Origin of the sequence: Paenibacillus jiangxiensis, from assembly GCF_046098255.1 — a bacterium.
Classification (GTDB): Bacteria; Bacillota; Bacilli; order Paenibacillales; family Paenibacillaceae; genus Paenibacillus; species Paenibacillus jiagnxiensis.
Genome location: NZ_JBJURI010000027.1, coordinates 57672 through 101552, shown reverse-complemented (window position 1 = coordinate 101552; position 43881 = coordinate 57672). Strand labels below are relative to the sequence as shown.

Here is a 43881-nt window from a genome sequence, read left to right as displayed (position 1 = left end):
GGTACGCCGCTGCCAGGTTACGCCGCCCGATTACGAGAGCATCGCTACACCCCAGGAGAAGAGCGGCTGCACACAGTGCCCGTGATTCTCCTGCAGGCATGCTATCCAGTAAAACGGCAATCAACAAAACATAGCACATAAAGTCCCTTCTGTGCTATGTTTTGTTGGCGAACTATGGTAAAATAGGAGTATGAGGATCTGATATAAGGTGTCTAAGTCAAACATTTCATAGCACGGAAGAAAAGAGGGGTTCATATGGATAAATCTGTTATTATTATTCGAGCAATTAAGTACGCAACTGCAACCTTGGCCATTGAGGGGAGGGTGTTGAGTGAAGACGCTCAGGATTTGATCAAGCGACAGATGCAAGGAGAATTAACAGAGCAGGAGTTTCTGAATGCAGCTCTGCGCAGGGTGATGGAATGATGCAATCTATCTACACCTATCCAGGAACTGATGTGCTTAAAAACAAACCTGGCATTCAAGATCAAGAAAAGCTAAGTCTATTTGAAGACATTGTATCGTCACGCCGTATTGCACAGATGTACTTAAAGCCGATGAGAGGGAAGTTAGATCTGGGCCACCTACAGAATATACATTATCACGTTTTTCAGGACGTTTACCCGTTTGCAGGTCAACTGAGAAAAGAAAACATAGCAAAAGATACCTTTTCATTTGCAGATTCCAGGTTTATAGAGGATGCTGGCCGAGAGTTGTTTTCCGGTCTGGCCAAGGAAAATTTTTTGCTAAATACGCCTGCTGATCAGTTCAGCGATCGCGCTGCTCATTATATGGCGGAGATCAATGTTCTTCATCCCTTTCGTGAGGGTAATGGACGTACCCAGCGGGAGTTCATTCGGCAGCTTGCCGCTCATAGCGGTTATGAAGTGGATTGGACAAGAGTGGACAAAGATATTGCTCTTCGGGCGTCCATTCGTTCAGTGGCCGATACCAAGGAGCTTTCAAAAGTAATAGGAGACAGCTTGGTGAACCACATACCTGATCAGGCTATTCGTGAACGTTATCTGAGAGCAGGGGATCGTGATAGATCAAGATGATGTAGAGGAACGGAGGTTACATAATGGATAATACAGCAAAGAAATTCCGCGCCTATGAAGCTGCTGAAGATAGCATGATGCTATGGTTCGACAAGTATATGGAAGAAGAAATAATTGAGCAACACAGTGACGTAAAGAAAGTGCGGCGGCAGCTGCTCCGTTTTATTCAGTATTTTGAAGAGAGATATGGCCATGACAAAGTAACCGCTCTTGTGAAAAGGGATGTTGTCGCCTGGCTTGATCAATTATATTTACCCGAAGATGAAGGCGGTAGTGGGTATGCAGCATCTACTGTAAACAATCACCAAAGCACGCTTTCCGGATACATTACCTGGTTAAGAGGAAGAGTTCCGTACTTAATCAATCATGATCCGATGAAGGGCATTCGGGAAATAATGCTTCCGGATCCGGAACCGCGAACCCTCACTCCGCAGCAGATTTTGTCTCTCAAAAATATATGTGACCGTTTAGAAAGATTTCATCTAAAAGAGGATCGGAATAGGGTGGATGAGCGGAGTAAACTAAAATCATATGCCCGCCCGAAGAGGGACCGAGCCATGGTATATGTATTTCTTTCAACTGGCCTCCGGCGTGAGGAGCTGGTCAATATTGACATAGACCAAGTGGTACCTAATGATCCGGATCTTATGCCTACTGCCCGCGGAGCCAGGATTGTTAAGGTGCGCGGTAAAGGGAAAACCGAGGGGACGGTCTACCTGTCAGCAGATGCTCGTAACGCTTTGGCCGATTACTTGCGGCATGAACGTCCCATGGACGAGTCAAGAGAGACAAAGGCTTTGTTTTTGAGTGTGATCACTCAGCCGAAGAGGAGGCCCGACGGACGAATACATCCAAGAAGAATTAACGGTATCCTTGAGGAAATTGGTAAGTGGCACGATGCTGAGCAAAAAGATGAGAATAGAAAGATTTCACCGCTGCGGCCGCATGATTTGCGCCATACATTTCTGAATGAGCTGGCCAAACAGCCAGATGTGAGTCAGGAGGATTTGGTCAGAGCTGCACGCCACCGAAATCCTCGATACCTGCCGCTGTACACTAAACCACCGGCGGAAAGAAGTGCTGGTTTTGTTGAGGATTTATAATTTGTTTCAGCTGTTCCCTAATCAGGCGCTGCGGAGAAAGTGAATATAATCTTGGAATGCTTGAAATACAACTGAGTCGTTCCCAGTGTATCACATTATTTACCAGGGGATTATAACTTGTCGGGACTGTACCGATATAAAAAGGAGAATGAATGATTATGGCCAAAAAGGAAAGCAAATCGATAAATTTTGAAGAGCACCTACTTAAGCTTAATGATTTTTTCCAGCAAATCATGAACCATGGAATGTACGGTTATGCGGGTACCGAGTGGCCTGTGATTGTACGGCGGTGGAACAATTCGTTCCAGGAGTCCGAGGCCGATTCATTGGGCTCATCCCAATATGAATATATTTATCCAGAAAGATTCTTTAAAAACCTCGGTCGTCGGTATGATCTATACCTGTACGCTGAAAAGAAAGCGGATCGTCTTACGATGCTCAAGCTCTTGGTGGACGAGTTAATGGCCAATCGGATTGCCATCCATTTGTATCACTTTGGCTTGAGCTTGCTCTATCCCTTCCGGACGCGTTCGCAAGAAGAAGATACGGAGGCGGTCGGTAAAAAACGTTCCGAGTTCATGCGTACTTTGCCACGGTTTGAATTAAATAGCAACGATGAGTTTATATCCAGGGTCTGGTCCGACTTAATCGAGCAGAGGTTTCCCGAGGTTGGAGAGGAAATTGTCACGGTGCCCATATTTAATGAACTCCGGATCTTGTTTACGGCAGAGAATTTCGGCAATCAAACAGGGACGTACTATTATGACGCGGACTGGGTGGAACCGCTCCCTGGAGAGCGTCTTAAAGTCAAAAAGTGGGTAGGCGAAAAAGACCCGATGACCCCGCAACCCAAAAAAGAAGGAATGATTGAAGGTCCGATTACGCTTGGCCATGAAGGAAATGCCAACGGTTTGCGGCATTTTGTCCATGGCGTGTCTGTACACGCAGGCAGCTACATTGAGGTTAAGTTTGGGGATGGTTGGATAAAGGGAAGGTATGAGTGGGGGTTTGATCAGGACAATCCGATTACGATTCACTCGTCCCGTGATGAATGGTTTTCGATCAGCGAGGGGCATTTGGTTCGGATCAAAGGTTGAGTAATCAATGGATTGGAGCGGATTCGCTCAGACATCCTGGAGGAGGGGTAAAGTTGACAAATCCATCTGTAGAACGTGTTGACGGAGGATATCGTGTTATTCAAAATGCCTCAATATTCAGTCAATGCCATGGTAACTTGGTTTACTTATATTATACTGAAGGGACAAATTTTGGAGAAGTGTGTTGATCTGGGCATCACAATACCTGCTGATGTATCTACCTTTGTAAAGAATGTAGAGGCTGAAGTGAAAAAAACGGGGTCATTGACGATACATAAGGTATCCAACGCTATTGGAGCCGTGGTTGATTTTACAGTAGCGGTGGCAGTGATAAGCTTTGGTATCGTTCTCATTATGAACCCAGCTTTGCTACCCGTTGTTCTGGCGGTTTGTGTTGCTGCAGATGTTGCATTTTGGTTTTCAGGTAGTAAGTCAAAATGAGAACTGGACAAATAGGAGAAGAGAATAAATGATTGCTTCTTTCGATGTAATGGATTGGTGCCTTGTTTTACTTATAGCCGTGGGGATTGGTATTGTTATTCATTGTAAATACCGCTTATCCACTTTCGTGCCTGCCGTTGATCCAGAAGGGAACTCTGAAAAAGAAGGGATCCTTACAGAGATTGATAAGGTTAACAAAGGGTATTATGGTGGTCAAACTTGGACTGGTGTCCTTTTAGTACTTTTAGGTTTATGGCCACTGATATTGTCCCATCGGGATCAACTTCCGGGCTGGCTCACTTTCGTGGGCTATATTCTGCTGACAGCTTTCCTACTTATCATGTTCTGGAATACCCATCGGATCAATCGTGAAGGGAAAAGGAGGTTTTAGATTTCTTCATCAATACACACCGCATCCGGAGCTGATCCATATTTCGTAAAGCATGAAAAAACGGCAATCTAAATCTATGAATCTTTTGAGGAGTGATAAAGGCGAATGAAAAAAAGATTGATGAATGGGTTATGCTTAACGGTGTTCGTTTAATTAAAATCCTTTTGTTTTCGTTCTTGGCTGCTATAGTTGCCTATGAATTGATACGGGAATATGGTTAAACCTAACAATGTATAAAAAAACGGAGGATCCGCCTCGGCGAGCCTTTGTGACTTAAAAATAATAAGAGTCATTACTAGAAGGAGGAGATTCACCATGTTGACATGTGAATCTTGTGGTCGTGGATATGAAACAAACATGCTGCATAAGTCGTCTCGTTTTTGCATTCAATGCTCGTTGGGTCGGTGCCCAAAATGTGATACTGTAATGCCGCTTTCGAAGGAGAAACAAGAATGCAAGTTTATGGGCCATGAAGAAGTCTGTTTGAATTGCGGATTCTGCAAAGATTGTGAAAAATATCGAAACGAGGTTAATAGTTATGAGGCCATGATTCGAGATCCGGATTACTTTTTCGAGCCTTGGGATGAATGGGACACTCCGGAGAGTCATGTTCCTAGAAAGCTGGTGGAACGGTACGCCGCCTTTCCGTCTGGAAGCCATAAGATCGAGCGGATAAGCAAGCCGGAAATTGAATCCCTCCACAATGAAAAAAACGGAAAATACTTTTTAATTAATCTTACGATGGTTATCCGGTCAGACGTTAGGACCCCGATAGGTGTCGGGCATAGCCTTGTCGGTACAGATTCGTTTGAGATTCCTTTTTCCTGGGTGTACTTGCCCAAGGAAGAGAGTATTCGTCCTGGTTGGCTTGATCCGTATACCAATGATGTTTGGAAACATTTAGAGAAGTGTTACACAAAGAAAGCTTTGGTTAAGTTGCTTGACGAGTTGCTTCAAAATCATGTTCAGCCAGTATTAAATGGTTTGCCAGTGGCAGTGTCGGATCAGGAGGATAAGTTCTAATGGCCAGACGAAAAAGTAAAGCTAAACAGCAAGAGGAATTCCAAAAAGCATTATTCGGGTTCTTTGGATTCGGGGGATTCTTGGGAACCTATTATCTCACGAAATCGTTGAATGCTTCTCTCATTGTCGCATTTATCATGATTGCCATTGTCATTGTGTTCATGATCGTGCGGCAGCAAAAGCATGTTGAACGACTAAAAAAATCTGGGATCGCCGATATCGATAAAATGGACGGAAGGCAATTCGAGCTTTATCTTGGCCACTTGTTCAAATCACAGGGATATTCAGTCAAAGTGACTCGCGCGGCCGGAGATTACGGGGCCGATTTAGTGCTTGAGAAGGCGGGTAAAAAGATCGTCGTACAAGCTAAACGTTACAGTAAGAGTGTCGGAATTGAGGCCGTTCAACAGGTTCACAGCTCGCTGAACTACTACGGAGCATCAGAAGCTTGGGTATTATCCAATCGCGATTACACTGAAGCTGCACGTAATTTGGCCAAGTCCAATAGCGTTCGGTTAATTGGCCGCAGAGAGCTTGTTGAGATGATTTTGAAAATGAACCCAGGTGCAGTTCCGGCTCCGAAACAGATCATTCAGGAAAATCCTACGCGAGCTCAAACGTGCAGCCGTTGCGGGAGCCCTATGGTTCTAAGAAAAGGCTCAAAGGGGGAGTTCTACGGGTGCAGTGCATTTCCGAAGTGCAGGAACATTAAGGCTATTTCGTGAGATTAAGGAGTATTTGCGCCTTTGCATAAATACTCCTTTTTTTTGATCGTAAACCAATTACTTTTCAAGGAGAAGCCGATGAATATAAAGAGAGAGCTGCGGCAGGCTGCAGAAAACGATGAATATGTAACCATACGTGAGAGTGATGGTTCCCGCCGTTTCGGCAAAGTGAGAATGGCGGACAATGAGTCACTTGTCAAAATCATTTCGGACTCAGCTACGGAATGGGTCCGAATTAAGGACATTACTCATGTTTCGAGGGTGCTTCCCTTTAATTCCAGGGAGCATACAAATGCAGACGGATCTGCAGATCTAAGCTCAGAATAATAGTAAATTTATAGCAAAGGATGAAATCATTTGGGGATCATAACGGTTGTTGAAACGCTCATTGCTGTTCTTCTACTCCAAGCGCTTGTTATGTACCGACGATGGGGGCATCCAGTTTACTTGCAACTTGCCAGTTCATACGCAGCTGCTTTCATTGTGCAGCTGATTATCGGGCTCCTGCAGGCAAAGCATCAGGGGAACTCTGCCATTATCTTAGGGGTGACGGCAGGTGCCTTTTTATGGGTCCAGATGTCCATCTATCGCTATTACCACACGAAGAAAGGAATACCACTCATAGAGTACCTGGCGCCGGCACTTATTGCCTTGGTTCTCCCTACGATATTTTCTTTCGTGAATGGATCCCTTGGCATCATTCTGACTACTCTTTTCATTCTGGCCCATGCGGTGTACTGCTTTTATTATGTCTATCCGGCCATGCAAAACAGAATCGTTTATGCCGCATCGATGTTTAACTTTGCTGGATATGCCGTAGCAGCTACCATCGAAAGCTTTATGCCGCAGCAGACTTATATTGCTTCAATCCTTCTGCTGACTGCCTACGCTTTTGTTTTTCTCCTGCAATTCAACCGGGTCCTGGATGTGCTGCAAGGGGTAACTCACCATTCGATGCATGATGATTTAACCGGTCTGTTCAATCAGAAATCATTTATGAAAAAGGCGTTCGATGCAGCCGAATCCGGTCAGATCATAGCAGTGGTGATGATTGATATCGATGGTTCCCAAGAGGATGATGCTTTACGGCAAGTGGCTGAATACATCCAGAATGAATGCCAAGGTAAGGGGTTTGCTGGAAGATACGGGAGGGAGGGGATCGCTGCGGTGTTCACGCAAGTTCATGGAGATCCCTTTTTATTGGCCGAACGGATACGCGGCGCTGTGGAGAAAAACACGGCCGTTACGGTCAGTATGGGTTATGCCAGGTATGAAGGAGGACTGAGCGCAGAAGAATTGCTCAATCGGGCAAGAAAGGCCCTGGATTCGGCCAAGAATACCGGCCAGAATAAAGTTGTGAAGTTCGTAGAGACTCCAGAAGTCGAAGAGGATCCGGAAATGAGTGTGCCGTCACAAGTATAATTCAAACCTGCTTTCAAGGAGATCAGACGCGCTGCATTCAGTTACTATTAATAAGTTAGGAGAATCGAATGAAAACTACCGAATTTATCAAGAATCTTCCTGCTGATCTGCGATCTGTTTTGGAGACAGGAGACAACACTCTTTTTTTCAACGAATGCTCCTTTGACCTAATGTCTACTCAGGCAAACAGAGCTTGGTTATTTGAAATTGAAGGGTATGACCTTGTTTTTAAGAGTTTTACCCCTAAAGGGAAAAGGGACTATGACATCGATGCTCTCAAAGATTTACAGGGAATAGCATACTTCCCTGTGTTGTATGCCTATGAAGAGCAAGAGTTTTTGATTATGCAAAAAGTACCTGGCCAAGATATTCAAATCCTTATGAAAAATGGCATGCTGTCTGAAGAAGAGCTGGAGAAAATAAGAGAACAATATAAGAAGGCAATGGGGCTGGCCATTGAGCGTAAGCGGTATGACTGGGATATGAAATTGGAACATTTGTTTTGGGATAAAGAGACTCAGAGGTTAATGCTTATCGACTTTGGCGAGTATGACGTCTTAAGGGGCTCGGATGTAGATATTGAGCTTGAAAGGTTGCTCGAACATTTCGACGAAGAAATTAATATTGCCAAAGAATTTTTGAGCATTTGGTAAGGTTCTGGGGAGGGTTTAAATTGAAGGTTATTTTGGCAGAAAAGCCATCCATGGGCGGTGATATTGCTTCCGCCCTGGGCATTGCGAAACGTGAGAAGGGTTACATTACCCTGCAGTCGGGTGATGTGGTTACTTGGGCGATTGGCCATATTATTCAGCAAAAAACGCCTGATACATATCCGGGCTACAAGGAATGGAATTTAGAGAATCTACCCTTTGTGCCTGATCCGATTCTCATGGAGGAAGATCCGGATAAAAAAGACCAGCTCCGGGTGATTGCCGGTCTCCTGAAGAAAGCGGATTGTTGTATTATCGCAACGGATCCCGGTCGTGAAGGAGAGCATATTGCTCGAACGATTTTGGAGCATGTGGGCTTTCGTGGGGAGCTCAAACGTCTTTGGATAGATGACTTGACTCCGGAAACCATTAAAGAAGGCTTCCGGAAGCTGAGAAGCGCTTCCGAATTTGATAATCTGGCCGCCGCCGCCAAGGTCCGCGCAGCTGCTGACTTCTGGATGGGGATTACGGCCACCAGGTTCTTCACTGTGTTGGCCAGAGAAGTGCTCCAGGAGAATACCCGGCTTTCCGCCGGCAGGGTGCAGACACCGACGCTCCGGATTGTGTATGACCGGGAGCGGGATATTGAGAATTTTATTCCCAAGTCGTTCTTTACCTTGTATGCGGATTTTAGCACGGGCCAGGAGATTTACCGGGGGCAGTGGTTTAAAGAAGAGCCAGGCGAAGGGAAAGTCTACCGCTTCGATACCGAGCAGGAAGCCAAAGCAATGTTGGCCAAGATCGACGGCCAGCTCGCAGAAGTGGTGAGCTTCCGGTCCAAAGAGGTTCGCCGGCAGGCACCATTGCTGTTCGATAAAGTAGCTCTTCAGTCGGCTGCCCGGAAATTGCTTGGCTTCGATATTCATAAAACCACCAAGCTCCTGCAGGCTGTTTACGATAAGAAATACTGCTCCTACCCGAGGGGAAGCAGCCAGCATTTGTCTGAGAATGCGGCGGATCAGCTGGCCGATAATTTGAATAAACTCCGGCAGACGAGTCAGTACAAGGAGCTCTTTCCGGAGACGATCGAGAGTCTGAAGGGGAACAAGCGGTTTGTAAATAATGCAAAGGCAGCGGAGCACCATGCCATTATTCCAACGGGGAGAGATCCGCAGCTATTCAAAGAAGATGAGAAGAACCGTCTTTCTCCGGATGAGGAAAAACTCTATAAATTAATCCTTCAGCACACGTTGGCGGCTTTCCACCCGGAAGGGATTGACCAGGAAACGGAGGTCATCACCCGATCTGGCGGGGAATTATTTGCTTCAAAGGGAGTATTTACGCTAAAACGCGGATGGAGAGATATCGCGGCCGTAAAGGATGATGAGGAGGCAGATCCAGACGAGCTGAGCAGCAAGCAGCGGATTCCGGATATGAACGATGGCCAGGCTGTTCAGCAGCGGCAAAGCGGGCTGCATACTGGCCAAACCAGCAAACCTAAGCGCCTGACGGATACGGATCTGCTGAATCTGATGAAATATGCCGGTCGGCTGCTGAAGGACGATGACCTGGAGGATGAGATCCTGCAGCAGATTAAGGAGAAAGGGATCGGTACGCCGGCCACACGAGATGAGATCATCAGCAAGCTGACCAAGGATGAGTATATCCGGATTGAAAAAAGTGCGGTGTACCTGACGGATAAGGGGCGGCATTTTATGGAGCTGGTCTATGATCATCCGTTATCCTCCATTGAGCTCACCGGTGAGTTTGAGCAAAAGCTGGAGCAAGTAGCTGCCGGCAGCCTGCAGGCGGCAGCGGTTCAGGAGGAATTCAAGGCATTTACGTATGCGATTCTTGAAATGAAGGAGAAGCTTCAGGACCAGATGCAGCGTAAGCTGCAGGGGAAACCGTTGTTCGATAATCGGGTGTCCCTGGGGAATTGTCCAGCCTGCGGGAAGGCTGTGATTGAAGGAAAGAAAGGGTACGGCTGCAGCGGATGGAAAGAGGGATGTACATTTACGATATGGAAGTCATTCCGGAAAACCACCATCCGAGCAAAGCAGGCAAGTGATCTGCTCGCCGGCAAAGAGATCCTGCTGAAGGATATCCCCGCAGCCAAGGAAGGGAAGACCTATGAACTATTGGTGAAGCTGGACGGTGCGGAATTGTCTACGAGTTTCCCTACCGTAGAAGATAAAAGTATTGGGAGCTGCCCTCTCTGTAAAAAGCCGGTCATACCGGGTGCAAGCAGCTTTGGCTGCAGTGGGTGGAAGGAAGGTTGCCAGTTCAGGATACCGAAAGAATTCCGGAAGCAGAAGCTTCCGGAACGCACGGTGAAATCGCTGCTTGCCGGGAATGAAGTGCTGTTAAAAGACGTCCCGAAGAGCAGCGGAGAGGGCGTGTATTCAATCTATATCTTCCTGCGTGATGGGAAGCTGGACAGTCGATTTCCGGAAGCTGAGGATCTGAGTTTAGGGAAGTGCCCGCGTTGCCAGAAACCCGTTCAGGAGACCCAGTGGAATTATAGCTGCAGCAATCGAAAAGAGGGGTGCAGCTTTAAGCTTCAAAAGGAGTTCTTGGGCGTGAAGATTACAGCAGCACAGATCAAGAAGCTTTTAAAACGTGGCCATACGGATGAGCTGGTAGGATTTAAGGGAGGCAAGAACGGATCTTTTAATACCGCGCTGGGCTATGATATGGACGGCAATCGATTCTCGTTTGTGAAAGGAGCGAAGAAATAAGAGATTATTGATCGAAGGCACGAATACTATCGACTATTTTTGAGTAGACTAATATCAACCGTCATTGGTGATAATTGCTACTCTGGAAAGAGACTCTTAACTATTAAGGGTCTCTTTTTCATGCACAGAACCGGCAGGCATGGAAGCAATCCGGTCCCGGATTGCCTTGAACCTAGCGAAATGATGGTCCCCGGTCGCATGAGAAATGGTACAGGTTACCGGTAAAGCCGCTTTGTGATCAGGGAAATGGATGCCTTCCGAAAGATCGGAAGCCTCGATCCTATGTGGACCTGCCAACTTCAGCACGTTCCGCTTTACTTCAGCAATACGGCTCCCGCTTCCGCTAAAATCAAAACCTATGTTTTTTTGGCCGCCGCCTGACTCCGGCTTACCAGAGCGTGGCTGGGGCGTCAAGGGCTTCGCAAGTAAGGTGCTGTAAGGCGGACAAGCCGCCTAACAGCACCTAACCCTTGACACCCCAGATCGACCACAGACCTGCACTCCGCTATCGCGGGCGCAGCCCTATGGTCGATACACCACGCTCTGGTGCGCATGTGTCAGGCGGCGGCCAATATATCTAGCAGCGGGAGGAAACAAGAATATGAAATTAGTATCCATTTACAAAGTGCAATTGATGAAGGCCGGTACAGTACCCATTGAACATAAAGTTATCGGTGGTGCAGAAGATGCTCAAAATATTTGCAGGAGCTTTCTGCTGCATGAATACGGCGGGTTTTTCCCGGACAGGGAGGTGTTTGGGGCGGTATGGCTTAACACCAAAAACGAACCAGTGGGGCTGGAAATCGTATCGGTAGGTTCCTTGAATGCTGGTATCGTACACCCCAGGGAAACATTTAAGAGCGGAATCTTACATAATGCTGCATCCCTTATCGTTTTTCATAATCATCCAAGCGGTAACACGACACCATCGAACGAAGACGTGCAGGTCACTAAAAGGCTGGCGGAAGCTGGGAACATACTGGGGGTTGATCTGCTAGACCATATCATTTTAGGCGAATATGGGTATACAAGTCTGAAGGGGCAGGGGCTGTTTTAGCCCCGATCCTCAAACATCGCAGGGCAGGCGGCCTGTCGGCCGCGCCCGCTTGAAGCCGAGGCCGGACCTTGCCCGTCCCCAGCTTCAAGCGAGCGGGAGTGTGGCGGCGCACTGTCGCTTCGCTTCGCGCGCCGCCACACTCTATTTTACTTGCCCACGCAGCGACGGCCGGGCCGGACTGGAAGATAACACCCGACAGTTAATTTACCATGGGCACCGCTCTGGGAGGATATCAGGGTGGTAATCGGAGAAAATATGATTTATAATAAATTTATGAAATTTATAAAAATTATTAAAATTCATAAATATTTTAAGGAAAAGGAAGGTGTTTTGCATGGATCTTCGCCAGCTTGCATCGAATGGTACAGTATCTATTCCCAAGAAAATTAGAGAAGAGATGAACTTAAAAACTGGAGACCAAGTTGCTTTTATCAGGCTTGATTCCGGGCAATACATTATTGAAAATCCAGAAAAATTTAAGTCCATTATGTTGATTGATCATAAACCAGGATATTCGACGGAGAGGCAGCAGGACAGTTCGGATAAATAAGATAATTCCTTGATCTCAGAGCTCTTCTGCATCAACACAAGCTAAAAAGGCATTTTCGGTTATTCGAAGATGCCTTTTTAGCAAGCAGATTTCGATCTTATACATAGAAAAAAGGAGCAGTTTTACCTGCTCCTTTTTCTTATATCGCCCTTAACGGGATGTCGTAAAACTCCAAAAAAGAAATTTCATGTTGCGCCCAAATGGGATTTCGTTATATTCATTATAGCATATTAGACCTGAATGTCAACGGGCAGTTACGTTCCGGTGTGGTTATGATACCAATTCTTATAATTTGCTTCGGCCTGTAATCGGACGTGTTCCAATGGAGAGTACAAGTCTTCGATGAGTTTCTTTTTTGTTTCTGGTGCCAGAGGAATGTTGGGTGAAAGAAGCTCTACCTTTTTAACCTCATCCTTGTTCCAATACCGATATTCCAGAGTTTTGGTTTCCTTGTCAAAAGTTCCGCGAATGGCCTTAAAGCGTTCATCTTTCAGCAACTTGAGATCCGCAACCATGGTATCTTGGGTTTTCTTCTTCAGGAAATCGATAAAGGTGGATTCGCCCGCGTAAGTGCTGACTATGCCGTGTAGGATTTGGTCTGTCCAAGCAACGGGAAGACGTATAGGCTTATTCCCATGTTTAGGATGGAAAAATGAAAGAGTCTCTATACGTTTGCGGGAAACACGAGTCATATCACTTATTAACAATGTAGTTTCAAGTCCGTTAAGGCCGGGTATTTTCCCGACGGAAAAGACATTCTTGGATTCTGTTCGTGTTTTACTTGTTGTTGGGATGACCATAACCGAATCGAGATGAGGGTAAACATCCCATATAACAGCAAAATGCTTGGCATCCCATTCGTAACCAACCCCTGTGAAGTAACAGTTTACGATGTCATAACGGACAAGCGGAGGATCAAAGTAATCACTGTTGTGTTTTTGCATAGTAAAGCTCTTGGTATCCTGCTCAGCGAAAGTCGTTATTTTTTTGAGCACGCTTGACCGTTCTGGCTCGGATACTGAATCTAATATTGCCCTGAGCGGTTCCAACTCCTTGAGTCGAGTGAATAATTCTTGGAATTCAGGTGAGGACATTGCAGCGATATGTGAAACCAAGTCATCTATGGCTTTGCTCAATTCTATCGTTTCCTCTCTATATTTTCTACATCCAAGAATACTACTATTTCTGAGTAAAATCACAACATTTCTATGACCAAATGTCGAAAAGACATATAATGTGGCCATGAAACCCCACCACCCACGAAAAGCCCAAGCGACCAGCGGAAGACCACGCTGTTCCATTGGGCTTTTTGCGCTATATGGAAACAATCCGATCCGGATTGTCTGGACTGGGCGCACTGTGGGTACCCGGTGGCATGGAAAGGGAATAGGCTGCCGGCTGCGCCGACTAATGACCAGAGAAACGGATGCCTTCCGATGAATCGGAAGCCCCGGCCCTGGTGTGGACCATGCCACCCTCAACAAGCGTACCATATCCGTCTCTCCGTACAAGGATTTGCCGCTGCTGCGTTCCTCCTTGTACGGAGAGTTCGACTACTCCGGCAGCGCCATGGCCGCTTTGCGGAGCCTCCAGTCGAACTAACCGGCGATGATTATTCAGGCAGCCTATTCGATATGGTAAGCATGTTCCAGGTGGCAAGCCTAAACGGGCCGCTGATTATAACTGAGTGGAGGTTTTTTATATGATGAAACATGCATCCGGATTGACGGTAACGCTCTGGGGTCAGGATAAAGTGAAGGGACATGATGCAGATAGACAGCCGTTTGTGGTCAGTGCGAGAACTGATGAAAGGCTTGATCGCTTTTTTTACTGGAGGGGCGAACGAATGTATGCAAAAGAGTTCCTGACCGTCAAAGCTTCAGTCAGCGTCTTGAAAATGCTGGATTTAAGCATGGGACACGTACAGTCAAGCACGGTGGATTTTCTGATGCTCCAGATGCTGCTGAATAACCCTTCTGTCGTGGTTTATGAAAAGGCGGAGTACGGATTCATCTTACCTGTTATCGGAGAAATCAGCGATAGCATGCCGGACGATCTGTCTTTAATTTACGCTCTTGCCGAGGAGCAAGGGTGCGATTGGATTATGCTGGACAGGGATGGGAATATATCCGATGCTCTCCCTTTTTATAACTGGTAGATTGCTTGGCCGTCCGCTGGAATTCGGAGCAGTGATGGTTTTAAAAATGAAAGGAGACCGATGATATGCAAATGACATTTGATATACTTGGAGATTCCCTGTGCGAGGTAAAAACGCCGGATGAAAATACGCTGCCCACTGATATGACGCTTTCTGCTTTTTTGACCAGTCCATACTGGAGGGCTGTGCAGGATCCCAAAGCAAGGCCAGAGCATAAGGGGATGTATGTGATGATCCAACCGAATGGGGAACAGTGGATGGGAGGATGGATCGGCAAGTTTAAAGATGAGGAAACAGCCAAGCGAAGTTTTCATAGGGACCGGGTTTTTTACACCATTTTATGGGGCAAACAGGATATCGATGATCTGATTCTGAAGGATTATCCCGAACTGAAAAGGGCGAAGGATGCTATTCACGAAATGATGAAACAAGTACATGTCGGTGACCCTTATGTTCGTGTTCAAACGCCAAACGGAGCAAAATACTTTCATCTGTTAGACTTTCCCCTGTACTGTCGGGTTGGCGCGCGGGGGTTTGTTAAAGACCACGGTCTTGAGTATAGAAGCTTCATCCCATTAATGAATGACACTATATTTGGACCAGTTGAAATATCTGCGATTGCTCTGGGTCGCCTGTTCAGAAAATACCTGCCGGAAGGGCATCGGCCGCATCTCTTGATTCCTGAATACCATGAGCTCACAATTTTCACGGGGAAAAAGTCCAATTCCGTGTGCCGGTAGAATTCGATCTCCAAGGAGAGGCTGTCGGGTATCAGCAATACGAAGGGATCAGTATCCATCCCCTTGGCGGCACAGTGCCGAGAATTGAATATACGGTGGATGGAGAAACGAAACACTGGTGGTTGTATCCTTCTCAATTAACAGCCATCGTCGAAAATGGAGCAGGGAGGGCATAGCCCTCTTTGCCATTTTGTTGCGCAGAGATCAGAGAACATAATAAAGGTTACTTAAAATAACTTGTTTTAAGTAACTTTAAATGATAAAATAAAAGTAACCTAAAATTACTTTGATCCTTCGTACACTGAGTTTCAAGAAGAGACTGAACAATTGAAAATGCAGGGAGTTGAACCAGATGATGAAGTGTATGAGCTGCGGTAGTACGAATGATGTAACCGATTTTAAATCTGGGGAGGAAAAAATCATCTTATGTGTTGATTGCAGGTACAAGCTTGCTACGGGCCAGTTGACCGTTAAGCAGATCGGGAGGCCAACTATCGGTATAACGAAAAAGGTATCTCTCACGCTGCCAGAAGAGGTGTGGGAACACTTTGACAAAGTAGCCAACGGCAACCGCTCGGAATATCTCCGGAATTTGATCGACAAGGACATATGGTCGCAAGATAAGTACAGGCTGCCGCAGGGAGATTGGAGCAATGAAGCCTGTCTTGGGTATTTTATTCTCGCTGCAAGACGACTTGGATATAGTAGGAATGAGATAATTGATCTTGTTCGAGCGATCAAAGGCCAATTCGACGAGAAGACCATTGACGAAGCTAGTAAGGCCTATGAGCGTTTGCCATATAAATAAGGCATTAAGTCTTGGACCAGCAGGAGGGGAGCTGTCTGAGAGCTGGGCTAAGGAGAAACAGCTCCCGTTCCATGAATCTGAATAGACCGGTTCCTAGACTAGATCGAATAAAGGGCAGGAACTACGGCGGAGATCGGCACTGTCAGCATATCTAATCTATTGGAGGAGTGAATAGGTCTATGGAAATGGAAGAATTTATAAAACAAAAGTTGGATAATTTCAAGGTAGCCTTCGGTGAAAATAGACTGCACGAGTACGAGTACGAGCATATTGCCCGGGTTCTGGAGTCAGCCTGGAAGAGAGGTAACGCTGAAGGGATGAACGAAGCCTACGAAAAATTGGTAGGTAAATGGGGAAAATCGGAATGAATAAGAGGCGGCCAATTTCTGATAAAACGAGAAGGGAAAGTCTGAAAATATTTAGTCCTGGTCAAATAAGTGCAATCGAAATGGCCTTAGAAAAACGAATAGAAGATTTGGAAAAAAGGTTGAAAAACGCGGCTGAAGCGGGTGATCCGATTGAAGAAATTAAGCTTCTGCTCCAGGATGCCGAAGAGGCTTTGGAAATTGTGAAATAAACAATTTCTTGGGGGACACTAAATGGCCAAAATACAAAAATGTCGGTTTTTAAAAAGCACTTCGTCGAATTATCCCCGGTTGTACTGTGACCATTTCCATAGTGCAGAGGTTGGGATGGATTTTGAGACGCGAGATAAGCTGAAGAGTTGGAAGACTCTTTACTGTCAGAATGAGAATCATACGGAATGTCCGTTTTATCCGAAAAACATAGGATATGATCCGGAATTTGATGATGTTTGGATTGTGATCGTTGCCATGTCTGGACAGGATTATTGGGTCCGGGTTCCCTACAGAGATGACGTCAATTTAGCCATCGGGGAAATCATCACTACGATACTGCCACTGCCCTCTGATCAACTGAAGAGTGATCGCTTTACAAAGGACGTTCAGGTGGAAATTATTCATTCATCTTATCCGGATTTCCCGGATGTATTGGATGAACTACAATTTTCCGGAAAAAGACTGGAGGACTACTTTTCGAATAATCCTATACCCGAGTGGAAGAAATGACGATACTATATAATAGAATAAATAGCCAGCGTAGAGTCCGACGACCCAGGATGAAATAGATCCAATTAAAAGTTATGGAGGAATGATCTTTGCTAATGGTACTAATCACATCGTCATTATTGTGGCTTGGTATAGGAGGGTTTTCTCTTCTTAGAATCCTGAAACAGGAATGGTTCGGGGCAAATCGGGAGCGTGTACATCAAGATTCTCACCGTTTGGTGCTGTCCGTATTGTCAACATTGTTGAACATTATACTGATCATTATATACTTAATTTTCAAATCGTTTATCGATAAAGCTTTCGGAAATATGGCGGAGACGGCAACTGAGTACATGTCCCAAATAGTTTCTGTGGCGGACATATCGATAGGCTGGCTGGCGATAACTTGCCTCATTATTTTTGCCTTCTTTTACCGGATGGGTGCAGAGAGATAACATTCCCGTGCTCATCCCCAGTACCGTTACAAAAATCTTTGCGGACGGATTCATGGTCCGATACAAATTAGCCGATAGAAAGGACGATGAGTATGGACGACAATCTCAAGAAGCTGCTTGGGCTTCCAAATGTTGAGGTTGTTGAATCAATCGATCAGATCGAAACTGAACCAGGAGACATTATTCTCGTGGACTTTCCGCGAGAAGCCATGGAAAAGGGCCGTTTGGAACCTGTCCTTCGTGAATTCGAGAGGTACAGCAAAAAGAAGTCGCGATCTAGTATCCTGATTAATTACTCAGGATACGATTCCGATCCGCGAGAAGTGTACCAAATACCGGAGATTCGCAAGTTTATGGATCGCTTATTTAAAAATGTGCCCCATCTGTTTTACTTGTTGGCGCAAGAAAATCACGCGATGCTTATGGTTTTTCTCTGCCTGGCGCCGGCAGTCAGGCAACCAGGCGGTCAGGTCAACATTGAAATCGCTGGTGGGAAACGTTTGATCGAAAAAGCAGTAAAATCAGCAGTTTCGTTTGCAAAAAAGGCGGGGGACTCACCAAATTTGCAACATAAGCTGGCAGAGACTATCCTTGCCGAACTGGGTTATGATGCCGCAGGTGAGGGTAACAAGAAAGCAGTCGATGGTATCGAGCACGTCACGCTGAACTCTGGGCATTCCCGGATCACAACGTCGGCCGACGTGGACAAGGAACTATATTTTATTCTGCAGCGTCTCTATCGCGATTCGCAGAAACCCGATGGTGTGATGATGCCGGACGGGTACCGAGTAAAAACGACGGTATTCCCAGAAGGCGCGGTATCCACCGTTTACGGTCCTAGCGATGCGCCTGTCCTTACGACATTATGCGTGCGCGAAGAAACAGACGGGACATTCTGGCGTTGGCTGCATAAAGATTATGATGGGGAGATCATCGGGGCGCTCAAGACGGATCCAAACAAACCTCCGAAAGCGCCGTATATAGCAGACAGGCTTGAAATCGGGTCTACGATTCATTTTGATGCGATGGCATGGACAGGCAGTTTTGCCCGTTGCTTTGGCTGGATTGTTCTATCACCGGAGAGTGTGAGATAGTTTTTTCAGAGAGGGGGTGTATGTAAATGAGTCATGACGATAAGATTCTTATGTGGTATACAGATGCGGCAAAGGCTGATCGGAAATGGGGACAACCATTAATGATTTTAAAAGAAGAGAGTACCGATGCAATTACGCTTCCGGAGGACCCAGAAGAAGCAAAACGTGTTCTTGCAGGTATCATGAATAACTACCTTGACATTTAACTGGTGGGCCGATGCTCAGCAAATCTCTGTGCGCCCCCAGATCTGGAAATGGCCAGAAGGTCAGGACAGTATTGGGCGTTCTCCTTTGCGATAGCGTCCTTTTTTGTTTTGGGAGGAGTGCTGATGTTACCGGCACTAAGGCAGCCCAAAGCGCCGCCTAAATGCCGGTACGCACCGCTGCGGGGTTACTTGGCTCGATAACCAGAACGCCTAACTCCGTTGAACCGATCTGGAAAACGGTTTGAGCTCGTATTCCCGCAACCCTATATTCTGTTGTTTTATTCCTATTTTTCGCTTTGTTTGTCCGATTTTGACGTTTATACGCTATTGACCGATGTTCAATTCAGCGTATACTATTATCTATAAATTAACACTAAATTTTGGTTTTTGTTTTGTGGTAGAGGGGGTGGGTCTGGTTTGAAGTCAGATAACATCATTCGTGAAACACTCAGTACATACATGCAGAAACATAATTTCAGTTTCACTCAGTTTTCAAGTATTTCTGGTGTGAATGCCGGTTCGCTCAGTCGGATTCTGCAAGGCGATAAGCCCATATCAATCCGACAATTAGAAGCCATTACATCAGCGATGAATTTATCTGAAGGTTTTTTGTTCGACTCGTATGTTGAAGAATGCTTCGCTTTTACCACGAGCATGCGGCGGATTCGCCCTTTTATTTTTCGGTGCGCGGAGCTGGGCCGTTTAGACTTGATCGAACGGATGGTTCATCGATTATTGGATGATCTGTCGTACACTCCAGATTTGTTTGATGTGGCAGAAACCTTATTTGCTTCTGATCATGGACAAGCTGCGGAGATTATTTATGTTCAGGTGAGCGAAGCGGAAAGATTCCAACATTCGGAACGTTTGACCACTTGTCGTTACCGGCTGTTTGAGCTTTCGCTGGGGAATGATATCGAAGAGAATTTAAGGTCTGCTATTTTCTTTGAGCCGTATGTGAGCCGTTTAGATGAAGCGGATCAACTTGATGCATTGCAACAGTTGATGCTTATTATGGGAACCGCTTATAAGTGGAAAAAGGTAGATGAACTTGCAGTGGAACTGCTGCGGGTCGCTACGACCCAGTATGAACATCCATCAACTGAGCGCAAGCCCAAACGACCGTTCTATTACTATATTTTGTATGGTTGGCTTGCTCGGTCCGTTGTCTGTGAAGAATACGAGGATTTTGACGGAGCTTTAAGTTATGTTTCGAAGTATGCACAAGGAGAATTGTGGATACGTGAGGATGACGAAGAGGCGCGGGGGTACATTCACCAATTTGCTGAATGGGCGACCGCTAATAGATATTTGTATCGAGTTTTGTCCGGACAAGCTGACGCGTTAGAGGAATACGCCGATTTTGTTGCTTCCCGGCCAGAAGAAATCATGTATGCATTGGGTTATATGGTCAAAGCGGCTAATCTCTTTGATTTTGATATCGATCACATTTTGGAGCGCTTTTCGGCATATATTCCTTCTAACGAGATGGAGGGAATAGATAGCCAATACAACAGTGCTGTAGTATACGAAAAACTCGCCCAACTTTATAGCGATTTAGGTGTATATCGTTTTAAAAGAGGCCATGGTCATGCAATAAATTTTATAATCAAAGCTTTGCGGTTATCGGTTAAAATCAACAGTATTAAGAACATTATTAACGGTTTGACACGATTTGAAATGTACCGGGAATGGGCGAGCGAGGAAGAAAAGAAGGATTTCAAATTGCTGTCAGGTGAGGTGAATCGAATCAATGAGAAAAATAAGCATTTGGTTATCCTTGGTTACGAGTAGTTTTGTTGTCGGAGTTGTTGCGACGGTTATAACTACAATGGGTCATGGTTGGGGCTGATTTTTTCGAATTATAGAAGTTTTATAAAAGACTTTCCTTGCGGGTCCATGCGGGAGGTCTTTTTTTGTTGAGCAGATAGCTGAAGTGACCACCTTTTTGGCTGCGCGGCCGCTCGCTGGCCGGTGACTCAAGCGGACCTCATGGCGGCAGCCACCAGGCTGAACTCCAACGACGTCAATCCCTATGCCGTGCACGAGACGGCCAACGCCGTGGCCTCTGCCGGACGATCCACGCAGATCCGCGCCTGCTGTGCAGCGACGACCGTCGGCTCTTGTGTCGGAGGTCGTGTCGCTCCGGCGGTTCGACTTCTCCGCGTCCGTCGTCGTGGTACTGCACAATCTGACCGAGCACTTGACCGACGAGGACGTATGGGAGTTACTGCGCCAGCGTGCTCCCCGAAGGGGCGAACGTCAGCGGGACGTTGCCCTACGCACTTCCGCGTCATAACGGCATGAATTATGCACACGCAGCTTCTCTCCAACACGCCTGGCGTCGTCCCCGCCGCGTAGTGGACCGAGGCAGCCCCGGACGCGTGGGCGACACAAGGATCAGCTTGTGATGCTGGGCCCGTCGAGCTGTCTGACCGTCGCATGACAGTCCCCGCCGCCCGTAGACCCGTCCGCCCTCCGGTTACAGCCCAATGACTTCACCATGCAGGAAGCTCGTATCACCGTCGCGCCACACGAACACGGGCGTCTGGATAGCCCACGGCGGTCGCGCGAACGGCGCAAGCGACCCAAGAGCGCACGTTCACCGAAGACCTCGCCATGATTACCCCTGACCTCCCTGCCGCGTGTTGCGATGGGTAACCAAAGGCCGCCCGAGCGCGGGACATCATCGGAAGAGTCGCTATGGGAGAGCAAGGGCAAATTTTATCGGATTCCAGTAACTGGAGGCTTACCAATAATGACTTATTCAATTATTTGACATAAAAGCCTAAAATACCACATAAGGAGGGGAGGGTTGAAACTAATGATGTGCAATTCCAAGGTGGTTCTACAAATCCAAATTGAGCGGGCTCGGCAAAAGTTGCATTTACTGGTGCAGAAATATGATGAAATGGGGCATCCCCGAGTACTTGAGCAATCCATGCGATTGGACGAGCTGATTAATCAGTATAATCGGGTGGGGAAAGAAAAAATCAAAAAGCCGATTGCTTGAACAATCGACTTTGGGCGAGAAACTTTTGGCAGGTTCCCTCGCCCTTTTATTTTAGCAGACAATTGAAAGAGTTAGTCAAACCATTTTAAGGCATCAATTGTTTAATATTTAGTTGTTTTTTGAGTTGGGATATACGGCCGGGTGATAAACCCATCATGGCTGCAATTTCGTTTTGGGTCATCTGGGGATGTTGTTCCAGAAGGGTGGACAGCTCCTGCAGGGTGACTTTCAAGCTTCTTCTTTTAAATTTGGTGGGTAACTCACCAGTGGGTACTTCCGGTTTGATAGATTCGGGATCTGAATCTCCTTTCAGAAACCGGATGCAGTCAGAGCAAATGATAATGCCCTTAAAATAGGACGGGCGGTTCACAACACCACAAAACCGGCATGCCCCGGCGTAATATTTTTGAATCATCAACCCATCCTCAGTCACGAAAAACTCTAGAAGATCACGGTCTTCGATACCAAGCATGCCTCGGAGCTCTTTCGGTAGTACAATGCGGCCAAGATTATCGAGCGGTCGAACGATCATATAATACCTCCATTTTCTTTATTATACCACCTCACACATACCAAACTCTCTGGTACCCCGTTTGCGGAAGCCAGGCTTTTGAAGAATAATTATTGACTGCCAGCTGGCTGGTCGCCCCTGTAGGTTTTGCAAGGGGCCGTGCCGAAGCACCATTGCGCCCGGAGCATACTGCCGCCACCTATAGCTTTCATAGAAACGAACTTGCCGGTAGACGTACAGAAATCCCCACCCACTTAACGAAGAGACTGCCTTCAATATGGACCTAAATTAGGGTAAAAGTTCTATTTTTATAGTAAATAAGTATAATAATCGCTTGAAAATATTGCGTTTCCAAATAATTTAACCCATAATTTAGTAAATGAAAGGAGGCAAGAACATTAAACTTAAATATCCTTTGTTATTTCTATCCTTATGTATCTTTTTCTTTATACTTGACTTCTTCTCAATGAACTCTTTACTTCGTTTCGCAGTCATCATTTTGGCTACATTCCTGATTAATATTCTTATTGATAGGTCAGAGCTTTCCAAGAAAACTGTATCTGTTGTAAGCGGGGCACTTATTTCCATTGTTCCCATAGTAGTATTGCTTCTTTTAAAAATTTTTGTTGTTTAAAAGAAGGATATTCAAAGTAATGGTAGAATTGGTATTATGTAACCAAAATAAAACTATGGAGGTAACCTTATGTATTTTAAGAAAGTATTACCTGCAGTCATGGCATCCAGTTTAATGTTTGGTTTAGTCCCAAATGTGAACGCAGAAAGTGTTGATCAGGGTGAAGCGGCTGAAACACAAGAAACTTCCACGGTCAGCACTTTAAACATCGATGGGGTTCAAGTGAACCTTGTTGGAATTGAAGCAGGATCAGAGTTTTACGATGAGACTATTGCGAGTGTTCAAAATTTAATCGACTCGGAACCAAGCGGCGGTGAGATCGGCACTATGGAGATCCCTGATGCGGCTTCAGGCGAGCTGTTTGCGGGGCCAGTAAATAATTCGTTCATTACAAAAACGTATTCAAATATTAAATGGGTTTTAACTGGAGCAGCTGGTACTGCAGCCGGCCTAATCGGAGGCGTTATAAGTAGAAACGCAAAAACTACTGCTGCAGTTTCCGCTTTTGCAACTGCTGGAGCAGATGCCATTATTAGTAGCGCAGCACCGAGCTATAATAAAACCTACTGGATAAAGCAATGGAGTGGGCCATTCAATCGGAGCATATACAACCTAGTCACCATGGAATATTATTCGGAATCACGGAGTAATTCCGAGCTAAAAAGTGTAACTGTAAATGGGCCATATGACTACGTAAACGGCGGATTCACTTGGGCGCGTGCCGCATATCCACAATGAGCTATACTATTTAGATAAAAACCAGCTAATTTAGCTGGTTTTTCTTTTTATTTACCTGGAGAGGGTAGCGAAGCCGCCGCACTCTTTAGCAGAACGTTCATACAGTGGCCAAACGAAGCTAGATTTTCTTGATATTTGTAGCCCCCGCAGTTGCAACAACTTCGAACGATCGCATCGGTGGTCCAGCCATTCTGGTGTGGCCATTATACACCGACTGCTCTATTTCAGTTGGATATCCGTCTGTGGAATCCATTGCGATCCAACATTTTTGCATTCAGTTCAAATTGAACCATGATGGGCCTGGCTGCTTCTACAGCATCATGTTCAGTTAATCTATAAAAAAGATTCCACATCTCATCCAGGATTTCCACCGCCGTAAGAGAGGATATATTGCACCGCTCCATGGCCAGCGCAGCATATGCTCTAGCTTCATTGTTGGTCATTTGACCGCTCTCCTTCTACCAGTATCGTCTATTCCCATCATTTCCAGATTTAAAGTGCGACAGACCCTGTTATAAAAAATTCTAGTAATAAATTGTTTCATCAGATATTCTCGTAGAGAGTATGCAAAAACGAGAGAAGCTGCTGCAGGAGACGAGCCAGGATATACTTAGTCTGCTTTTTGGGATACCCGGAGGAGGTGAAGCAACGGCAGCAGCTGCATATGATTGGGAGGATGGGCAGCTTGTTCGAGCATTTCCTCTGAGACAGGACTGCAGGGCGCCGAAATTTTCGCAATCTACACAGCAATCAATTCTTTGCTAATCCAGTTGATTTTTTATTTGAGTAGGAGTGTATACATGTCTGATTTAAAAGTACTGTTTATTTATATTGACGGAGGGGTGAAGCAGCCGCTCTACTTGTCCGGAAAGGACCTGGAGCTCTGGAAAACGTGCTGGAAGAGCAACATTGCCTTCATGAGTTATGATGGCAGGGTCGGTTTAAATCCGAGCAGAATTTCTCATTGGCATGTCGGGGATGGCTATACGGAATTCTTTACTAAGCCTTTTCCGGAAACAAATCAAGCCGCAGAGGCATATGCTTCGGTGGGTGCATGGACAGATAAAAGAGCCAGCAAGTCAGGGAACGTTCATGCGTCCAGGACTAAAAAAGAAAAAATTAGACAAGCAGATCAAACGATTTCCAAAGAAGAAAAGACTAAACCTAATACAGGTGAAACCACTAAATACTCTGCAAGCTCTCAACTAACCAGGGGTGATAATAGATCGATTCCGTTAATTTCCCAGAAATTCGTAAATGGTATACGAAATGATTTCCCGGATGAATTACAAATAGAAGGCGACACATTGCACCGTGTGGAATGCAAATGCGGGGCCGAGTATTATTTCCGCCGCGATAGATTTGTGAACATAACAGGCTGTAAACATTGCAATAGTCCAGTTCTTTTGGACTTGGCAAAAGGTACTCATGTATCTCCAATGGGTTTGGCTTACACGGTCACGAACAAGTATTATGTGGATCGAAAACACTGGTTACATAAAGATTGAAGATGCAAATGCGGCGGTGGGAGAGGATAGAAGATGAAGAAAAGTATCGGTATTGTTAGGCTGATGGATGAGCTTGGCCGAATTGCCGTGCCTTCTGAGGCACGGCATTCAGTAGGGATAGGTAAAGGCGATTCGATAGAGTTTTTTGTAGATGAACAATCTCAAATGATCATGATGCGTCTTTACCAGGCACAGGAGTGCCTTTTTTGTCAGTCAACAATGAAGCTTTCATACTTTAGGGGACGTTTCGTTTGCGCTGATTGTTTGAGCGATCTGCCGGCGGAGGATGAATGTCAAATCGTTAGCCATGCGGCAAGTCGGGAAATTGCGGTAACGCTTGAAGATCACACAGAAATGAAGATGGATATGGATTAGTATCCTCGGCTGAAGCGTAGTGAAGCCATTCGTTTGCTAATCGAAGTGATGGCCGCCTATCCGACAGAAAAACAGTCCTTGTGGGCAAAGAGGCTCGGGATTTCGCAAGGAAGGGTCAGTCTGTTGCTTCGCTTCATCAGGGAAGGGAAACGTGAATAATTTGTTCGTCAGGGGAAGGGAGATGTCAAAAAAAGAGATAAGGTTGTCTACGAAGGGGTAGAAACTCCGTGCATAACTGAAAAATTTAATTTTCGAAGAATTTGATTCATAAAAAGAGAGGACCTGCCGAAATGAACTCGGACAGGTCTTCTTTTCATTTGAAAATAGAACGTTATTCAGAGACGGACGGCTATGCCGTCCTTTTTTTGATGCAGCAACCTGGAGCAGCAGCATACCGGCTGCTGGAGGATTCATCATGAGGTTCTTCATCTGACTGTGTTGCAACCTAAGCTGGGTTGAAACCAAGCCTGGAGAATGGGGCAGGCTGGTGGCTTGGATGATTCAGCTGCTGGAGGACGGGGCCGCTGCAGCCGGCCGGATCCATCGGGACAGCAACTGCTGGAAAACAGGGGAGCGATCGGGCTGATGCTACCGGCTCTAAGACGGGGAGAGCGCCCGCCTAAGAGCCGGTACGCACCGCTGCGGGGTTACTTGGCCCGATAACCAGAGCCGCCTAAGCCGTGGAAGAGCGCCCCGACCAAGGCGCTCTAGGTTCCTGTGCCGCGCTTTACACCCCACACGGGCCTGAGAGCGGGCAGGATCGGGGAAGGCATGGCCGCATCATGTCCGCTCCGCGCTGCGCTGCTGCGCTCCCATCAAGCGGCCACGCAGGAAGAGCAGCACCATGATTCCGCTACGCTGCTTCATCGTGCTCCTGGAAGTGAAATCGAAGAAGGATAAGGAAAAGGAAAAGGTGACCCGGCTGAAGCCAGCCGGCTTTGAATTAGGGAAGAGGTTACCTTCCGGCTACCGCCAGAAGGGCGGCCTATTTGGGCACTTGCCGCCGCGGCTCAGCTTATCGGGGTGCTTGAGATCGTCAAGGATTTGCCGCTGACGCGTTCCTCCTTGACGATCAAGTTCAACTACTCCGGCAGCGGCTGGAGCCGCTTGGCGGAGCCTCCAGTTGAACTACGCACGAAGGTTATCAGGAAGCATGCCCGGCCCGATTATCTTGTGCCAAGCGGCAAGCATACCGGCCGCAATTCTATTTAACCAATGGAGGAGTTCGCATGATCTACACCTTTAAATCGAAACACAACCTGGAGGAGCTCAAGAAAAAGCTTCAGGACTACCTGTACAACCTGATGAAGGATGTAACGCCTGTACGTCCGCAGCCTGTAGGCTACCCGCTTGAGCACCTTTTTACGGGAATCAACTTGAAGACTGGTGAAAGGTACACGTTCCGAATTAAGTACGACTGCACGGAGAAATGGAGCTCCCGGCCGTTTCACGTTTTTACTGTCGAAATGCTGTCTGTTCGATGTAATGGATGGATGGATCTCTAATCCATAATCGCAGCAGAGCCAGGCGGCCGACATTGCCGCTGGCTCTATATAGCAGTTCACATCAATTCGGCCCGGCTGAAACCGGAATGGAGGGCATTGGAACATGAATTATAGACAGCATGCATACAAGGAAGAAATAAAGCGATTGGAAATGGTGACGGTCCCGGATCGGAAGGGAACATGGTCGGCCGGTCATCTGAGCAGATACATTTATACGTTGCAGGGGCGGGTACAGTTTAGCCTGACGGTATACTTTAAAGTCAATTTGGAGCGGTTCCCCAAGGCGAACCCGCATAACGATATGGCCACGGTGTATCTCTTCATAGGGGATACCACCACACAGCTGAAAAGAAGAATAAAGGTAACATTAGGGTATACGCCGGAAACCAGTACGGTAAGTGAGCTGTGGGAGCATTTCAATCGGCTGCGCCGGGCATATGAGGAGGAGGATGCCTATTACGCCTCTCAGGACAAGGAGCAGGCAAAAGCGGTTTTGGATGAATTATATGAGACGGCAAAACAGCGGATCGAGCGCGGGGAGGCGGTGGCGGTGGCTTCAGATTATAAGAGGGACCGACGCCTCCCATATGAAAGATACTTGACCCCTAAAGAAATCTGGCGAGCGGCCGAGGCGCAATGTGTGCTCAATGGCTGCAGCTTCCAGGAGCCGATGACCATCATTGCCCGGACCGGTCATCTGGCCGAGTTCAACCGGCGCATTGATGAGGCTCTGGAGAGTTGGAAGGCCAGGAATACATCTGAAGAGCAGCGCAAGCAAACCCAGGATTTCCTCCATCTTTTAGAGGTGGACGTCCAATTCCGGAAGCTTGCGGCCAATCTTTTGGATGCATCCAGGGAGATCCGCACTGCGGATTACCGAGTGGAGCTGGCGCATCGCTATTTTGGCTTTACCGATTCGTTGGATGATTACCGCATCAAGGCATTGAAGCCGCTGGATGAACTCCTGTTACCTTATGGTCTGGAAAGTTTTACGCTTTACAAGTTGTTTCCCGTCATCGAGCAGTATCTGGAAGGTGGTGGGGTTCTTCCGCCGCCGTCAGCTTTGCAAGAGCGGCATCCGGATCGATTTTACTATGACGATCGTGTACATAACGGTGCATCGACATTTCGAGTGCTGGGTGTTGGCCACGTTTATGTGTACTTGGATCGAGGGGAGCGGGAAAAGAAGAAGCGGCTTTCTCATTATGCCAAGGCCCCATATGTCCAGGATCCGGCTTCCGTTGAGGATTTTGTATCCAATGAGCTGGCCCGACTGAATAACCAGCTGAAGGTGCCTAATGCTCACCTGAAGGAGTTCGAGTATGTGATAAGACAGCTTGGGAAGGGGAGACATACGGCCACGAAATTACGCATGCTGTACAAAATGCGCATGATGAGAGCGACCGTTCCGGAAGAAAGAAGAGCGATGGAGCTGTTCCGGGATGGTTTTCGATGCTTGGAGCTTGGCCAGCAGGTAGAAAACCTGCGCCAGCTCACCGGGATCGGTCATCAGCCAGCGCTTGTGCCCGCAGAAGAAGAATTAGAGTCTTTGATGGAGAAGCACGGATTCCGCTTTCTTGGACGAGCTGAGCCTATTACGTGCTGAACACCCACCATACCACGAGAAGCCCAAGCGACCAGCGGAAGACGCTGTTCCCTTGGGCTTTTTGTATGGGAACAATCCGGTTCCGGATTGTCTTGAAGCAGGGGCACTGTAGGTTCCCGGTGGCGTGGATCGGGCGCCGGAAAATGAAACCCGGCTGCTGCCGACTTTTTCTTTCATGAATAGATCTTGCTTGTAGGTCATCGAAGCCATAGCTTGGATGCAACCGGCTGTGCCGGTTCCTTGGATTGAAGATCGGTTTATTCGCTTTTGCCTTCCGCATGGTAACCCGTAACAAGCTTACTAAGCTTCCGGCCGGCCGAGCCTCCGGCTGCGCCCCTCCACCGCCCGGAAGCCAAGTAAGCGAGTCTGCCGGTCAAGGGGCTCAAAATTCTTTCCTTTGAACGCCTGCAGGCCGCGGCTGGAAAGATTTTTGAGGCTGATCCCTTGACCAACAGCCTATGTTCGGGTAACCAGGCTTCGCGTCAAAAGGCGAAAAAACGCCCTTTCGGGACCATTGCCATGCGGATGGCAAAAAAAACCGATCGACTCAAACACCAAGGAGGAAAACAAACATGAGTAAAGCCGTTTATGAAATTATCACCGGGCGCATTATCGAGGAGCTGAAAAAGGGGGTACGTCCTTGGGTCAAACCTTGGAAGCCGGGCTTTGAAGCGATGAACTGGGTGTCAGGGCGTGCGTATAGAGGCATCAACGTTTTGCTGACGGAGCCTGGCGGGGAATATGCAACCCTCAAACAGGTGAAGGACGCGGGAGGCAGGGTAAAGCCGGAAGAGTTCAAAAATTATGCGGTTCTGGTGTTTTACAAGGATTATGAAAAGGAGAACGAGGACGGCGAAACCGAACGTTTCCCGGTCCTTCGTTACTATAAAGTGTACGACATCAATAAGCAGTGTACTGGGCTTGTATCGAAGCGCAAGCCCGTTGAATCGACCCAGCACCTTGACCCGATTGAGGCGGCCGAGCAGCTGGTGAGAGACTTCGCAGACGCTCCGGACATTACGTTCCAAAGTAGCGGAGCGGTTTACAACTCCCGCTTTGATCGCGTGAGTGTTCCGCCGCTGGCCGACTACAACTGCGCGGAAGAATACTACTGCACCTTATACCATGAGCTCATTCACAGTACAGGCCATAAAGATCGCTTAAACCGCAAATTCGGTGCCCGGTTTGGGGACGAGCAGTACAGCAAGGAGGAGCTGGTCGCAGAGATCGGCGCGGCGATGCTGTGCGGGGTGGCGGGCATCGAGCAGCCAGTCCTCGAAAACAGCGCCGCCTATATCGCGGGATGGATTCAGGCTCTGAAAAAGGACAGCCGCCTAATTGTAACGGCTGCTGCAACTGCTCAGAAGGCTGCAGATTATGTACAGAACATCAAGACACCAAAGCGGCAAGTGAGTTAAGGAGTGCGCCGCCTTCGGGCGGCACGTGCTCCCTATACGGATTCAAAATCGCGTCGATCGGTAGGAACCGGCTTGCCGGTTCCTTCTGGATTGAAATCATTGGAGGGGATTCGAAGATGACGAAAAAACAAGTCGCTGCGGCCCAGCGGGCCTTAAATAAGAAAATAGAAGAGCTGATCCCGGCAGCAGAACTGGATGGGGTAGATTTTGGGATCGATAAAGAAACGGAGACCACCTATCACTGGTTTTTCACCTGGGAAGATAAGGACTATGAGTTCATCTACCGTCTCAGTACGAAGAACGTAGAGGTTATCCAGAAGCCCGCACGAAAGGAGTTGTTTCGCCGTGTTTTTCAACGTTGAAATAGATTGGGATCAGCTGCGCGAGGAAGCTTGGCAGCGGCAGTATGAAGAGGAGCTGGCGCGGCTGCAGGCTGCCTATCAAAAGGCAGCTGCAGCCGGTGACAAGGATCGTATGGACAAGCTGGCCAAGGCGATGGATGACATCTAAAAAGCTGGCCAGGAAGCGGGAATGCCCTGGAAAAGTGAAAGATTTAGTTCGTAATCGAGCCCAAAAAATGGTATAATAATAGAGACAGAGTAACCGGTGGGGGAGATACGGCGAAGCCAACCCGAGAGGGGGTGACGCCGTGTCACTTCTTGAAGTAGTGCAGAATTTCCTGGACATCAGCGAAAAGCTGGTGAGTATTGCCGTAGGTGTAATTGCCTTATGCAGTGCCTGGAAAGACGCGCGGGACAAGAAAAACCACCGGGAATAGGATGGGAACCTGAACCGGTGGTTTTTCAAGCTGTGTTTTGAAAATCTCGCCGTGGTTGCCCACCGGCCTTTGTCTGAAGAGGTAGCTGCGATGTTAGCGCATCGCGGCTATTTCTATTTTACCCACTTGTTACTTCTCTGATGACTATTATAGCATAATTTCTGGATTTAATCATGAAACTGAATACTTTTTGTAATACTTTTTTGTTCAGTTATTTCATTCCCGAACATGAAACCACCGGTGCCTGGCAAAGTCGCCAATTGCACCGGTGTTTTTTTGATTGACTGCACCCCATACCATTGTATGCTTGTCGCATCTTGGCCAATTGGGGGTTCGCGTAGTGATGAACTTTAACTGCTCTGCTCTACCAGGGGGACCGCCAGTTCCTGATCAAATTTTTCAGATGGTTTGTTTTCTTCCAGCAGCCGGAGCATTTTCTTCTTCAGGTGATGATCCAGGAACAATCTCACAAATTCCGATTGCTGCCGGGCAATCAGATGCGCCAAAGGAAGGTCCGGACGTTCCTCCGAAATCTCAATCAACGTATCCATTTCCATCGCGATTTCTTTTTCCAGGTCATCGATCTCCACCTGCAGCTGATCTTTCAAGGTTTTTAACATGTTTTTTTCTCCTTTCACTCTTAGGGAATGTGTCTGGGAAATGCATCGCATCCTTTTGCCTGCCGCATGGAATGCGGTCCCGGAAGGGCGAATTTTCGCCTTTTGACGCGAAGCTTGGAAACTGAACCATAGCACAGAGGTCAAGGGTCTCAGCCGCGAAAATTCAAAGGCTTCCTGGATTTGCATCGTCAGGAATTTTCGTGCCCCTTGACCTGTGGGTTGGGCGTCTTGGCTTCCGGTCGGTGGAGGGGCGCAGCCGGAGGCTCGGCCGGCCGGAAGCCTAGTCGCCCTGGTTTCAGTTACCATGCGGAAGGCAAAAGGCGGAAATTCGCCGAAGTTTGATCTGTGAGAACCGGTGAAGCCGGTTCTTTCCATGCCTTGCCTCTCGAATAACCCTTCAGGCTTGTTTTTCTTTTGGTTTTGGGGTCTATGGGTTCTGAGCGAGGAGCACTGCGCGGTGCCCCCGGCGTGCCGGCAGCGCAGGACGGCTCTGGATCATCGGGACCATGCCTGCATGTCGCGGCTGCTGTTCAGGCTCATGCGGCCAACTCTGTCAGTGAGGCGACCATGAGGTCAGCGCCCGCTGTTTTTAGTACGTCGGTCCTCTCCGGATCGTCGATTACGTCGTTCCCCGCCAGGCGAGTCCTCCGCTCCATCCAGCTGGCCAGGGTGGTCTTGAGCTGGTTCGCCACCTCCTTGTTGGGCGTTGCTGGGGATTGATCCGCGTTGCGTTCCCGTCTGCCACGATCGCCAGGCCCAGGCTATTCGGGGGTGATCTTGGTGCGGTCGTACCAGGGAAGAGACGTGTTGTTTCGCCAAGGGGCGCGGATGGACACAACGCCGGGCTCGGTCAGGATCGATGCCACGCCGTCATCCCTGGATGGCGAAATCGGCAAGAACGGAGGACTCCTCTTCATTGCTGCAAGAATTGAGGATCACTTATTTATTACCAGAACTTATGTTCGAGACATACAGTTGTCACAAGGCTATGATATTTTAGTATGGATAAGACAAGCTTATGAAAGGGCGTGCTCCACAATGATTAAAGTCGTAGAAATTTTGCCGGGGAAAGATCCGGTGGTAAAGGATATTCCTTCTTTGCGTGGTCAGTATGGGGAAGAAGTGTTTGGTGAGCGCCGGGATCATGCCAGGATTGGAGAGGATTTATACCTTGCTGTAGGGGATTCATCAGCCCTTACTGGCCAGGCGATTAATTTTACGATTGTTTATCGCGCAGCCCAAATCAATGTATACGGACCGGCTGTGTTTGTTAACCGGGTGTGGGAAACTGGTGAAGAGACATTTGACGAATATAAGTCTTTATCCGCCGCCGAGGCAGCGGTTATCGTAGATCTGTTTCGGCGTAACCGGGATGTTTTCGAACCTATGTCCTTACATAAACTATTGGGGTGGGAGCTGTAAGGGAACCTTTTATGAACAGATGGCAAACGTCGCGGATCGATGCGTCCGGCCTGCTGTGCCAGGGGGAGGGTATAGCAGCTCGTCCGGATGTGCTCCGCGAGTCTGCCGGCACCTGGTACTCTCGGGTACGCATAGCAAGCGAGAGATTTACAGGCTTGTTTTGTAGTTTAACCGTCTGTTACAATCATAAATGGCCAGAGTAGTGAGTTGCACTCGCGAAGCCGCACGCTGCCAGGCGTCCTTTATTTGCCCTTCGGGGCATGGGCGGCAGAATAATTTTCCAACGTATAATCAAGAAAGACACCACTAGTTTATAAAAATTGTAATAAAATCAAAAGGGGCGATTTTCCATGGGATTTAAATCAGTTGCAGAGGAAACAACTAGAGTTGATGCAACTCATGTTAGAGTGGAGCTACAATCTAAAAGTAGTGAGGTGATATCACAACTGGATCCATTTTTGCTTGAAGATTTTTCTTTAGCAATTAAGCAAGAATATCGTCTCGAAATAATGAGTAATCGTGATGGGAGATTTGGTACATACAGATTAATAGATGCACTAATTGATATTGATGCTTTAATTAGTAATATGGTATTACCACTTAAGCTTGAAGTTGAAACAGATGGAAATACTAAAACACTTAATTTTAATATTTCTCAGATAGAACCTAATACGGGTTCCGGAATGGAAAACCCTAAGTATTACATATATTGTGATAATTCTAACGAGATAGGATTTAGATTTTGGTTCAAAAAGAATAAGTGAGTAGAATTAACATAGCTGAGAATGAAGAAGGCGCTCCCTGATTATCGTGGAGCGCTTTTTTGTTTCCTGGTTGAAACCGTTGTTTGGCTCTAAGCAAGTAGAATCATGATTCCGGCTTCACTACTCGATTAATTGAGATCCATTTATACTATAAGAGTAAGGTAATCAAATTTAATGAAGAGGGAACGTGTTGCTATGAAAAAAGAAGTAATATTGCATTCAGGAATCTATCGTTTCAAATGGCCTTATCTTACGGGCCACTTGGTTCCAGATGATGCAGGGGAAGTCACGGTCTACAATTGTGATGTAGAAATGAGAGTTGGGCAGGATGAAGATTTACAAGAGGGGAAGTTAGTTACAATCATTATTACTTCTTACAGTCCTCCAGGTGTTCAAAATAGAATTGAACATATTGCAACCAAAATTCGATTGGCGTTCTTTGATCATATCTTCCATGAGCGCCACTATGAGAAACCGATTGTGCCTGAAGAAAACATACGCTGGATTGAACAGCATCTATTCTCAAAAGGCAGCAGTCTGGGGGATACCTGGCATGATCAAAGTTTGGAAGTAACAATGCAATGGGATGCTAAGAAACATGCATATCACTCACCAACATGGAAGAACGCTCCAATCATCTATAATTGAATAGGAGAGGGCGGCGCTCCTGATCAGGCACAAGCTGAAGGGATTGCTGAAGCTAAGAAGAAAGGGAAGGGGGGAGGCCAAGCTATCTCAAAACCTGTCTCCCCACAAATTTATGGACGGCTACGCCGCCTTTTTTCCGTACATCTACCGAAAGCAGTGGTCAGGCCGCTGAAAGTCTGTAGGAGGCAGGCTGCAGGTGGGCATGTTCTATCTGGGAAGAGAACTGCGGGCAGCTTGAGGGTGGCCTGGAGGCTTCATGTCCGCTGCGCTCCCATCAAGCCTCCAGGTGCAAGGGCAGCACCAGGATGTAGGGTTTCGAAGATTCGAGGTGCTTCCGGTTGTGGCCAAAGGTTGGTTTCATTTGCCATAATAGCGGCTTTTGATTCTGCAGGACGGGATCCCATGCCTGATCTGGTTAAAGGAGAGGCGTGCGGAGGGAAAGAGCTTTCTGGGCAGATGCGGGGATGGCCTGGCGGCATCATGTTCGCTCCGCGTTGCTCCGCTCTCATCATGCCGCCAGGCGTCAGGCAGCACCATGATTTCGCTGTGCTTCATCATCGTGCTTTGTCGCTTGAATCGAAGATGAAAGATAGAAATAGAAAAGGAAAGGAGCTGCGCTTCAGCTCCTCTTGAATTTGAAACCTGGTTTTGAGCCTCACGCGCCTACCTTATCACTCCGCGCCTCAAGCAATGCAAGACCATGCCCCCTGCGGGGGTGGGCGAAGTTGTTCCAGGAAGCCGGGCCGCGGCCGGACTAAACCGCCCGGCCGAATCCCTTGATTCAATGCCCAATCTTGCATTGACGGCGCTCCGTGATGCGTTCAGCGCGTGAGGAAAATTCAAAACCATGGGAGCGATTCGAAGATGAAGATTACATACGACCAATTTCTGCAGTTTTGCCAAGCGTTTGAAGCGTTGAGCGGGTACGTGTTTGATGTATCCCGCATCCGTTCCGGATCTGCGACGACAGCCTACGTTTACGAAGCGAGATACCGCGATGAGACGAATTATAAAGTGCTCGTTAAGATTCTACTGGAAACGAACGGGCAACTCCGCTGGGAGACGGGATGGGATCAGGCAGGAATGGATTTATACGAGATGTGGGAGGAGTGGTTCTGTCCAAATGAAGGGTGGCCGGACGATCTGAACCACAAGCTGGCCAGCTAAAAGTTCGATTAATTCCGGTAGGCTCGGTCATCGGGTCTACCGGAATTGGTTGTAATTTCAAGAAAATGAAGAGAGATATTCATTTTAACTGCACGTTATCCGACAATAGATTTGTTAGATATATTTGGTTTGGGGAGTTGGGGAACTCGGCATGCTACAGGAGATGCAGAAGATTTTAAATGAGAACACCATGGACATTGGGACAAAGCCAGGGTGGGTAAGATTCAAAGAAGCGTATAGTAGATATTTTTCAGTAGTTCTTTCGCGTAATAACGTAACAATGAATAAAGCTCTCATCCTGGGCGCAGGCAACGGGAATGATATCGACATTAGCTTCTTCGAAGAACGCTTCCAAGAAATCGTCCTGGTTGATATCGATGAAGAGGCTTTGAATCGGTTTATAGGCAAGGCGAAGCGGCCCGAGAAGTTCAGGAAAGCAGTCATCGATTTGACTGGACTTGAAGGGAAATTAACGCCAGTTATCTTTGAAAAGTTTCAAAAGAAGCTGATTGAATATGTTGGGCGGTTAAAGCCATCGCATGATTTTAGCCAGCTCAAGGATGAGAAGTTTGATTTTATATTTAGCTGCAACTTCACGACCCAATTGTTGCATCCTTATTTTACCACCATGTTTATGACGAAAGGGACGGTTCCTGGTCTCAATATACTTGATCCAGTGACAAAATTGAGCCATCGGATTATCAAAAGCCTGATTATTCAAATCCATTCGCTGCTTGATCCTCAAGGCGTTTTTATACATTCATCGGATATCGTGGAAGCTACGGTTGATAAAACTTCCGGAATGAAAACACCAGGCTATGATTTGATCATGGGGACATTAGGGCTGGATTGGAGCGACATTACGTCAAGAGTAAATGCCATTCTGCCTATGATGGCAAGGAATAATATGTTCATTGGAGGGAGTGGGCTTCCAGAACTTAACTTTTTTAAGGTGGATGGTTATTCGTTTATACCGTGGGAATTTGTCCGGAGCGAGAAGTTGGAGAAAACGTATATCTGCCGAGTGGTTTCATTTCTCAAGAAGTAGTGCGAAGAAGGGCAGCCTTTGGCTGCCCTTTATTTGTGAACGCTATATCATTGTTGCTAGCGTTTTTAATTCACAGTCTATCTTGTCCAGTAATTACCTGATATACTAACTGTAGAGTCAAGGGACGATAGCTATGTAAGGTATGGATCACCACCGGTAGTTTGCTTTGAGAGGTGGTGGATATATGAATGAGACGGTAGTACTTCTATCCCTGTTATTTTCGGGCGGTTCTTTTATGATTGATTTACTAAATTACATTCAATCGAAAAAAAGTAGCAGGATCTCTTAATCCTTCCACAGAGAGAGATCCTGTTACCACATAATGCTTATAGCACCGGTGATTTTCTCACCGATATTGCTTTGAAACTTGACTCACAATGGGCCGTGGCAGTGGCATCTGCTGCGGCTTTTTGCTGTCAAGTTATAACCGATCATGGTGTTGTTAAAACCGTTTAACATCGTTTACTTTATTGTACAATTCGAGTATAGCATGTATGACAATATTATTCCACATGATTACAAACAATTACAATGGATTATACAAGATTACAGTGTATTTCACGATTTTTCTCTGAATTATAGCCCATTTCATGGATTTCTCATATGGGTCGTTCATGGTCGGCGGCGAGTACAAAGGCTAGGGTGGCCGTCATATACGGGTATACGGGGCTTTATATGAACGTTCTTCATAGATAATATGCGTAGGGATTCTCCAGGAGTGGGGGAGTCCCTTTTTTGTTTCGATCTGTGGGGCTCATGCTACCGGCACTAAGGCGGCCAAAAACGCCGCCTAAATGCCGGAACGCACCGCTGCCAGGTTACTCCGCCCGATAACGAGAGAGCCTAAGCCGTCCAAAATCTTGACGGCCAAGGCGCTCTACGTTCCTGTGCGTCGCTTCACACCTGGCACGGAGCGCTTGGATGTATTCCAGGAAGGAAAGGAATGGAGAGAACCGGCGCGCCGGTTCTTTTGATTGAAGAATTTTTTTCCCTTTTGCCTTCCGCATGGTATCAGCTCCCAGCCCGACTAGGCCCCCGGCGTGCCGAGCCTCCGGCTTCGCCCCTCCACACCCCGGGGGCCAAGACGGGCAGCCAGTCGTTCAAGGGGCAACAAAACTTTTCCTTCCCATTTTAAATGAAAGAGCGGAAGGAAAACTTTTGTGTGCTGATCCCTTGACCGCCTGTCTATGGGACTGATCCCAAGCTTCGCGTCAAAAGGGAAAAAAATTCCCCTTTGGGGACCCAGCCCATGCGGCAGGCAACGTCCAAAAAATTTCTTTAAACCCAAAATCAAAAGAGCTGCAGGGTTCCTGCAGCTCCGCAAAAGAAAGGGGTGGAGGTTATGGTTAATCTGATCGGTCCGGAGACGCGGATCAAGGAGCTGGAGAAAGAAATTGAAGAGTTGCGGCGGGATTTGAATGAACATGGGGAAAGCCTGGGCTTGTTAAGTCAGAAGGTTTTGCAAATTTCTCGGCAACTTGATGTGAAAATTGTGGAGTATATGGCGCTGCAGAAGGAATTAAAGTAAGAGCCGATTACAAAGGGGAAAGTAATCGGCTACATTGAGGGCGATAATTTTGGGTAATCTCGCCCTCCTATCATATCACTTTGGGAGTGAGAGGACAATATGTTCAACGATGCATGGATGTTTCAGGTTTACGGTGTGGTACTTTTGTTGATGTCATTGGGAGGAGCTGTGTACTGCTTCCGGCACACGGCTGGCAGGCAGAAGATGACAGGAGAACAGGGACCGGCTGCAGATGGTCAGCACGTGCAGGTCAGAGCTTCCAACCTGATCTATTCGGGCCAGTCGCCAGCGAAAATGGGCCAGAAATCAATATAAAGGGGGAGCTGTTCGTGCAGGAAAATCAAATTGTTGTTTTAATTCAGATGTTCGAGGGTGTCATTTCGGATGTTATGAGCTTTTCGGGTAAAGAAGCGTTTGAGCTGGCGGCGTCTCACTTCAAGGCATGGACGGGTTTGCCTTATGCAGAATACCGGCAGCTCCGGGTTAATGGGGAGCGCAATGATGACGTGTTGGGAGAGGACTATGAAGGGACGGAGATATACATATCCCATCCCAACGTTCCGATAGATATGGCGAGTGAGTTTGGTTCAAGAGCGGCTTGGCTGGCTGATTCCTAAAAAAGAGAGGATGGAAGTTATATGAAATGGGTTCGTAACGGATATGAAGTAGTGGCAACAGCATTTGATAACGATTTGTATCATTTTGTGGTGGCTCAGGACGGCGAGCCCGTTCATACCATCACACCTTGGGACCTGGACAACCAGGACCGTATCATTGCCGATCTGAACGCCGGAGGGGACGTTAACGGCTGGGAAGACGGAATGGGCGGTACGATCACCATATAAAACTACCCGCCTGAAGATGGCCCGCAGCGGAGCGGGCCGAAACCTACCGGCTATGGCCGGGATGGTCGCGGATATCCGCAAGCATAAGCCCTCACCTGCGGGGAGGCAGCAGGAAAGGTGCCATCCAAATGAGAGTATCCATTGAAGTAGAACCATATAACTCCCGCCGTTACGGAAAGCCCTGGGTAGCGCATGTTAAGTTCAACGGACCAAAGCCGGAATATGATTTTGCAGGCAGCAGCTTCCTGGGGGACCATGACGGCGGCAAGTTGTATATCGAGTGCAATGTCGGTGATGTGATTGCATCCGGGCAGAAAGATTTCCGGGGTGGGAAAAAGGAAAACATACTATACATCGTGCAGGAGGATGGGGAGCTGCAGGAGGTTGATAAGGTTGCTGCTTTCGAGCATTGGGAAGCCCGCCAGGCTTCGCCGTTAAAATCTCCGCTGGATGACATCAGTATGGACGACTTGATCGAAGAATTATCGAGACGTGGGGTGAACGTGGTCAGCCGGGATTAATCAACCATACTCCTGGCTGTCGCACCGAGTCTGCATTGCGTAAGCACTGAGCTCATATATGCGAAGGAGCAGACCTCCCCTCCCGTCCCCTTCGGGGAAGCGCAAAGGACGTTGCCCTTTGCAATCCCATTTTTCAACCCCACCAACCTCCCCAATCATGGGGAGGCTCCCTCGCCGGGAGGCAGGTTCCCGAACGCAAGGTTCGGGAACGGCTGATAGGGTGGGAGAGTGGAGACGCTCGTCAAGCCTGCGGCTGCTCCGCTGGCGCTGCGCCCCCTCTGGGGTGACGGCTTCATGCTGCGCATTGTCCACCGAAAGAGGGTAAAGTCCGTATTCCCTAAACATTTAAAGTTACTTAAAATGCTTGACTTTAGGTAACTTTAAATGTTATAATAAAAGTAACTTAAAGGGGGGGGTGAACAAACATTATGGAACACGAAGAAAGAGAATGCGTACATTGCAGTAGCACTCGCGATGTAGAGGACTACGAATTCCCCTACTCATTTCGTGAGAAGAAGATTGTTGAACCTCTCTGCGAACATTGTCGGCGGGAGCAATCCAACAAAAGGTACTACAGATTGAATCAAGAACAGAAAGGGGAAGTGAAAGTCAATGAAGTAAGAGGTACTTTTGCCGAGGTTTACCCAGCGGCTGCTGTAGTATTCGAGTCGTTACCATCGAGAAAGTTGGTTGAGGAGGCACTGATTCTTGGCCAATTTGACGGCCTACAAGGCTGGTACTACCCCTATGAGGCAGCAGCTTTGGCGAATGAATCTGACCCGAATTCGATTAATGAAGAGACACTCGGAATGCAGATTTATGAAGATCAGAGAATGATTACAATGATCACTCCAACATCAGGCCGCGTCATTCGGATCGATTTTCAAAAGGGGATTCTGAACACGGTTATTAACTTTGGGAAGGAAGGATCAGAGGTAGCTGCAGGATATGTTATCCGGCACATTAAACATTTCCATCCCTATCCCGCAGCCATTTATACTTTGACCAACGGAGACACCTACCAAGTAGCATTTGTAAAACCAGCTGCAGCGGATGATATCTACTTCCGTCGGGTTAACGGTCCCGACGAAAACACGATGTGGGAAGAAATAGATAATTTACCGGAGAAATGGCCAGCGGTAACAGAACATCGAACGATGGAAGAGTGTAACCGTACGCTGTTTTGGTCAAGAGAGATATCTGATGTTGAAAGCATTTGAGGGCAGACCATTTGTAGGTGCAGAGCCGTGCGGCCATAAGCGAAAGACTACATTACATAGCTATGGTGGCACAAGGGAAACAGCGGATAATTACGCTGTCAGGGAGGGGAACAAGTTCTGTTGGCGGTGCGAAGAGATCGGATTCAACACCATTGAGTACTTGCCAAATCTGATAGGTTCAGAGAAGCAAGTCGCTTGGGCTACGAAGATCAGATACGGCGTAGCATTAGAAATAGGGAGTATTATAAAAATGCTCCGGAAAGCAGAGCCGGAAAAGAAGGGCGCCAATATAGATGCGGAAGCGCAAATGCTATTGGATCGGGTGAGCGAGCTTGATGAAGCGAAATGGTGGATCGATCATCGCCATCTCACCCCGAGAGATGTGCTTCTAGAACTTTTCCTCGAACTAGAAAAAGACAAATCTTAAAAGATCCGCCTTCTTTTGGAAATCTATAATTCATAGTTTCAATCCACTCACTCGCTTGGAGTGAGAATCAATTAAAGTTTTAGTTGTAGTTTAGCTTTTCTTTCATAATTAGTCAACAGCATCTATATTGTGACCAACAAAGTGCTACACTTCGTGTAGCGAAAAGGGGGAAATTATAATGGAACAAACAGTGAAACTTTACAAGTGGGAAAATTTCGATGCTCTTCCAGGCAGACGTTACGGTTTTGCGATTGACGGGGAATTGTTGAGTTTTAGCTTTATAGGTGAAATCAGCGAGCCGGAGGAATACGTGCTTCCTGCAGGCTATACTTACGAAGCAGATTCACAGCTTTTTGGTCAAGCTATTTGGGATGACAATGGAACATTTTGCCATATAGATCATTCTCAGGGCAAGCCGGTCTTAGTAAGTACAAAAAGGGTTGTGTTGGAAAAAAAGTCGATCTGATCCTCGGATATCTTGGAGCTGCACAGTACAGTTTGTTAGTGATATCGGCTGAGCCAATTCATGTTGTCGATCCTGATAAAGAATATAAGTTATATGCCGATAAAAAAATATGAGGGATGCACTTGCTGTCAAGATTAAGGAGTGATGATGAAATGCAATTTGGTCTGCAAGATGATGGTTACATTTACGGTAGATTATTTGTCGGAAGAAAGGTACTGGATACCGACTCTATGGAGTATGGCGTTACAGAAGTTGAAGTATGGAATGGATCTGAATTCATGCCTACAAAAATAGAAAACCTGTCTGCGGATATGAATGGTGGAATGGCCAGAGTCAAAGATGGGAGTTATGGTTGGGTCGATAACAGTTCCATTGATCATGCTTAACCCCTTTTTTGAAAAACGGGCCGGCGCATAAATGCGCCGGCTTTTTTTTGGCTTCTACCGTTCAGGCCCTCTTGGTCGTTCCCGGCTGGCAGCTGCTTGATCCATCCCGCGCTCAAATTCCTGGAGCTGCTCCTTGAGTTTATGGGCAATTAACCCATGCAGGGTCTGCTCCAAACCGACAGTACGAATCATCTGCAGATCCACTTCGAGCATTTTATCCGGATGTATCTTGCCGGCAGAGACTTCGCCCAACCATTGTCGGCTTAACGATATAGGCTGATGAGTGCTTATGTATGAGTCATGATTCAGAAACGGATGCCGGTCCTTGTCCAATTCAACGTACGACGGGGGAACCCGGCTAGTCCCTTTATCCAGGGAGGTTATCGGAATCGCCACAACTGACTTGCCTGGCAAATCCCGATCGCTGCTGTCGTGCATCATCACAAACTTGTGATAGCCCTCCAGGATGTAGGACGGACGTGGTGATTCTATGGAGTCTTTGATCGGTGGTACATAGGCGCCAAAAACATCGCCGCGTTCAAATTCTGGCATGGACATCAGCTCCTGTATATAAATAAGGGCCACAACTCGTTGAGTTGTGGCCCTGTAAGAACAAATGTCTAATCTTCGTAGATTAAGCGGGTCCGTACTCTCAAGGTTTCCAATGCCATGTTGCGCTCGACAATATCGCTTGTTTTTTCCGGATCACCGGTAAAGTGAAAGTAATCCCAAACAGATACGCCAAGACGTTTTTCCATGGCTGCCATCGCGCGTTCGAGTGAACCGCTCTCTTTTACTTCAGGGTTATTCGACTTCTCTGGATAAGGAATGACGTTGCTCATATCAAATCGCCCCTTTGATGTTCATAATTCTATTATACAGGATTTCCCTAATTAGCACAATCAAAAATGAATCAATCGTAGGATTGCGTGTCGAAAATTGCTGTTTATACGCTGTCTCCATCATCTTTTGGCGTAAATAGATTATCAGTCACTAGCTTTTTCCTTTTCAACAAAAAATAAATATGCTATAGTATTTTGCAAGGAAATATTTTGTCATAGACAAACTTAAATAAATTAAATTGAATATGAGAAAAGCCATCAAGTTCAGGCGGTTTTAAGAAGCGACCAACTTCTTAAACTGCTCATCCGATTAGCAGATCGGGAACAGGCCATAAACTCAATGACTAATCTTATTGAATCCATTTAGATTTATACCTTCATTATACCAAAAATCCTTGCTTGAATCAAGGAAATGTGTAGGTTTATCTAAGGGAAAAGTATATATTTTAGTCTATATTTTGAGGTACATAATGCCCTGATTCCTCCCGTCTTCCTGATCGGAGAATCAGGGCTTTTATATTTCCTGCAGCATATGTTCCCTTACCAAGAACATGTGCAAATAAAAAAGCCTAGCTCACCAAGCCAGGCGTTGAATTCAGATCAGACTTAATTTTGACCGAGAGGACTACCAATCCTCAACGAATCTACCAACCAATGAGTTACCAGCTCAGAGGTAAGCAGCCTTACCAGCTGCAGAAACACAAAAAATAAAACTAAATATCCAAAAACGTAAGCTCCGATTTGCATTTTTTAAAAATGTACGATCGAGGGCCTAGCCTTTTATTGTCAAAATTAAGTTGAGGATATTATATCAATTTTTATGAGCCCATACAACACGATTTCGGCAATCTAAACAAAATGGGCATTAAAGCCTATGTACCTTAGACCTATATAAACCCTGGGATTCATAGCTCTGGCAAATACCAGACTATTGATCATATATTGCAAGTCTATTATGTCCAAATAAATTCCATATTAAGCGCTCGACTCCAATTTTTGAAAAATGGACGTCGAGGGCCTGCTTTCCTGTTGTCTTTTTTAGAATGGAATGGGATCTGCAGCCCTGGTGAGCTCCGCGCTGGCTCCGTGGTAAGAAGCAAATGTA

General features: G+C 46.9%; 60 protein-coding genes. 51 read left to right on the top strand and 9 right to left on the bottom strand.

Translation table 11 applies throughout. The features are described 5' to 3' along the window. Window positions 1–255: 255 nt before the first annotated feature. The 12 genes from ACI1P2_RS23440 to ACI1P2_RS23385 all read left to right on the top strand — a co-directional run bounded on the left by ACI1P2_RS23440 (window position 256) and on the right by ACI1P2_RS23385 (window position 10651). Window positions 256–426 (top strand): antitoxin VbhA family protein, encoded by a 171-nt coding sequence (locus ACI1P2_RS23440; protein ID WP_355323252.1) that lies wholly within the window; start codon window positions 256–258, stop codon window positions 424–426. Further along, window positions 423–1058: a Fic/DOC family protein gene (locus tag ACI1P2_RS23435; RefSeq protein ID WP_355323249.1), complete on the top strand. Its 636-nt coding sequence runs from the start codon at window positions 423–425 to the stop codon at window positions 1056–1058. The genes ACI1P2_RS23440 and ACI1P2_RS23435 overlap by 4 nt, the downstream gene beginning before the upstream one ends. A 23-nt stretch (window positions 1059–1081) precedes the next feature. Continuing rightward, window positions 1082–2161: a tyrosine-type recombinase/integrase gene (locus ACI1P2_RS23430; protein ID WP_355323246.1), complete on the top strand. Its 1080-nt coding sequence runs from the start codon at window positions 1082–1084 to the stop codon at window positions 2159–2161. 158 nt (window positions 2162–2319) lie between these two features. Beyond that, window positions 2320–3258 (top strand): hypothetical protein, encoded by a 939-nt coding sequence (locus ACI1P2_RS23425; RefSeq protein WP_355323243.1) that lies wholly within the window; start codon window positions 2320–2322, stop codon window positions 3256–3258. Between the two features lie 75 nt (window positions 3259–3333). Beyond that, window positions 3334–3699: a hypothetical protein gene (locus ACI1P2_RS23420; RefSeq protein WP_355323240.1), complete on the top strand. Its 366-nt coding sequence runs from the start codon at window positions 3334–3336 to the stop codon at window positions 3697–3699. Between the two features lie 28 nt (window positions 3700–3727). Beyond that, a complete protein-coding gene (locus ACI1P2_RS23415) occupies window positions 3728–4090 on the top strand; it encodes a hypothetical protein (RefSeq protein WP_355323237.1) in 363 nt (120 codons plus the stop codon). Between the two features lie 315 nt (window positions 4091–4405). Next, window positions 4406–5113 carry a hypothetical protein gene (locus ACI1P2_RS23410; RefSeq protein WP_355323234.1) on the top strand — a complete coding sequence of 236 codons (708 nt, stop codon included), beginning with the start codon at window positions 4406–4408 and terminating at the stop codon, window positions 5111–5113. Continuing rightward, a complete protein-coding gene (locus ACI1P2_RS23405; protein WP_355323231.1) occupies window positions 5113–5838 on the top strand; it encodes a restriction endonuclease in 726 nt (241 codons plus the stop codon). The genes ACI1P2_RS23410 and ACI1P2_RS23405 overlap by 1 nt, the downstream gene beginning before the upstream one ends. A 78-nt stretch (window positions 5839–5916) precedes the next feature. Then, window positions 5917–6165 carry a hypothetical protein gene (locus tag ACI1P2_RS23400; RefSeq protein ID WP_355323229.1) on the top strand — a complete coding sequence of 83 codons (249 nt, stop codon included), beginning with the start codon at window positions 5917–5919 and terminating at the stop codon, window positions 6163–6165. A 30-nt stretch (window positions 6166–6195) separates the two neighbouring features. Continuing rightward, entirely contained in the window at window positions 6196–7260 is a 1065-nt protein-coding gene (locus tag ACI1P2_RS23395; RefSeq protein ID WP_355323225.1) for a GGDEF domain-containing protein, read from the top strand. A gap of 68 nt (window positions 7261–7328) precedes the next feature. Beyond that, window positions 7329–7913, top strand: coding sequence for a protein kinase family protein (locus ACI1P2_RS23390; protein ID WP_355323222.1), 585 nt, complete (start codon window positions 7329–7331; stop codon window positions 7911–7913). Between the two features lie 20 nt (window positions 7914–7933). Then, on the top strand, window positions 7934–10651 hold the full coding sequence (locus ACI1P2_RS23385; RefSeq protein ID WP_355323219.1) for a type IA DNA topoisomerase: 2718 nt from the start codon (window positions 7934–7936) through the stop codon (window positions 10649–10651). Between the two features lie 96 nt (window positions 10652–10747). Here the strand turns inward: ACI1P2_RS23385 and ACI1P2_RS23380 are convergent, their stop codons facing one another. Next, window positions 10748–11065, bottom strand: a complete 318-nt coding sequence (locus ACI1P2_RS23380; protein WP_408976318.1) for a hypothetical protein — start codon at window positions 11063–11065, stop codon at window positions 10748–10750. 187 nt (window positions 11066–11252) lie between these two features. Here ACI1P2_RS23380 and ACI1P2_RS23375 point away from each other — a divergent pair, with 187 nt between their 5' ends. Both ACI1P2_RS23375 and ACI1P2_RS23370 read left to right on the top strand, forming a co-directional pair. After that, a complete protein-coding gene (locus ACI1P2_RS23375) occupies window positions 11253–11708 on the top strand; it encodes a JAB domain-containing protein (RefSeq protein ID WP_355323214.1) in 456 nt (151 codons plus the stop codon). A 334-nt stretch (window positions 11709–12042) separates the two neighbouring features. Next, entirely contained in the window at window positions 12043–12258 is a 216-nt protein-coding gene (locus ACI1P2_RS23370) for an AbrB/MazE/SpoVT family DNA-binding domain-containing protein (RefSeq protein WP_355323211.1), read from the top strand. 254 nt (window positions 12259–12512) lie between these two features. Here the strand turns inward: ACI1P2_RS23370 and ACI1P2_RS23365 are convergent, their stop codons facing one another. Further along, window positions 12513–13502, bottom strand: coding sequence for a hypothetical protein (locus ACI1P2_RS23365; RefSeq protein WP_408976317.1), 990 nt, complete (start codon window positions 13500–13502; stop codon window positions 12513–12515). 217 nt (window positions 13503–13719) lie between these two features. Here ACI1P2_RS23365 and ACI1P2_RS23360 point away from each other — a divergent pair, with 217 nt between their 5' ends. The 11 genes from ACI1P2_RS23360 (at window position 13720) to ACI1P2_RS23310 (ending at window position 21799) form a co-directional block, all read left to right on the top strand. Next, on the top strand, window positions 13720–13860 hold the full coding sequence (locus ACI1P2_RS23360; RefSeq protein WP_355323205.1) for a hypothetical protein: 141 nt from the start codon (window positions 13720–13722) through the stop codon (window positions 13858–13860). A 100-nt stretch (window positions 13861–13960) separates the two neighbouring features. Next, a complete protein-coding gene (locus tag ACI1P2_RS23355; protein ID WP_355323202.1) occupies window positions 13961–14416 on the top strand; it encodes a DUF5983 family protein in 456 nt (151 codons plus the stop codon). A 65-nt stretch (window positions 14417–14481) separates the two neighbouring features. After that, window positions 14482–15156 (top strand): hypothetical protein, encoded by a 675-nt coding sequence (locus ACI1P2_RS23350; RefSeq protein ID WP_355323199.1) that lies wholly within the window; start codon window positions 14482–14484, stop codon window positions 15154–15156. Between the two features lie 364 nt (window positions 15157–15520). Continuing rightward, window positions 15521–15964, top strand: a complete 444-nt coding sequence (locus ACI1P2_RS23345) for a hypothetical protein (RefSeq protein ID WP_408976316.1) — start codon at window positions 15521–15523, stop codon at window positions 15962–15964. A gap of 179 nt (window positions 15965–16143) precedes the next feature. Further along, window positions 16144–16332: a hypothetical protein gene (locus ACI1P2_RS23340; RefSeq protein WP_355323192.1), complete on the top strand. Its 189-nt coding sequence runs from the start codon at window positions 16144–16146 to the stop codon at window positions 16330–16332. Beyond that, window positions 16314–16541, top strand: a complete 228-nt coding sequence (locus ACI1P2_RS23335) for a hypothetical protein (RefSeq protein WP_355323190.1) — start codon at window positions 16314–16316, stop codon at window positions 16539–16541. Before ACI1P2_RS23340 ends, ACI1P2_RS23335 begins: the two co-directional genes overlap by 19 nt. A 22-nt stretch (window positions 16542–16563) precedes the next feature. Beyond that, window positions 16564–17052 carry a hypothetical protein gene (locus ACI1P2_RS23330; RefSeq protein ID WP_355323188.1) on the top strand — a complete coding sequence of 163 codons (489 nt, stop codon included), beginning with the start codon at window positions 16564–16566 and terminating at the stop codon, window positions 17050–17052. A 526-nt stretch (window positions 17053–17578) separates the two neighbouring features. Then, a complete protein-coding gene (locus ACI1P2_RS23325) occupies window positions 17579–18580 on the top strand; it encodes a hypothetical protein (protein WP_408976315.1) in 1002 nt (333 codons plus the stop codon). Window positions 18581–18606: 26 nt separating this feature from the next. Continuing rightward, on the top strand, window positions 18607–18786 hold the full coding sequence (locus ACI1P2_RS23320) for a hypothetical protein (protein ID WP_355323184.1): 180 nt from the start codon (window positions 18607–18609) through the stop codon (window positions 18784–18786). A 417-nt stretch (window positions 18787–19203) separates the two neighbouring features. Further along, window positions 19204–20580 (top strand): helix-turn-helix domain-containing protein, encoded by a 1377-nt coding sequence (locus ACI1P2_RS23315; protein ID WP_355323182.1) that lies wholly within the window; start codon window positions 19204–19206, stop codon window positions 20578–20580. Window positions 20581–21610: 1030 nt separating this feature from the next. Next, window positions 21611–21799, top strand: coding sequence for an aspartyl-phosphate phosphatase Spo0E family protein (locus ACI1P2_RS23310; RefSeq protein ID WP_355323258.1), 189 nt, complete (start codon window positions 21611–21613; stop codon window positions 21797–21799). 85 nt (window positions 21800–21884) lie between these two features. Here the strand turns inward: ACI1P2_RS23310 and ACI1P2_RS23305 are convergent, their stop codons facing one another. Next, a complete protein-coding gene (locus ACI1P2_RS23305) occupies window positions 21885–22331 on the bottom strand; it encodes an AbrB/MazE/SpoVT family DNA-binding domain-containing protein (RefSeq protein WP_355323180.1) in 447 nt (148 codons plus the stop codon). 682 nt (window positions 22332–23013) lie between these two features. Here ACI1P2_RS23305 and ACI1P2_RS23300 point away from each other — a divergent pair. Further along, the gene (locus tag ACI1P2_RS23300) at window positions 23014–23682 is read left to right on the top strand and encodes a hypothetical protein (protein ID WP_355323178.1); all 669 of its coding nucleotides are present in this window, start codon (window positions 23014–23016) and stop codon (window positions 23680–23682) included. Between the two features lie 224 nt (window positions 23683–23906). Here the strand turns inward: ACI1P2_RS23300 and ACI1P2_RS23295 are convergent, their stop codons facing one another. After that, window positions 23907–24125: a hypothetical protein gene (locus ACI1P2_RS23295; RefSeq protein ID WP_355323176.1), complete on the bottom strand. Its 219-nt coding sequence runs from the start codon at window positions 24123–24125 to the stop codon at window positions 23907–23909. Between the two features lie 357 nt (window positions 24126–24482). Between ACI1P2_RS23295 and ACI1P2_RS23290 the strand changes: the two genes are divergently transcribed. The 6 genes from ACI1P2_RS23290 (at window position 24483) to ACI1P2_RS23265 (ending at window position 28676) form a co-directional block, all read left to right on the top strand. After that, window positions 24483–25190 carry a hypothetical protein gene (locus tag ACI1P2_RS23290; RefSeq protein ID WP_355323174.1) on the top strand — a complete coding sequence of 236 codons (708 nt, stop codon included), beginning with the start codon at window positions 24483–24485 and terminating at the stop codon, window positions 25188–25190. A 33-nt stretch (window positions 25191–25223) separates the two neighbouring features. Further along, window positions 25224–25565: an AbrB/MazE/SpoVT family DNA-binding domain-containing protein gene (locus ACI1P2_RS23285; RefSeq protein ID WP_355323172.1), complete on the top strand. Its 342-nt coding sequence runs from the start codon at window positions 25224–25226 to the stop codon at window positions 25563–25565. 717 nt (window positions 25566–26282) lie between these two features. Continuing rightward, window positions 26283–26465, top strand: a complete 183-nt coding sequence (locus tag ACI1P2_RS23280) for a hypothetical protein (protein WP_408976314.1) — start codon at window positions 26283–26285, stop codon at window positions 26463–26465. Between the two features lie 123 nt (window positions 26466–26588). Further along, entirely contained in the window at window positions 26589–26777 is a 189-nt protein-coding gene (locus ACI1P2_RS23275; protein ID WP_355323168.1) for a hypothetical protein, read from the top strand. Between the two features lie 17 nt (window positions 26778–26794). Next, window positions 26795–27070: a hypothetical protein gene (locus ACI1P2_RS23270; RefSeq protein ID WP_355323166.1), complete on the top strand. Its 276-nt coding sequence runs from the start codon at window positions 26795–26797 to the stop codon at window positions 27068–27070. A gap of 103 nt (window positions 27071–27173) precedes the next feature. Continuing rightward, complete coding sequence (locus ACI1P2_RS23265) at window positions 27174–28676, top strand: hypothetical protein (protein ID WP_355323164.1); 1503 nt, start codon at window positions 27174–27176, stop codon at window positions 28674–28676. A gap of 257 nt (window positions 28677–28933) precedes the next feature. Here the strand turns inward: ACI1P2_RS23265 and ACI1P2_RS23260 are convergent, their stop codons facing one another. Continuing rightward, the gene (locus ACI1P2_RS23260) at window positions 28934–29062 is read right to left on the bottom strand and encodes a hypothetical protein (protein WP_408976313.1); all 129 of its coding nucleotides are present in this window, start codon (window positions 29060–29062) and stop codon (window positions 28934–28936) included. A gap of 186 nt (window positions 29063–29248) precedes the next feature. Between ACI1P2_RS23260 and ACI1P2_RS23255 the strand changes: the two genes are divergently transcribed. The 4 genes from ACI1P2_RS23255 to ACI1P2_RS23240 all read left to right on the top strand — a co-directional run bounded on the left by ACI1P2_RS23255 (window position 29249) and on the right by ACI1P2_RS23240 (window position 30872). Continuing rightward, window positions 29249–30094 carry an ArdC family protein gene (locus ACI1P2_RS23255; protein WP_355323162.1) on the top strand — a complete coding sequence of 282 codons (846 nt, stop codon included), beginning with the start codon at window positions 29249–29251 and terminating at the stop codon, window positions 30092–30094. A 116-nt stretch (window positions 30095–30210) separates the two neighbouring features. Next, window positions 30211–30456, top strand: coding sequence for a hypothetical protein (locus ACI1P2_RS23250; RefSeq protein ID WP_355323160.1), 246 nt, complete (start codon window positions 30211–30213; stop codon window positions 30454–30456). Further along, window positions 30440–30604 (top strand): hypothetical protein, encoded by a 165-nt coding sequence (locus ACI1P2_RS23245; RefSeq protein WP_355323158.1) that lies wholly within the window; start codon window positions 30440–30442, stop codon window positions 30602–30604. The genes ACI1P2_RS23250 and ACI1P2_RS23245 overlap by 17 nt, the downstream gene beginning before the upstream one ends. Before the next feature lie 139 nt (window positions 30605–30743). Beyond that, window positions 30744–30872: a hypothetical protein gene (locus ACI1P2_RS23240; RefSeq protein WP_355323156.1), complete on the top strand. Its 129-nt coding sequence runs from the start codon at window positions 30744–30746 to the stop codon at window positions 30870–30872. A gap of 350 nt (window positions 30873–31222) precedes the next feature. Here the strand turns inward: ACI1P2_RS23240 and ACI1P2_RS23235 are convergent, their stop codons facing one another. Continuing rightward, the gene (locus tag ACI1P2_RS23235) at window positions 31223–31492 is read right to left on the bottom strand and encodes a hypothetical protein (protein WP_355323154.1); all 270 of its coding nucleotides are present in this window, start codon (window positions 31490–31492) and stop codon (window positions 31223–31225) included. An 828-nt stretch (window positions 31493–32320) separates the two neighbouring features. Here ACI1P2_RS23235 and ACI1P2_RS23230 point away from each other — a divergent pair. The 4 genes from ACI1P2_RS23230 (at window position 32321) to ACI1P2_RS23215 (ending at window position 34326) form a co-directional block, all read left to right on the top strand. Continuing rightward, window positions 32321–32914, top strand: coding sequence for a hypothetical protein (locus ACI1P2_RS23230; RefSeq protein ID WP_355323152.1), 594 nt, complete (start codon window positions 32321–32323; stop codon window positions 32912–32914). A gap of 11 nt (window positions 32915–32925) precedes the next feature. Further along, a complete protein-coding gene (locus tag ACI1P2_RS23225; RefSeq protein ID WP_355323150.1) occupies window positions 32926–33117 on the top strand; it encodes a hypothetical protein in 192 nt (63 codons plus the stop codon). Between the two features lie 147 nt (window positions 33118–33264). Continuing rightward, the gene (locus tag ACI1P2_RS23220; protein ID WP_355323148.1) at window positions 33265–33678 is read left to right on the top strand and encodes a hypothetical protein; all 414 of its coding nucleotides are present in this window, start codon (window positions 33265–33267) and stop codon (window positions 33676–33678) included. A gap of 195 nt (window positions 33679–33873) precedes the next feature. Continuing rightward, a complete protein-coding gene (locus tag ACI1P2_RS23215) occupies window positions 33874–34326 on the top strand; it encodes a hypothetical protein (protein WP_355323146.1) in 453 nt (150 codons plus the stop codon). A gap of 357 nt (window positions 34327–34683) precedes the next feature. Here the strand turns inward: ACI1P2_RS23215 and ACI1P2_RS23210 are convergent, their stop codons facing one another. After that, the gene (locus tag ACI1P2_RS23210; protein ID WP_355323144.1) at window positions 34684–34884 is read right to left on the bottom strand and encodes a hypothetical protein; all 201 of its coding nucleotides are present in this window, start codon (window positions 34882–34884) and stop codon (window positions 34684–34686) included. A 306-nt stretch (window positions 34885–35190) separates the two neighbouring features. Here ACI1P2_RS23210 and ACI1P2_RS23205 point away from each other — a divergent pair, with 306 nt between their 5' ends. The 11 genes from ACI1P2_RS23205 (at window position 35191) to ACI1P2_RS23155 (ending at window position 41934) form a co-directional block, all read left to right on the top strand. Continuing rightward, on the top strand, window positions 35191–35493 hold the full coding sequence (locus tag ACI1P2_RS23205) for a hypothetical protein (RefSeq protein WP_355323142.1): 303 nt from the start codon (window positions 35191–35193) through the stop codon (window positions 35491–35493). A 163-nt stretch (window positions 35494–35656) separates the two neighbouring features. Beyond that, window positions 35657–36541 carry a hypothetical protein gene (locus tag ACI1P2_RS23200; protein WP_408976312.1) on the top strand — a complete coding sequence of 295 codons (885 nt, stop codon included), beginning with the start codon at window positions 35657–35659 and terminating at the stop codon, window positions 36539–36541. Between the two features lie 1342 nt (window positions 36542–37883). Next, complete coding sequence (locus tag ACI1P2_RS23195; RefSeq protein ID WP_355323255.1) at window positions 37884–38069, top strand: aspartyl-phosphate phosphatase Spo0E family protein; 186 nt, start codon at window positions 37884–37886, stop codon at window positions 38067–38069. 99 nt (window positions 38070–38168) lie between these two features. Next, window positions 38169–38384, top strand: coding sequence for a hypothetical protein (locus tag ACI1P2_RS23190; protein WP_355323138.1), 216 nt, complete (start codon window positions 38169–38171; stop codon window positions 38382–38384). Between the two features lie 14 nt (window positions 38385–38398). Beyond that, window positions 38399–38686, top strand: coding sequence for a hypothetical protein (locus ACI1P2_RS23185; RefSeq protein WP_355323136.1), 288 nt, complete (start codon window positions 38399–38401; stop codon window positions 38684–38686). Between the two features lie 21 nt (window positions 38687–38707). Continuing rightward, window positions 38708–38914, top strand: a complete 207-nt coding sequence (locus ACI1P2_RS23180; protein WP_355323135.1) for a helix-turn-helix domain-containing protein — start codon at window positions 38708–38710, stop codon at window positions 38912–38914. 128 nt (window positions 38915–39042) lie between these two features. Then, window positions 39043–39435, top strand: coding sequence for a hypothetical protein (locus tag ACI1P2_RS23175; protein WP_355323134.1), 393 nt, complete (start codon window positions 39043–39045; stop codon window positions 39433–39435). A gap of 578 nt (window positions 39436–40013) precedes the next feature. Then, complete coding sequence (locus ACI1P2_RS23170) at window positions 40014–40655, top strand: hypothetical protein (protein WP_355323133.1); 642 nt, start codon at window positions 40014–40016, stop codon at window positions 40653–40655. Next, the gene (locus tag ACI1P2_RS23165) at window positions 40639–41082 is read left to right on the top strand and encodes a hypothetical protein (protein WP_355323132.1); all 444 of its coding nucleotides are present in this window, start codon (window positions 40639–40641) and stop codon (window positions 41080–41082) included. Before ACI1P2_RS23170 ends, ACI1P2_RS23165 begins: the two co-directional genes overlap by 17 nt. A 178-nt stretch (window positions 41083–41260) precedes the next feature. After that, window positions 41261–41548, top strand: a complete 288-nt coding sequence (locus ACI1P2_RS23160) for a hypothetical protein (protein ID WP_355323131.1) — start codon at window positions 41261–41263, stop codon at window positions 41546–41548. Between the two features lie 152 nt (window positions 41549–41700). Continuing rightward, window positions 41701–41934 carry a hypothetical protein gene (locus tag ACI1P2_RS23155; RefSeq protein WP_355323129.1) on the top strand — a complete coding sequence of 78 codons (234 nt, stop codon included), beginning with the start codon at window positions 41701–41703 and terminating at the stop codon, window positions 41932–41934. A gap of 54 nt (window positions 41935–41988) precedes the next feature. On the opposite strand, the gene ACI1P2_RS23150 is transcribed toward ACI1P2_RS23155, so the two are convergent. After that, a complete protein-coding gene (locus ACI1P2_RS23150; protein ID WP_355323127.1) occupies window positions 41989–42486 on the bottom strand; it encodes a type II toxin-antitoxin system PemK/MazF family toxin in 498 nt (165 codons plus the stop codon). Between the two features lie 68 nt (window positions 42487–42554). Then, on the bottom strand, window positions 42555–42776 hold the full coding sequence (locus tag ACI1P2_RS23145; RefSeq protein ID WP_355323125.1) for a hypothetical protein: 222 nt from the start codon (window positions 42774–42776) through the stop codon (window positions 42555–42557). Window positions 42777–43881: the final 1105 nt, after the last annotated feature.

Excerpts from the sequence above, each read along its gene's own strand:
- ACI1P2_RS23440 (WP_355323252.1), top strand. The coding sequence starts at position 256 with ATGGATAAATCTGTTATTATTATTCGAGCAATTAAGTACGCAACTGCA.
- ACI1P2_RS23435 (WP_355323249.1), top strand. The coding sequence starts at position 423 with ATGATGCAATCTATCTACACCTATCCAGGAACTGATGTGCTTAAAAAC.
- ACI1P2_RS23430 (WP_355323246.1), top strand. The coding sequence starts at position 1,082 with ATGGATAATACAGCAAAGAAATTCCGCGCCTATGAAGCTGCTGAAGAT.
- ACI1P2_RS23425 (WP_355323243.1), top strand. The coding sequence starts at position 2,320 with ATGGCCAAAAAGGAAAGCAAATCGATAAATTTTGAAGAGCACCTACTT.
- ACI1P2_RS23415 (WP_355323237.1), top strand. The coding sequence starts at position 3,728 with ATGATTGCTTCTTTCGATGTAATGGATTGGTGCCTTGTTTTACTTATA.
- ACI1P2_RS23410 (WP_355323234.1), top strand. The coding sequence starts at position 4,406 with ATGTTGACATGTGAATCTTGTGGTCGTGGATATGAAACAAACATGCTG.
- ACI1P2_RS23405 (WP_355323231.1), top strand. The coding sequence starts at position 5,113 with ATGGCCAGACGAAAAAGTAAAGCTAAACAGCAAGAGGAATTCCAAAAA.
- ACI1P2_RS23400 (WP_355323229.1), top strand. The coding sequence starts at position 5,917 with ATGAATATAAAGAGAGAGCTGCGGCAGGCTGCAGAAAACGATGAATAT.
- ACI1P2_RS23390 (WP_355323222.1), top strand. The coding sequence starts at position 7,329 with ATGAAAACTACCGAATTTATCAAGAATCTTCCTGCTGATCTGCGATCT.
- ACI1P2_RS23375 (WP_355323214.1), top strand. The coding sequence starts at position 11,253 with ATGAAATTAGTATCCATTTACAAAGTGCAATTGATGAAGGCCGGTACA.
- ACI1P2_RS23370 (WP_355323211.1), top strand. The coding sequence starts at position 12,043 with ATGGATCTTCGCCAGCTTGCATCGAATGGTACAGTATCTATTCCCAAG.
- ACI1P2_RS23365 (WP_408976317.1), bottom strand. The coding sequence starts at position 13,502 with ATGGCCACATTATATGTCTTTTCGACATTTGGTCATAGAAATGTTGTG.
- ACI1P2_RS23355 (WP_355323202.1), top strand. The coding sequence starts at position 13,961 with ATGATGAAACATGCATCCGGATTGACGGTAACGCTCTGGGGTCAGGAT.
- ACI1P2_RS23350 (WP_355323199.1), top strand. The coding sequence starts at position 14,482 with ATGCAAATGACATTTGATATACTTGGAGATTCCCTGTGCGAGGTAAAA.
- ACI1P2_RS23345 (WP_408976316.1), top strand. The coding sequence starts at position 15,521 with ATGAGCTGCGGTAGTACGAATGATGTAACCGATTTTAAATCTGGGGAG.
- ACI1P2_RS23340 (WP_355323192.1), top strand. The coding sequence starts at position 16,144 with ATGGAAATGGAAGAATTTATAAAACAAAAGTTGGATAATTTCAAGGTA.
- ACI1P2_RS23335 (WP_355323190.1), top strand. The coding sequence starts at position 16,314 with ATGGGGAAAATCGGAATGAATAAGAGGCGGCCAATTTCTGATAAAACG.
- ACI1P2_RS23330 (WP_355323188.1), top strand. The coding sequence starts at position 16,564 with ATGGCCAAAATACAAAAATGTCGGTTTTTAAAAAGCACTTCGTCGAAT.
- ACI1P2_RS23325 (WP_408976315.1), top strand. The coding sequence starts at position 17,579 with ATGGACGACAATCTCAAGAAGCTGCTTGGGCTTCCAAATGTTGAGGTT.
- ACI1P2_RS23320 (WP_355323184.1), top strand. The coding sequence starts at position 18,607 with ATGAGTCATGACGATAAGATTCTTATGTGGTATACAGATGCGGCAAAG.
- ACI1P2_RS23310 (WP_355323258.1), top strand. The coding sequence starts at position 21,611 with ATGATGTGCAATTCCAAGGTGGTTCTACAAATCCAAATTGAGCGGGCT.
- ACI1P2_RS23305 (WP_355323180.1), bottom strand. The coding sequence starts at position 22,331 with ATGATCGTTCGACCGCTCGATAATCTTGGCCGCATTGTACTACCGAAA.
- ACI1P2_RS23300 (WP_355323178.1), top strand. The coding sequence starts at position 23,014 with ATGTATTTTAAGAAAGTATTACCTGCAGTCATGGCATCCAGTTTAATG.
- ACI1P2_RS23295 (WP_355323176.1), bottom strand. The coding sequence starts at position 24,125 with ATGACCAACAATGAAGCTAGAGCATATGCTGCGCTGGCCATGGAGCGG.
- ACI1P2_RS23290 (WP_355323174.1), top strand. The coding sequence starts at position 24,483 with ATGTCTGATTTAAAAGTACTGTTTATTTATATTGACGGAGGGGTGAAG.
- ACI1P2_RS23285 (WP_355323172.1), top strand. The coding sequence starts at position 25,224 with ATGAAGAAAAGTATCGGTATTGTTAGGCTGATGGATGAGCTTGGCCGA.
- ACI1P2_RS23270 (WP_355323166.1), top strand. The coding sequence starts at position 26,795 with ATGATCTACACCTTTAAATCGAAACACAACCTGGAGGAGCTCAAGAAA.
- ACI1P2_RS23265 (WP_355323164.1), top strand. The coding sequence starts at position 27,174 with ATGAATTATAGACAGCATGCATACAAGGAAGAAATAAAGCGATTGGAA.
- ACI1P2_RS23255 (WP_355323162.1), top strand. The coding sequence starts at position 29,249 with ATGAGTAAAGCCGTTTATGAAATTATCACCGGGCGCATTATCGAGGAG.
- ACI1P2_RS23250 (WP_355323160.1), top strand. The coding sequence starts at position 30,211 with ATGACGAAAAAACAAGTCGCTGCGGCCCAGCGGGCCTTAAATAAGAAA.
- ACI1P2_RS23235 (WP_355323154.1), bottom strand. The coding sequence starts at position 31,492 with ATGTTAAAAACCTTGAAAGATCAGCTGCAGGTGGAGATCGATGACCTG.
- ACI1P2_RS23230 (WP_355323152.1), top strand. The coding sequence starts at position 32,321 with ATGGACACAACGCCGGGCTCGGTCAGGATCGATGCCACGCCGTCATCC.
- ACI1P2_RS23225 (WP_355323150.1), top strand. The coding sequence starts at position 32,926 with ATGAACAGATGGCAAACGTCGCGGATCGATGCGTCCGGCCTGCTGTGC.
- ACI1P2_RS23220 (WP_355323148.1), top strand. The coding sequence starts at position 33,265 with ATGGGATTTAAATCAGTTGCAGAGGAAACAACTAGAGTTGATGCAACT.
- ACI1P2_RS23215 (WP_355323146.1), top strand. The coding sequence starts at position 33,874 with ATGAAAAAAGAAGTAATATTGCATTCAGGAATCTATCGTTTCAAATGG.
- ACI1P2_RS23210 (WP_355323144.1), bottom strand. The coding sequence starts at position 34,884 with ATGATGAAGCACAGCGAAATCATGGTGCTGCCTGACGCCTGGCGGCAT.
- ACI1P2_RS23205 (WP_355323142.1), top strand. The coding sequence starts at position 35,191 with ATGAAGATTACATACGACCAATTTCTGCAGTTTTGCCAAGCGTTTGAA.
- ACI1P2_RS23200 (WP_408976312.1), top strand. The coding sequence starts at position 35,657 with ATGCAGAAGATTTTAAATGAGAACACCATGGACATTGGGACAAAGCCA.
- ACI1P2_RS23195 (WP_355323255.1), top strand. The coding sequence starts at position 37,884 with ATGGTTAATCTGATCGGTCCGGAGACGCGGATCAAGGAGCTGGAGAAA.
- ACI1P2_RS23190 (WP_355323138.1), top strand. The coding sequence starts at position 38,169 with ATGTTCAACGATGCATGGATGTTTCAGGTTTACGGTGTGGTACTTTTG.
- ACI1P2_RS23180 (WP_355323135.1), top strand. The coding sequence starts at position 38,708 with ATGAAATGGGTTCGTAACGGATATGAAGTAGTGGCAACAGCATTTGAT.
- ACI1P2_RS23175 (WP_355323134.1), top strand. The coding sequence starts at position 39,043 with ATGAGAGTATCCATTGAAGTAGAACCATATAACTCCCGCCGTTACGGA.
- ACI1P2_RS23165 (WP_355323132.1), top strand. The coding sequence starts at position 40,639 with ATGTTGAAAGCATTTGAGGGCAGACCATTTGTAGGTGCAGAGCCGTGC.
- ACI1P2_RS23160 (WP_355323131.1), top strand. The coding sequence starts at position 41,261 with ATGGAACAAACAGTGAAACTTTACAAGTGGGAAAATTTCGATGCTCTT.
- ACI1P2_RS23155 (WP_355323129.1), top strand. The coding sequence starts at position 41,701 with ATGCAATTTGGTCTGCAAGATGATGGTTACATTTACGGTAGATTATTT.
- ACI1P2_RS23150 (WP_355323127.1), bottom strand. The coding sequence starts at position 42,486 with ATGCCAGAATTTGAACGCGGCGATGTTTTTGGCGCCTATGTACCACCG.
- ACI1P2_RS23145 (WP_355323125.1), bottom strand. The coding sequence starts at position 42,776 with ATGAGCAACGTCATTCCTTATCCAGAGAAGTCGAATAACCCTGAAGTA.